The organism is Nocardioides sp. NBC_00163 (assembly GCF_045206295.1).
In the GTDB taxonomy this organism is placed as follows: domain Bacteria; phylum Actinomycetota; class Actinomycetes; order Propionibacteriales; family Nocardioidaceae; genus Nocardioides.
Genome location: NZ_CP108155.1, coordinates 510101 through 566151, shown reverse-complemented (window position 1 = coordinate 566151; position 56051 = coordinate 510101). Strand labels below are relative to the sequence as shown.

General features: G+C 70.0%; 55 protein-coding genes and 1 riboswitch (1 of these 56 cut by a window edge). Of the genes, 28 read left to right on the top strand and 27 right to left on the bottom strand.

What is annotated here, in order from left to right; genetic code table 11:
* Window positions 1-77: 77 nt before the first annotated feature.
* Genes OG801_RS02750 through OG801_RS02740 form a run of 3 tightly spaced genes read left to right on the top strand, consistent with a single transcriptional unit; the run spans window position 78 to window position 3803 of the window.
* A complete protein-coding gene (locus OG801_RS02750) occupies window positions 78-1478 on the top strand; it encodes an ethanolamine ammonia-lyase subunit EutB (RefSeq protein ID WP_406033487.1) in 1401 nt (466 codons plus the stop codon).
* Window positions 1475-2233, top strand: coding sequence for an ethanolamine ammonia-lyase subunit EutC (gene eutC, locus OG801_RS02745; RefSeq protein ID WP_406033486.1), 759 nt, complete (start codon window positions 1475-1477; stop codon window positions 2231-2233). The genes OG801_RS02750 and eutC overlap by 4 nt, the downstream gene beginning before the upstream one ends.
* A 40-nt stretch (window positions 2234-2273) precedes the next feature.
* Window positions 2274-3803: an amino acid permease gene (locus tag OG801_RS02740; protein ID WP_355021372.1), complete on the top strand. Its 1530-nt coding sequence runs from the start codon at window positions 2274-2276 to the stop codon at window positions 3801-3803.
* Window positions 3804-3830: 27 nt separating this feature from the next.
* On the opposite strand, the gene OG801_RS02735 is transcribed toward OG801_RS02740, so the two are convergent.
* The 3 genes from OG801_RS02735 to OG801_RS02725 are packed head-to-tail and all read right to left on the bottom strand — an operon-like array spanning window position 3831 to window position 7551.
* Window positions 3831-4772 (bottom strand): alpha/beta hydrolase, encoded by a 942-nt coding sequence (locus OG801_RS02735; protein ID WP_355021373.1) that lies wholly within the window; start codon window positions 4770-4772, stop codon window positions 3831-3833.
* Window positions 4773-4784: 12 nt separating this feature from the next.
* Complete coding sequence (locus OG801_RS02730; protein ID WP_406033483.1) at window positions 4785-6200, bottom strand: hypothetical protein; 1416 nt, start codon at window positions 6198-6200, stop codon at window positions 4785-4787.
* A gap of 1 nt (window position 6201) precedes the next feature.
* Window positions 6202-7551, bottom strand: coding sequence for a hypothetical protein (locus OG801_RS02725; protein ID WP_406033481.1), 1350 nt, complete (start codon window positions 7549-7551; stop codon window positions 6202-6204).
* A 326-nt stretch (window positions 7552-7877) separates the two neighbouring features.
* Between OG801_RS02725 and OG801_RS02720 the strand changes: the two genes are divergently transcribed.
* The 3 genes from OG801_RS02720 to OG801_RS02710 are packed head-to-tail and all read left to right on the top strand — an operon-like array spanning window position 7878 to window position 12056.
* Complete coding sequence (locus OG801_RS02720) at window positions 7878-9263, top strand: condensation domain-containing protein (protein WP_406033479.1); 1386 nt, start codon at window positions 7878-7880, stop codon at window positions 9261-9263.
* Window positions 9260-10702: a condensation domain-containing protein gene (locus OG801_RS02715; RefSeq protein WP_406033478.1), complete on the top strand. Its 1443-nt coding sequence runs from the start codon at window positions 9260-9262 to the stop codon at window positions 10700-10702. Before OG801_RS02720 ends, OG801_RS02715 begins: the two co-directional genes overlap by 4 nt.
* Window positions 10683-12056, top strand: coding sequence for a condensation domain-containing protein (locus tag OG801_RS02710; RefSeq protein ID WP_406033476.1), 1374 nt, complete (start codon window positions 10683-10685; stop codon window positions 12054-12056). Before OG801_RS02715 ends, OG801_RS02710 begins: the two co-directional genes overlap by 20 nt.
* Before the next feature lie 456 nt (window positions 12057-12512).
* On the opposite strand, the gene OG801_RS02705 is transcribed toward OG801_RS02710, so the two are convergent.
* From OG801_RS02705 to OG801_RS02695, 3 genes are read right to left on the bottom strand one after another with little or no spacing between them, the layout of a single operon-like run.
* Window positions 12513-13460, bottom strand: a complete 948-nt coding sequence (locus tag OG801_RS02705) for an ATP-binding cassette domain-containing protein (RefSeq protein WP_406033474.1) — start codon at window positions 13458-13460, stop codon at window positions 12513-12515.
* A gap of 1 nt (window position 13461) precedes the next feature.
* Window positions 13462-14271 carry an ABC transporter permease gene (locus OG801_RS02700; protein ID WP_355021384.1) on the bottom strand — a complete coding sequence of 270 codons (810 nt, stop codon included), beginning with the start codon at window positions 14269-14271 and terminating at the stop codon, window positions 13462-13464.
* On the bottom strand, window positions 14264-15061 hold the full coding sequence (locus OG801_RS02695; RefSeq protein WP_406033472.1) for an ABC transporter permease: 798 nt from the start codon (window positions 15059-15061) through the stop codon (window positions 14264-14266). Before OG801_RS02695 ends, OG801_RS02700 begins: the two co-directional genes overlap by 8 nt.
* 162 nt (window positions 15062-15223) lie before the next feature.
* On the opposite strand from OG801_RS02695, the gene OG801_RS02690 reads away from it, so the two are divergent.
* The 3 genes from OG801_RS02690 (at window position 15224) to OG801_RS02680 (ending at window position 17820) form a co-directional block, all read left to right on the top strand.
* Complete coding sequence (locus OG801_RS02690) at window positions 15224-16399, top strand: LLM class flavin-dependent oxidoreductase (RefSeq protein ID WP_355021392.1); 1176 nt, start codon at window positions 15224-15226, stop codon at window positions 16397-16399.
* Window positions 16396-17040, top strand: coding sequence for an FMN reductase (locus OG801_RS02685; RefSeq protein WP_355021386.1), 645 nt, complete (start codon window positions 16396-16398; stop codon window positions 17038-17040). Before OG801_RS02690 ends, OG801_RS02685 begins: the two co-directional genes overlap by 4 nt.
* 117 nt (window positions 17041-17157) lie before the next feature.
* Complete coding sequence (locus tag OG801_RS02680; protein ID WP_355021387.1) at window positions 17158-17820, top strand: response regulator transcription factor; 663 nt, start codon at window positions 17158-17160, stop codon at window positions 17818-17820.
* A 50-nt stretch (window positions 17821-17870) separates the two neighbouring features.
* On the opposite strand, the gene OG801_RS02675 is transcribed toward OG801_RS02680, so the two are convergent.
* Window positions 17871-18398, bottom strand: coding sequence for a YbhB/YbcL family Raf kinase inhibitor-like protein (locus tag OG801_RS02675; RefSeq protein ID WP_406033470.1), 528 nt, complete (start codon window positions 18396-18398; stop codon window positions 17871-17873).
* A gap of 232 nt (window positions 18399-18630) precedes the next feature.
* Between OG801_RS02675 and cobA the strand changes: the two genes are divergently transcribed.
* The 4 genes from cobA (at window position 18631) to OG801_RS02655 (ending at window position 21458) form a co-directional block, all read left to right on the top strand.
* Window positions 18631-19857 carry a uroporphyrinogen-III C-methyltransferase gene (gene cobA, locus OG801_RS02670; protein WP_406033468.1) on the top strand — a complete coding sequence of 409 codons (1227 nt, stop codon included), beginning with the start codon at window positions 18631-18633 and terminating at the stop codon, window positions 19855-19857.
* Between the two features lie 137 nt (window positions 19858-19994).
* Window positions 19995-20321 carry a type II toxin-antitoxin system RelE/ParE family toxin gene (locus tag OG801_RS02665; protein ID WP_406033466.1) on the top strand — a complete coding sequence of 109 codons (327 nt, stop codon included), beginning with the start codon at window positions 19995-19997 and terminating at the stop codon, window positions 20319-20321.
* A gap of 10 nt (window positions 20322-20331) precedes the next feature.
* On the top strand, window positions 20332-20652 hold the full coding sequence (locus OG801_RS02660; protein ID WP_406033464.1) for a helix-turn-helix domain-containing protein: 321 nt from the start codon (window positions 20332-20334) through the stop codon (window positions 20650-20652).
* A 2-nt stretch (window positions 20653-20654) separates the two neighbouring features.
* Entirely contained in the window at window positions 20655-21458 is an 804-nt protein-coding gene (locus tag OG801_RS02655; protein ID WP_406033462.1) for a TrmH family RNA methyltransferase, read from the top strand.
* A gap of 171 nt (window positions 21459-21629) precedes the next feature.
* Here the strand turns inward: OG801_RS02655 and OG801_RS02650 are convergent, their stop codons facing one another.
* Genes OG801_RS02650 through OG801_RS02635 form a run of 4 tightly spaced genes read right to left on the bottom strand, consistent with a single transcriptional unit; the run spans window position 21630 to window position 26412 of the window.
* The gene (locus OG801_RS02650) at window positions 21630-23240 is read right to left on the bottom strand and encodes an alpha-amylase family glycosyl hydrolase (RefSeq protein WP_406033460.1); all 1611 of its coding nucleotides are present in this window, start codon (window positions 23238-23240) and stop codon (window positions 21630-21632) included.
* A gap of 14 nt (window positions 23241-23254) precedes the next feature.
* On the bottom strand, window positions 23255-24133 hold the full coding sequence (locus OG801_RS02645) for a carbohydrate ABC transporter permease (protein WP_355022153.1): 879 nt from the start codon (window positions 24131-24133) through the stop codon (window positions 23255-23257).
* Entirely contained in the window at window positions 24117-25115 is a 999-nt protein-coding gene (locus OG801_RS02640; RefSeq protein WP_406033458.1) for a carbohydrate ABC transporter permease, read from the bottom strand. The genes OG801_RS02645 and OG801_RS02640 overlap by 17 nt, the downstream gene beginning before the upstream one ends.
* Window positions 25116-25143: 28 nt before the next feature.
* On the bottom strand, window positions 25144-26412 hold the full coding sequence (locus OG801_RS02635) for an extracellular solute-binding protein (protein WP_406033456.1): 1269 nt from the start codon (window positions 26410-26412) through the stop codon (window positions 25144-25146).
* Between the two features lie 208 nt (window positions 26413-26620).
* On the opposite strand from OG801_RS02635, the gene OG801_RS02630 reads away from it, so the two are divergent.
* Window positions 26621-27610, top strand: a complete 990-nt coding sequence (locus OG801_RS02630; RefSeq protein WP_406033454.1) for a LacI family DNA-binding transcriptional regulator — start codon at window positions 26621-26623, stop codon at window positions 27608-27610.
* A gap of 41 nt (window positions 27611-27651) precedes the next feature.
* A complete protein-coding gene (locus OG801_RS02625; RefSeq protein WP_406033452.1) occupies window positions 27652-28623 on the top strand; it encodes a GNAT family N-acetyltransferase in 972 nt (323 codons plus the stop codon).
* Here OG801_RS02625 and OG801_RS02620 read toward each other — a convergent pair.
* Complete coding sequence (locus tag OG801_RS02620; RefSeq protein WP_406033450.1) at window positions 28610-29329, bottom strand: Pr6Pr family membrane protein; 720 nt, start codon at window positions 29327-29329, stop codon at window positions 28610-28612. The two genes, OG801_RS02625 and OG801_RS02620, sit on opposite strands and share 14 nt — an antisense overlap.
* 198 nt (window positions 29330-29527) lie before the next feature.
* On the opposite strand from OG801_RS02620, the gene OG801_RS02615 reads away from it, so the two are divergent.
* The 3 genes from OG801_RS02615 to lhgO all read left to right on the top strand — a co-directional run bounded on the left by OG801_RS02615 (window position 29528) and on the right by lhgO (window position 32053).
* A complete protein-coding gene (locus OG801_RS02615) occupies window positions 29528-30415 on the top strand; it encodes a patatin-like phospholipase family protein (protein ID WP_406033448.1) in 888 nt (295 codons plus the stop codon).
* Window positions 30416-30524: 109 nt separating this feature from the next.
* On the top strand, window positions 30525-30872 hold the full coding sequence (locus OG801_RS02610) for a YciI family protein (protein ID WP_406033446.1): 348 nt from the start codon (window positions 30525-30527) through the stop codon (window positions 30870-30872).
* On the top strand, window positions 30869-32053 hold the full coding sequence (lhgO, locus tag OG801_RS02605; RefSeq protein WP_406033444.1) for an L-2-hydroxyglutarate oxidase: 1185 nt from the start codon (window positions 30869-30871) through the stop codon (window positions 32051-32053). The genes OG801_RS02610 and lhgO overlap by 4 nt, the downstream gene beginning before the upstream one ends.
* Window positions 32054-32070: 17 nt before the next feature.
* Here lhgO and OG801_RS02600 read toward each other — a convergent pair whose 3' ends face one another.
* Window positions 32071-32424 carry an ArsR/SmtB family transcription factor gene (locus OG801_RS02600; RefSeq protein WP_406033443.1) on the bottom strand — a complete coding sequence of 118 codons (354 nt, stop codon included), beginning with the start codon at window positions 32422-32424 and terminating at the stop codon, window positions 32071-32073.
* Between the two features lie 193 nt (window positions 32425-32617).
* Between OG801_RS02600 and OG801_RS02595 the strand changes: the two genes are divergently transcribed.
* Complete coding sequence (locus OG801_RS02595) at window positions 32618-33610, top strand: NmrA/HSCARG family protein (RefSeq protein ID WP_406033441.1); 993 nt, start codon at window positions 32618-32620, stop codon at window positions 33608-33610.
* Here OG801_RS02595 and def read toward each other — a convergent pair.
* Window positions 33568-34185, bottom strand: a complete 618-nt coding sequence (gene def, locus OG801_RS02590) for a peptide deformylase (RefSeq protein WP_406033439.1) — start codon at window positions 34183-34185, stop codon at window positions 33568-33570. The genes OG801_RS02595 and def overlap by 43 nt on opposite strands.
* A 94-nt stretch (window positions 34186-34279) precedes the next feature.
* On the opposite strand from def, the gene OG801_RS02585 reads away from it, so the two are divergent.
* The 4 genes from OG801_RS02585 to OG801_RS02570 all read left to right on the top strand — a co-directional run bounded on the left by OG801_RS02585 (window position 34280) and on the right by OG801_RS02570 (window position 38418).
* Window positions 34280-35644, top strand: a complete 1365-nt coding sequence (locus OG801_RS02585; protein WP_406033437.1) for an acyl-CoA dehydrogenase family protein — start codon at window positions 34280-34282, stop codon at window positions 35642-35644.
* Window positions 35644-36858 carry an acyl-CoA dehydrogenase family protein gene (locus OG801_RS02580; protein WP_355020206.1) on the top strand — a complete coding sequence of 405 codons (1215 nt, stop codon included), beginning with the start codon at window positions 35644-35646 and terminating at the stop codon, window positions 36856-36858. Before OG801_RS02585 ends, OG801_RS02580 begins: the two co-directional genes overlap by 1 nt.
* 19 nt (window positions 36859-36877) lie before the next feature.
* A complete protein-coding gene (locus OG801_RS02575) occupies window positions 36878-37414 on the top strand; it encodes a nucleosidase (protein WP_355020205.1) in 537 nt (178 codons plus the stop codon).
* Between the two features lie 74 nt (window positions 37415-37488).
* Entirely contained in the window at window positions 37489-38418 is a 930-nt protein-coding gene (locus OG801_RS02570) for a patatin-like phospholipase family protein (protein WP_406033434.1), read from the top strand.
* A 13-nt stretch (window positions 38419-38431) separates the two neighbouring features.
* Here OG801_RS02570 and galK read toward each other — a convergent pair whose 3' ends face one another.
* The 4 genes from galK to OG801_RS02550 all read right to left on the bottom strand — a co-directional run bounded on the left by galK (window position 38432) and on the right by OG801_RS02550 (window position 42845).
* Window positions 38432-39592 carry a galactokinase gene (gene galK, locus OG801_RS02565; protein WP_406033432.1) on the bottom strand — a complete coding sequence of 387 codons (1161 nt, stop codon included), beginning with the start codon at window positions 39590-39592 and terminating at the stop codon, window positions 38432-38434.
* 47 nt (window positions 39593-39639) lie between these two features.
* A complete protein-coding gene (locus OG801_RS02560) occupies window positions 39640-40470 on the bottom strand; it encodes a hypothetical protein (protein WP_406033430.1) in 831 nt (276 codons plus the stop codon).
* Window positions 40457-42139 (bottom strand): VWA domain-containing protein, encoded by a 1683-nt coding sequence (locus tag OG801_RS02555; RefSeq protein ID WP_406033428.1) that lies wholly within the window; start codon window positions 42137-42139, stop codon window positions 40457-40459. The genes OG801_RS02560 and OG801_RS02555 overlap by 14 nt, the downstream gene beginning before the upstream one ends.
* 130 nt (window positions 42140-42269) lie before the next feature.
* Window positions 42270-42845, bottom strand: a complete 576-nt coding sequence (locus tag OG801_RS02550; RefSeq protein ID WP_406033426.1) for a LysR family substrate-binding domain-containing protein — start codon at window positions 42843-42845, stop codon at window positions 42270-42272.
* A gap of 104 nt (window positions 42846-42949) precedes the next feature.
* A riboswitch (guanidine-III (ykkC-III) riboswitch) is annotated at window positions 42950-43013 on the top strand.
* Between the two features lie 10 nt (window positions 43014-43023).
* Between OG801_RS02550 and OG801_RS02545 the strand changes: the two genes are divergently transcribed.
* Complete coding sequence (locus OG801_RS02545) at window positions 43024-43338, top strand: DMT family transporter (RefSeq protein ID WP_406033424.1); 315 nt, start codon at window positions 43024-43026, stop codon at window positions 43336-43338.
* Window positions 43339-43461: 123 nt separating this feature from the next.
* Window positions 43462-44145, top strand: coding sequence for a helix-turn-helix domain-containing protein (locus tag OG801_RS02540; RefSeq protein ID WP_355232520.1), 684 nt, complete (start codon window positions 43462-43464; stop codon window positions 44143-44145).
* A gap of 12 nt (window positions 44146-44157) precedes the next feature.
* Here the strand turns inward: OG801_RS02540 and OG801_RS02535 are convergent, their stop codons facing one another.
* Window positions 44158-44982 (bottom strand): cation diffusion facilitator family transporter, encoded by an 825-nt coding sequence (locus OG801_RS02535; RefSeq protein ID WP_406036328.1) that lies wholly within the window; start codon window positions 44980-44982, stop codon window positions 44158-44160.
* Between the two features lie 145 nt (window positions 44983-45127).
* Between OG801_RS02535 and OG801_RS02530 the strand changes: the two genes are divergently transcribed.
* The 3 genes from OG801_RS02530 (at window position 45128) to OG801_RS02520 (ending at window position 47734) form a co-directional block, all read left to right on the top strand.
* Window positions 45128-45919 (top strand): isocitrate lyase/phosphoenolpyruvate mutase family protein, encoded by a 792-nt coding sequence (locus OG801_RS02530; RefSeq protein WP_406033423.1) that lies wholly within the window; start codon window positions 45128-45130, stop codon window positions 45917-45919.
* 8 nt (window positions 45920-45927) lie between these two features.
* Window positions 45928-46689, top strand: a complete 762-nt coding sequence (locus OG801_RS02525) for an MOSC domain-containing protein (RefSeq protein ID WP_406033421.1) — start codon at window positions 45928-45930, stop codon at window positions 46687-46689.
* An 85-nt stretch (window positions 46690-46774) separates the two neighbouring features.
* Complete coding sequence (locus tag OG801_RS02520; protein WP_406036327.1) at window positions 46775-47734, top strand: lipid kinase; 960 nt, start codon at window positions 46775-46777, stop codon at window positions 47732-47734.
* Here the strand turns inward: OG801_RS02520 and OG801_RS02515 are convergent.
* The 8 genes from OG801_RS02515 to OG801_RS02480 form a co-directional block, all read right to left on the bottom strand.
* A complete protein-coding gene (locus tag OG801_RS02515) occupies window positions 47731-48624 on the bottom strand; it encodes an SMP-30/gluconolactonase/LRE family protein (protein ID WP_406033420.1) in 894 nt (297 codons plus the stop codon). The two genes, OG801_RS02520 and OG801_RS02515, sit on opposite strands and share 4 nt — an antisense overlap.
* Window positions 48625-48776: 152 nt before the next feature.
* A complete protein-coding gene (locus OG801_RS02510; protein WP_406033419.1) occupies window positions 48777-49961 on the bottom strand; it encodes an ABC transporter permease in 1185 nt (394 codons plus the stop codon).
* Entirely contained in the window at window positions 49958-50839 is an 882-nt protein-coding gene (locus OG801_RS02505; protein ID WP_355020195.1) for an ATP-binding cassette domain-containing protein, read from the bottom strand. The genes OG801_RS02510 and OG801_RS02505 overlap by 4 nt, the downstream gene beginning before the upstream one ends.
* A gap of 86 nt (window positions 50840-50925) precedes the next feature.
* The gene (locus OG801_RS02500; RefSeq protein ID WP_406033416.1) at window positions 50926-51597 is read right to left on the bottom strand and encodes a response regulator; all 672 of its coding nucleotides are present in this window, start codon (window positions 51595-51597) and stop codon (window positions 50926-50928) included.
* Window positions 51594-52958, bottom strand: coding sequence for a sensor histidine kinase (locus OG801_RS02495; RefSeq protein WP_406033414.1), 1365 nt, complete (start codon window positions 52956-52958; stop codon window positions 51594-51596). Before OG801_RS02495 ends, OG801_RS02500 begins: the two co-directional genes overlap by 4 nt.
* 58 nt (window positions 52959-53016) lie before the next feature.
* Window positions 53017-54315 carry a DEAD/DEAH box helicase gene (locus OG801_RS02490; protein ID WP_406033412.1) on the bottom strand — a complete coding sequence of 433 codons (1299 nt, stop codon included), beginning with the start codon at window positions 54313-54315 and terminating at the stop codon, window positions 53017-53019.
* A gap of 157 nt (window positions 54316-54472) precedes the next feature.
* Window positions 54473-55627 carry a zinc-binding dehydrogenase gene (locus OG801_RS02485; RefSeq protein ID WP_406033411.1) on the bottom strand — a complete coding sequence of 385 codons (1155 nt, stop codon included), beginning with the start codon at window positions 55625-55627 and terminating at the stop codon, window positions 54473-54475.
* A gap of 38 nt (window positions 55628-55665) precedes the next feature.
* On the bottom strand, window positions 55666-56051 hold the 3' end of the coding sequence (locus tag OG801_RS02480; RefSeq protein WP_406033409.1) for a hypothetical protein. 613 nt of this gene lie beyond the right edge of the window; only the last 386 of its 999 coding nucleotides appear in the window; its start codon lies beyond the right edge, outside the window; its stop codon occupies window positions 55666-55668.

Below are 56051 nucleotides of genomic sequence, written 5' to 3'. Positions count from 1 at the left end.
CGTGCCTGTGGCCCGTCATGCCCCCGCGACGCCCGAGCCTCACGCCGTGGAAATATTGCGGCTCTACCGTTGGTCTCATGCGATACCGGCAGAGTCTCCACGGGCACGGCTTCGAGTTCGACGGTCTGGCGGAGGTGCTGGCGCGGGCGACGCCGCTGCGCTCCGGCGACGTCCTGGCCGAATGCGCTGCAGGGTCCGATACCGAGCGGGTCGCGGCGCGGATGGTGCTCGCCGACCTGCCGCTGAGCGTCTTCCTCGAGGAGCAGGTGGTTCCGGCGGAGTCCGACGACGTCACCCGGCTGATCCTGGAGACGCACGACAAGGACGCGTTCGCGCAGGTCAGCGGGCTGACCGTCGGGGCTCTCCGGGAGTGGCTGCTCGACGCCGCCGCGCGGCGGGACACCGCCGCGCTGACCGCCGTCGCGCCGGGGCTGACCCCTGAGATGGTGGCGGCGGTCTCCAAGATCATGCGCAACCAGGACCTCATCGCGGTGGCGGCGGCGACCGAGGTGGTGACCGGCTTCCGCACGACGATGGGCCTGCGGGGGCGCCTGGCGACCCGGCTGCAGCCCAACCATCCCACCGACGATCCGGGCGCCATCGCGGCCTCGATCCTGGACGGCCTGCTCCTGGGGTCCGGGGACGCGCTGATCGGCATCAACCCGGCCTCCGACAACCCGCGTACGGTCGCCGACCTGCTCCGGCTCGTCGATGACGTACGCCTCCGCTATGAGATCCCGACGCAGAGCTGCGTCCTGACCCACGTCACCACCACGATCGACCTGATCGAGGCGGGGCTGCCGGTCGACCTGCCGTTCCAGTCGATCGGCGGCACCCAGGGTGCCAACGAGGGCTTCGGGGTGACCCTGGCGATGCTGGCCGAGGCCGACGAGGCGGCCCGGTCGCTGGAGCGCGGCACCGTGGGGAAGGAGGTCATGTACTTCGAGACCGGCCAGGGTTCGGCGCTCTCCACCGGCGCCCATCTCGGCAGTGGCGGCAGGCCGGTCGACCAGCAGACCCTGGAGGCCAGGGCGTACGGGGTGGCGCGGGCGTTCCGGCCGTTCCTGGTCAACACGGTGGTCGGCTTCATCGGACCCGAGTACCTCTACGACGGCAAGCAGATCATCCGCGCCGGGCTCGAGGACCACTTCTGCGGCAAGGTGCTGGGCGTGCCGATGGGCGTCGACGTCTGCTACACCAACCATGCCGAGGCCGACTCCGATGACATGGACACCCTGCTCACCCTGCTCGGCGTCGCCGGGTGCACGTACGTCATGGCCGTCCCCGGCGCCGACGACGTCATGCTCGGCTACCAGTCGACCTCCTTCCACGACGCCCTCTACGCCCGCCAGGTCCTCGGCAAACGCCCTGCTCCCGAGCTCGAGGAGTGGCTGGCCTCGGCCGGTCTGCTCGACCCGGACGGTTCCGTACGCGACATCGACCCGGCCGCCACGGTTCTGAAGGAGCTGGCCCGATGAGCGACTTTTGGGAGCCGCTGCGACGTGCGACGCCGGCGCGGATCGGTCTCGGCCGCGCGGGCAACGCACTGCCCACCGCCGAGGTCCTCTCCTTCGGAGCAGCCCACGCAGCCGCCCGCGACGCGGTCCATCTCCCGCTCGACGTAGACACGCTGGTCGAGGCGCTCGCCGGCCTGGGACTGGGTACGCCGATGGTGGTCGCCTCCGCGGCGCCGGACCGGGCCACCTACCTGACCCGGCCGGACCTCGGCCGGGTGCCCGGCAACGACCTGGAGCTCGGACCGATCGGGGCCGAGATCGCGGTCGTCGTCGCCGACGGCCTCTCCGCCGAAGCGGTGGCGAAGCACGCGGTTCCGCTCCTGGAGCACCTGGTCCCGCTCCTCGACGGCGCCACGACCCTCGCCGCGCCGGTGGTCGCGACCCAGGCCCGGGTGGCGCTGGGCGACCACATCGGCCGGGCGCTGGGCGCGCGGCTGGTCCTGGTGCTGATCGGGGAGCGGCCGGGGCTCTCGTCCAGCGACTCGCTGGGCGTCTACCTCACCTGGGACCCACGGCCGGGCGTGCTCGACTCCGCCCGCAACTGCGTCTCCAACGTCCGCCCACCGCACGGTCTGGACCATGCGACCGCCGCGCGCACCATCGCCAGCCTGGTCGCCGGCGCCCGGGCGCTCGGCGCGACCGGGGTGGCGCTCAAGGATGGATCTTTCACAGCGCCGTTACCTGGCGCGACCACGACCGCCACGGACCGTTTCTAGCCTCAGGCACATCCACCCCCACGAATTCCGGAGGCGTGCCATGCCTGAGGCACCTGAAACCGTCGAGCCGGCCCAGCTCGACGACGAAGCACATCTCGCCCGGCTCGGCTACAAGCAGGAGCTGGCCCGCACCTGGTCGGGGTTCTCGAACTTCGCCATCTCGTTCTCGATCATCTCGATCCTGGCCGGTTGCTTCACCACGTTCGGCCAGGCCTGGAACAACGGCGGACCGGTGGCCATCTCGTGGGGCTGGCCGATCATCTCCGCGTTCATCCTGATCATCGGCTTCACCATGTCCGAGCTGGTCTCGGCGTACCCGACCTCGGGTGGCATCTATTGGTGGGCGGCCAAGCTCGGCGGCCCAGCCGCCGGCTTCTTCACCGGGTGGCTCAACCTGATCGGGCTGCTCGCGGTGACCGCGAGCGTCGCGTACGGCGCCGCCACCTTCCTCGACCTCACCCTCTCGACCCTGAGCGCGAGCTGGGCCGAGGGCTACACCCTGGGCCGGGTCTACCTGATCTTCCTGGCGATCCTGGTGCTGGCGGCGCTCGCCAACATCTACTCCAGCCATCTGCTGGCCATCATCAACAACATCTCGGTGTGGTGGCACGTCGCCGGGGCCGCGATCGTGGTCCTGGTGTTGGTCATCGTCCCGGACGACCACCAGAGCTTCGCCTATGTCTTCACCGAGCGGATCAACAACTCCGGCTACGCCGACGCGAAGTACTGGTTTCTCGTGCTCCCGCTCGGGTTCCTGCTGACGCAGTACACGATCACCGGGTTCGACGCCTCCGCGCACCTGTCCGAGGAGACCCAGGGTGCCGCCGACGGCGCCGCGAAGGGCATCTGGCGCTCGATCTTCTACTCCGCGGTCGGTGGGTACGTCCTGCTGCTGGCCTTCCTCTTCGCGGTTCAGGACCCCGAGGGCGTCAGCGCGGGCGGTGGCGCGGTCGACGTGATCTTCGGTCAGGCGCTGCCCGACTCCTGGCACTTCGTGGTGCTGCTGATCTCCACCGCCGGGCAGCTCTTCTGCGCCACCGCCTGTCTCACCAGCGCGTCCCGGATGACGTACGCCTTCGCGCGCGACGGCGCGGTGCCCGGCTCCTCGCTGTGGGCGAAGGTCAGCCCGACCAGGAAGGTCCCGGTGAACGCGGTGCTCCTGGTGGCGGTCGTCGGCGCGGTCATCACGCTCCCCGCGCTGTGGGGCGTCGGCGGCATCCCGCTGGCCTTCTATGCGATCACCTCGGTCGCGGTGATCGGCCTCTACCTCGCCTTCGCGATCCCGATCTTCCTGCGCTGGCGGGCCGGGGACTCCTTCGAGACCGGGCAGTGGACCCTCGGCCGCCACTACAAGTGGCTCAACCTGGTCGCCGTCGCCGAGATCGCGATCATCTCGGTCTACTTCATCCTGCCGTTCGTGCCGTCCGGATGGATCACCAGCGACGACTTCTCCTGGGCGTCGGTCAACTACGCGCCGATCCTCACGGTCGGCTCCCTGGTCGTCCTCGGCCTGTGGTGGCGGCTGTCCGCGCGGAGGTGGTTCAAGGGCCCGAAGACGACCCTCGACTGACCCGGCTCAGCCGGGGTTCAGTCGGGCTCAGACGCCGTACGCCGCCAGCCACCGCTCGATCTCGGCGTAGGCCTGCTTGCGGACGTCGGGGCGCGACAGGATCACGTCGTGCTTCGCCCCGGGGACCGCGATGTAGGTGACGTGGCTGCCGATGGCGGTCGACCAGCGGCGGATCTGGCGTACGTCGAGGACGATGTCGGTCGAGTGGACGAGCTCGCCCATCGCCCTCGGCCTGCTGGAGCGGTCGGAGGAGAGCACCAGCACGGGCGCCTTCACATCCAGGCCGCGATGGAGCCGGGCGTGGCCGTCGCGGATCGCCTTGAGCCAGCCGAGCCGGATCGGGTTGGAGCCGACCGGCTTGAGACCGAGGTCGAACTCCCACTCGCCGTCGTGGTCGACGTGGAGCGACATGGTGTAGAAGCCGTTCACGTCGCGGCCGATCTCGCGCATCGGCGCCCGGTGTCCGATCCGGCGCACCACCGGGCTGGCGACCCCGCGCAGCAGGAACGAGCCCTGCAGGTCGAGCCACGGGGAGTTGAGCACCATCCCGGCCAGGGCGTCGGGCTGGCGGTCGTCGGCCCACAGCGAGACCGTGAGGCCGCCGGTGGAGTGGGCGCTGAGCATGATGTGCGAGTGGCCGTCGCGCTCGGTGATCCGCTCCCAGGCGGCGTCGATCTCATCGAAGTACTCGACCAGATCACCGACGTACGTCCCCGACTGGTGCTCCCGCAACGAGCGACCGTACTTGCGCAGGTCGAGGCCGTAGAAGTCGTAGCCGCGCGCGGTCCACCACTCGGCGTACTCCTTCTGGAAGAAGTAGTCGGAGAAGCCGTGGACGTAGAGGACGGCGCCCTTGGCGTCGCCGTCGGCCGGCCGCTTGACCAGCGTGGCCACGACCGTGCCCTCGAAGTCGTCCGCGAGCTCGATGGTCTCCACGGTGTAGGGCTCACCGAGTACGTCGATCGTCATGACCGCATCCTCTCACCAGAAGGTCGGCACCAGGCCCCAGCGTCCGTACACGGTGGTCACGATCTCCTTCAGCCGCTCGGAGTCGGGGACCGCGTCGGGGTCGAGCGCGCGGATGCCGAAGGTGCAGGTATCGCCCACCTCGCACCACCACGACGTCACCCCGCCCCGCATCCGGCGCAGCTCGCCGCGGGTCGCGCCGAGTGCGAGGGCGCGGAAGACGATCGAGTCGGCGGCCACGCCGAACGGCGCCACGAAGTCGGGGTCGGGCCGGCCCAGGTTGGAGGCGAGACCCAGCGGCGTGACGACCCCCTTGAGCAGCGGCTTGGCGAGCTTGTCCGGGATCATCTGGGCCAGCGGCGCGATGTGGGCGATCGGGTCGGGGCGGGTGCCCTTGAAGAGCGCTGAGAACTCCCTCTTCGACCGCTCCCGGATGTGAGCCAGGTCGGTGACCCGGCCGACGCCGTCGCGCACCTCTGTCTCGACCGCGATCGAGATGCCCGAGGTGGCGTTGGAGCGCAGGTCACCCTGGCCGCGCATCGAGACGGGCAGCGACATCTTGACCGGCTCGCCGGGGCGTACGATCCCGGCCTCGAGGAGCACCTCGACCGAGATCGCGACCTGCAGCGCGTTGGAGGTGCCACCGGCCCGCTCCGCGGCCGCGTTCCACTCCTCGACGGGGCAGTCGGCAGAGGCGTTGGCGACCTCGTGGACGACGTCGTCGTCGGCCTGCGGGCCGGGCAGCGGCCGCTTCTCGGAGGACTGGGCCTCCAGCTCGGGGACCTTCCCGGCCTTCCGGGCTTCCCGGAGGCCGCGAACGGCGGCGCGTGCCATCGTGCGCGCGTCGCGCCGGTCGTCCTTGCGGGTCACCTCGCGCTCCGCTTCGGAGGCGGGGAGGCGCGGCAGGTGCTGGCGGCGTACGGCCGCGATCACGGCGCCGAGCTTCATCCCGCCGTCGCAGACGATGTGGGAGGCGTTGTAGGCCACGACCGTGCCGCCGTCGGTGGTGTAGGCCATGAAGTACGCCCACAGCGGGCCCTTCACCGGGTCGAACGGTACCCCGTCGGCGGTGCTGTCGAGCCAGCCCACCACCTGGTCGGGCTTGATCCGGTCGGGATGCAGGCGGACCGGCTCGGCGGTCGTCGCCGGCACCCAGCGGGAGCGCGCGCCGATGACCTTCGGGCGTACGACGAGGCGGTTGAGCGGGCCCTTGGCCAGCTCGTCGACCAGGTCCTGGACCGCCTCGACCGGGATCTCGGTGGGGAACCTCCAGGCGGTCTGGGCCACGACCGGGACGCCGATCACGGTCGCGGAGCGGAGGAAGACCTCGTCGTCGTACGTGAGTCGGTTGGTGGGATCGGGAGCGAACGGTGCCGGGCGGGCGCCGAGGCTCGCGGGCGGCAGCGAGGGCAGCATCTCGGGCTGGGGCACGTCACCACACCTCGGCGGTCAGACCCCACGAGCCGAGCTCCTCGACGACCAATCTCTTCAGGAAGTCCAGGTCGGGCACGCGGTCGGGCTCGGCGGCGACGAGGTTGAGCGTCGTACGTGGCCCCGACTGGATCAACCAGGAGATGATCCCGCCGCCGACGTCGTAGGCATCCTGCGCGGTCGCGTTCTGGTAGCCGGCGAGCCCGGCCACGAGGCGTACGTCCGTACCCATCGCGTAGCGGTAGTCGTCGGGGAGCTGCGGCAGGTTGGAGGCCATGCATGCCGCAGCCGGCGGCTGGGGGAGCTTGTCGAGCACGGCGTCGGGCAGCATCTGCATCATCGCCAGCGGCACCGGGACCAGCCCCGGGCCGGCCTGTCCGAGGCGGATGTAGGCCGCCTTGGAGAGCTTCTTGATCGCGGCGAGGTCGCGCTTGTCGAGCACGTCGCGCGGCACCTCGACCATGGCCACGCGCGTCGAGTTGGAGCGTACGTCCCCGGGCTGGAAGTCGCTCATCGGCAGCGAGACCGGGACGTCGCCCCGGTCGACCGGCACGTGGTCGATGCGGACGAGCAGGTCGGCGACCACGTTGATGAACCAGGCGTTGGTCGAGCCGCCGTGCTCGGCGGCGATCTTCGTCATCGTCTCGGTGTCGAACTCGGCGATCATCCGCGGCATCCGCCAGGCCTCGGGCGTCGGGTTCGGGGTGGCCTCCGGGTAGACGCGGGGCGCCTTGGTGGCCAGGGCGGCGGTGCCGTCCCTCTTCGCCTGACGACGGGCCTTGGTCCAGTCGCGCACGGCACGCCACTGGGCGCGACTGTCGGCGGCCTCGGCGCGGAGGCGATCCCAGCCCTTGGCGGGAGCGGGTGGCAGCCGCAGTGGCTCGCCGCGGGAGGCCCGGGACACGGCGTCGAGGACAGAGCCACCGTCGCCGACCGCGTGGGCGAGCAGCATCGAGACGACCGAGGTGCCGTCGTCGAGGTTGATGGCCGTGAGCCGGTAGGTCAGGCCCTGGTGCGGGTCGAGGTGGTCGCTGTGACGCTCCTGGAGCCAGTCGGTGATCTCGCCGACGGGGAGGATCTCCTCGTAGAGCTCGATCGACTCCCGGTCGGCGTTGGTCCACAGGTCGCGAGCCCCCGGGAACTTCGCCCGGTGCAGCCTCCGCGACAGCCCGCCCTCGGCCAGTCCGGCCGCGATGTAGCGCAGCCGGTCGGCGTCGTAGGGGCTGTTGAGCCGCCAGATCCACTGGTTGGCGATCGGACTTCCGAGGCCGCGATGGCGGCGGGCGAAGAGGTCGTCGGCGAACTGCAGGCGGCCGGAGTTGTCGATCGGTGCACGGGTGGCAACGGGCATGGGGGAGTCCTCGAGATTGGCGGGCGGCCGGGCAGAGGCCCGGCGAGATCACACAGCGATAGCGCGCGCGGAGGGAGGAGTCAATCGGAGTTGATACGTCATGTAAACCCCCGGGGGCAATAAAGAAGTGTGGCGATTCCCACGTCCGGGGGCGGTCGAATTCGGGTGCGGACCTGTGTGCACAATAGGCCGCGACGTGGGACGACATCGCTGTCGTCCCAGGCTGGTCGCCTTCTCGGGCTACGGCGTTCTTGAGGTTCGTTCGGGTCCCCGAGATGGCGTTTTGCCGCAATGAGCCCCCACCTCAGAGAGGAACTCCACCTCCGATGGAGTACACCGAGCTGTCCGCGTACGACGTACCCCCGGGTGAGGTGACCGCGTGGATCCCCACCGCGGAGCCGAGCGCCTGGGTCGACGACGACCGCAGACTGTCCCACAACCACGAGCTGCACCTCGACACCGCCGAGGCTGGCTCCTGGATCGGCTCGATCATGCGGTTGCACGGGCAGCTCGACACCGAGGCGCTCGGCCTCGCGCTCCGCGCCTGGATCGGACGTCACGAGGCGCTGCGCGGGACCGTCGAGGAGAGGCCTGCCGGCCGGCGGCGCCGTGCGGTCGCCGCCGCTGACGTATCGATGACGACCACCGTTCTCGGCCGGTTCGACGGCGAGGACGCCCGGGGCTGCGTCTCGGACTTCCTCGCCGATCACATCGACCCGTCGGCCTGGCCCTACGTCGTCTTCGCGACAGTGGCCGACGCCGACGGCTTCACCTTGGTCTTCGGCGCCGACCACGGCGTCATGGACGCCTACTCCCAGCTGCTCTGGTTCGAGGAGATCGCCTCGCTCTACGAGCGGGCACTGGCCGGCGAGCCGTTCGCGGAGCTGTCCGCGGCCACCACCGGAAGCCACGTCGACCATGCCGCCGAGGAGCGGGTCACCGGCGAGGCGATGTCGCTGGAGAGCGAGTCGGTGCGGGTCTGGCGCGACTGGCTGACCGGTCCCGACGGGAGACTTCGGTTCGCCGACTTCCCGGTGACGGGCATCACCGACGTACCCGCATCGGCGTCGCCGCTGACGCAGGCCAGCCTCTCGCAGTGGCTCGGCGACCCCCGTCAGGCCCGGGCCCTGGGCGAGCTGTGCAAGGGTGCCGGCGTCTCCTTCCAGGCCGGGATGATGGGGGCGATGGCGTATGTCCTGCGGGCCCAGCACGGCGTGCAGCGGATGCGTTTCGTGGCGCCGATGCACACCCGCTACACCGCCGAGCACGCCGCCGCGGTCGGCTGGTACGTCGGCCTCGTCCCGATCACCCTCGACATCACCGGCGCGACCACGCTGCCCGAGGTCGCCGGCCGCGTCCAGGCCGCGCTCGCCGCGGCGAAGCCGCTGGTCCCGCAGCCGTTCGCGCGGGTCGCCGACCTGCTCGGCGTCGACGACGCCCCGCACTTCGTCGTCACCTTCGTCGACACCCGCTTCATCTCCGGCGCCGAGCGCTGGAACGAGTGGGACGCCCGTACGCTGCGGGCCCCCGTGCGTGCCGACGACGAGGTCTACCTGTGGCTCGTGCGCGACCGAGGCGGTCTCAACGTCTCGACGCGCTACCCCGAGACCGTCGCCGCCGAACGGGTCGTGCGCGACCTGATCGGCGGGATGAGCGGGCTCCTGGAGGAGATCGCGCAGCCCGAGACCGCCGAGCTGGAGGGTACGGCATGAGGATCGGGGCGCTCGCGGAGCTTTCCCCGGCTCCGGGCCGGGTGGTCGTGCTGCGCCCGAGCCGTGAGTGCCAGTCGGCGGCAGATGCCGCGCCCGTCTCTCCCGGAGCGCCCTCGTTCCTGCAGGCCGACCACCTGAACGCCTATGCCTCCAAGGCCGGTGCGGGCGGGGTGCACCGCGCTTGGACCGGGACGTGCGGCGAGTTCGACGTGGCCTTCGACGAGGCGGCCTACATCGAGGCGCTGACCACGTTCGTCTGTCGTCACGAGGGGCTGCGCACGTGGTTCGACCTCTCCGGCGCCAGGCCGGAGCGACACCTCGTGCCCGTTGAGGCGATCGCCTTCGAGGCCGTCGAGGTCGAGGCGCCGGCCGACTGGTCCGGTGGCTGGCAGGACCTGCTCGTCAGCCTGTGGGACGAGCAGTGCCGCCCCGACTCCTGGACTCCGTTCCTGCTCGGCGCGATCGTGCGCGAGGAGGGTTTCACATACTTCTGGGGCTGCGACCACGCCTTCACCGACGGCGCCTCGCAGCTGATGGTCCCGGCCGAGCTCGGCGCCGCCTATGCCGCGGCCCTGGGAGCCCCGTCGCCGGAGCTGCCGGGGGCCGACAGCTTCGTGACGTACGCAGCCGCCGAGCAGCAGCTCGCCGCCGAGTGCGACGCGGAGACACCGGCGGTGCGCGAGTGGGTCGACATCGTCTCGCGCCACGGCGGGCGGTTGCCGCGGTTCCCGGTCGACCTCGGGCTGGCCCCGGGGGAGACCGCACCGGTCCGGATCCGGACCTGGACCGCGCTCGAGGGCGAGGCGGTGGATTCGCTCGAGGAGCTCTGCCGTGCCGCCTGCGGCCGGTTCACCAGTGGCGTCTTCGCGCTCCTGGCCCACGTCGAGCAGCGCCTGACCGGCAGCTCGGACTACCTCGGGATCACCGTGCTGGGCACCCGGTCGCAGCAGACCGCGACGTCGCACGGCTGGTTCTGCAACTTCGCCCCCGTCTCGATGCCGCTGGGGGAGACCTTCCCCGAGACCGTGCTCGCGGCGGAGAAGGCCTTCGGTACCGCCCGCGAGCTGGCCCGCACCCCGGTCCACGTGCCGCTGGGCGCGATGGTCGCCGGTGGCGTGCTCGCGCCGACCGAGCTGGCCAGCCCGCAGATGGTCTCCTACCTGGACGTACGCAAGTTCCCCGGCGCCGGGACCACCCCCTTCGACACCGGGCTGCACTTCACCGGTGAGGGCCGCACCGCCAACGCGAGCCTGTGGGTCAACCGCTTCGCCGACCGCTTCGAGATGGCCACCCAGAGCCCCGACACCGAGCAGGGCGGACGAGCGGTGGCGACCTTCTTCGAGGCGCTCCACGACGTGCTCGCCGACCTCGGCCTGCCGGTGCGCCCTGTCGATGCCAACCAGATCATCGGGACCGGACATGCTGGTCACGACCGCTGACCTGTGGGAGCCCCGGCCGGGCACGCTGCTCCGCTGGGACCTCTCTGCTCCCGCCCACGGTGCGCCCGCCGAGCTCTCGCTCAACCAGCGCAACCACCTCGCCGGGGCGATGGCCGGGGCGCCGACCGTCTGGCTGGCCGCCGCCTTCGACGTCGACGGGCCCATCGAGCCGGTCGCGCTGTCCCGCACCTGGCGCGCCTTCCTCGCCCGCCACGGCAGCCTGCAGCTCGAGGTCGTCGCCGGGTCCGAGGGGCTCCAGGCCCGCCGGCACCACCCCGGCACTCTCACTTGGTCGGTGACCTCCGTCGGTCACACCAGCACCGTCGAGGAGACCCGCGTCGCGCTGCACGCCGCCCTCGACGAGCGGTGCGGGCCGTTCGCCTACCCGGCCTTCCTGCCGGCCGCGATCTCCCGCCCCGACCGCTCCACGATCGTCCTCGGCATGGACCACCTGCACTGCGACGCCCACTCGGTCGCCGTCGCGGTCGAGGAGCTCGCCCACCTCTACGCCACCTTCACCGAGGGCGGCGACGAGCCGTCCCTGCCGCCGGTGAGGTCGTTCCTCGAAGCCGTCGAGCACGGAGCCGACGGCCCCGCCTGGGTCGGCGCCGACGACCCGCTCCTGCGCGGCTGGGGTGAGTTCCTCGGCAGCCGCGGCCATCGGCTGCCGACCTTCCCGCTGCCGCTCGGCCTCGAGCCGGGGGAGAGGGCCGCCCAGGCCACCGCCGTGGCCCCGCTGGCCGACGCCGACCTGATGGACCGCATCGGCGCCCGCGCCCGCAACAGCGGCGCCTCGACGTACGCCGCTGTCCTGGCTGCCCTCGCCACCGCAGTCTCCGACCTCGGCGGCGGTGACCGGCTGGAGACGATGGCGCCGGTCTCCACCCGCGCTGCAGAACCGCTGACCCGATCGATCGGCTGGTACACCACCACAGTCCCGCTCACCGTCCCGGCCTCGCTCACCGATCTGGGTCTGGCCGAGGCCGGCGACTCGGTCCGTCATGGCGTACGCCTCGGGTCGGTGCCGCTCGACCAGGTCCTCGGCTCTCTCACCGAGCCGCTGGTGCAGACCCGCAACGACGTCTTCGTCGTCTCCTGGGTCGACTACCGGCACGTCCCCGGCGGCTCGGCCCACCTCGACCGCGACGCGCAGCACATCTCCGCCTCGACCTTGGCCGACGACGTACAGATCTGGTTCTCCCGCACCCACGCCGGCCTCGCAATCCGCGTCCGCTACCCCGACACCGTGGTCGCCGCGTCGTCCATCGAGTCCCTCCTCGACCGCCTCCGCCACACCCTCGCCGAGCTCTCACGCCAGCCCGACGACCTCGCCGTCCTCCGCCTCGAGTCCTGAACCAGGTTCATGAGCATGCCCGTGTTCCAGCATGACGGTGCGAACCTGGCGCACCACCACGCGCCTGCTCCAGCTGCTCGAGGAGTAGCCGAGACTGTCGGTGCTCTGGCCTAGGGTCAGCCGCACGGGCCCGAGCAAGGCGAAACCCCGGCGATGTGGCTGTTGCCAGGGATCGTTCCGGGGTCTTCGTCATCAGACGCTACGCGAGATCACCCGGTTGTAAAAGAGAAACCGCGAGCTCACCGACGTCGGAACAGACGACGTCGCCGGATCGCCCGCACCCTCCGGTCGGTGACCATCAAGGTCGTCCCCGCCCGTGCTTCGCTGGATCGGAGTATCCGCCGTCTGTACATGCCGATGACACTTCGTGAATCCGTGCACGAAGTGTCATCGGCATGTACAGGCGCGGCGATACCCTCTCCCAGCCTCACCAGTTGGTCGCCTAGTCACTGAGCTTCAGCGGGAGTAGAGCCGCCGGATGACGTCCTCGATGTCGGGCTCGTGGATGGAGAGGTCGGCGACGTCGTACGCGGCGGCGACCTGCGCGACCAATGGGGCGGCGGAGGCGCCGGCGGGGAAGGAGAGCCACTGGCGGGGGCCCTCGACCTTCACGACCCGAGCGCCCTCGATGGCGATGGGGGAGGCCTCGTCGACGAGGTCGACGACGAGGGTGCGGGAGGCGTCGCCGTTGGCTCGCAGGGAGGGCAGGGGGCCGTCGAAGACGGCGGTGCCGTGGTCGATGACGATGACCCGGTCGCACAGCGCCTCGATGTCCTGCAGGTCGTGCGTGGTGAGCATCAGGGTCGTCCCACGCTCGTGGTTGAGGGCGCGCAGGAACTCCCGCAGCCGGCCCTTGGAGATGACGTCAAGACCGATCGTCGGCTCGTCGAGATAGAGGATCTCGGGGTCGTGGAGCAGCGCCGCGGCGATGTCGCCGCGCATCCGCTGTCCCAGGCTCAGCTGCCGCACCGGGGTGTCCATCAGCTCACCGAGGTCGAGCAGCGCGACATGGTCCTCGAGGTTGCGGCGGAAGGTCTGGTCGGGGATCCGGTAGATCCGCCGCAGCAGTTCGAAGGAGTCGCGCAGCGGCAGGTCCCACCACAGCGACGTACGCTGCCCGAAGACCACCCCGATCCGCCGGGCCAGCTCCCGGCGCTGGCGGGAGGGCTCGAGGCCTGCCACCCGCGCCGACCCGCCGGAGGGCACCAGGATCCCGGTGAGCATCTTGATCGTGGTCGACTTCCCGGCGCCGTTGGGTCCGATGTAGCCGACCATCTCGCCGGCGTCGATCTCGAAGGAGAGATCGTGGACGGCGTGCTTCACCACCGACGTACGTCTCAGCCGGCCCGCTCTCTTGCGGATCGTGAAGTCTCGGGACAGGTCCCGCACCTCGATCAGTGCCACATCAGCTCCCGGTGGATCGATAACGACGAAGCCCCTGGCGCCACACGAGCGCGGTCAGGCCGACCAGCACCAGCGCGGCCAGGGGCGAGGCGAACCGGAACCAGTCCGGGGCGCCGTACGGATCGGTGCGGCCGAGCAGGAACAGGCACGGATACCAGTTCACGAACGCCAGCGGCAGCAGGTAGGTCAGCGACCGGACGACCTCGCGCGGGAAGATCGTCATCGGATACTGCATGATCGTGTTGCCACCATAGGTGAAGGCGTTGGCGAACTCGGAGGCGTCCGTGGTCCAGAACTGGATCGTCGAGAAGATCACGAACACGCAGAAGTAGATGACCACACCCGAGACGAGCGCCACCACGAGCACCAGCAGGCGCTGTGGGTTCCAGTCCACGATCGGTGCCGCCCACGCGAAGACCGCGATGCCCTGGGCGATCTGACCGAGCCGGCGCAGCTCGAACCGGTCGGCGCACAGCTGCACCAGCACCGGGACCGGCTTGGTCATCATCGCGTCGAGATCGCCGCTCCGCACCTTCTGACCGATCTTCTCCACGCTCCCGACCAGCATGTCGGCGATCCGGAACGCGATCGAGGTGACCCCGTAGAGCAGGGCGATCTCGCGCAGCGTGAAGCCGCCGTAGGTGTCGACGTGGCTGAACATCAGCCAGATCGCCACGAAGTCGAGGAAGGTGATCAGGATGCCGCCGACCGTCATCGTCCAGAACGAGAGCGGATAGGCCATCGCCGCCCGGATCCACAGCAGCGCGATGAGCCAGTAGGCGCGCACCGCGTGAGCAACGTGCTCAACCACCCTGGACCACCACCTTGCGGGTCGCGGCACGCAGCACGAGCGCGCAGATGCCCAGGAGGACGACCGCCCACAGGACCTGCAGCCCGATCGCGGCGAGCATGTCGAGCCCGGTGTGACGGCCCAGCCAGATGTCGGCCGGGGTCTGGATGTAGGAGGCGAACGGCAGTGCCAGCGCGACCTGGCGCAGGCCGTCGGGGAAGAGGTTGAGCGGCAGCGTCAGCCCGCTGAAGAAGGTGGCCAGCACGCTCAGCAGCACCCGTGGACCGGTCGCGTCCAGGAGCCAGAACGCGCTGGCGGCGAAGAGGAAGCGGACGGCGAAGCTGACCACCACCGCGAGCGTGACGCTGACGAGGAACCCGGCCGCGCCGGCGGGGGAGGGCGTGACCAGCCCGAAGAGCAGCGCGCCCACGATCGTCGGCGCCACGCCCCGGGTCGCGAAGTGGTAGAGCCCGCGGCCGAGGTCGGCGGCGAGATACCAGCCGAGGACGCTGACGGGACGGTAGAGGTCGACGGCGATGTCGCCGTTGCGGATCCGCTCGGCGAGGTCGTCGGTCGAGCCGCCGCTCCACAGCGCGATCGTCATCAGCAGCGCCTGCCCGATCCAGACGAAGGTGACCGCCTGGTCGGCCTCGTAGCCGCCGGCCGACGGGTTCTGCTCCCACAGCGCCAGGTAGGCGAAGCTGAGGATGATGCCGAAGACCGAGTTGGTGAAGATCCCGGCGAGCGTCGCCGCGGTGTAGGTGGAGTAGCGACGAAAGGAGCTGGTCGCGATCGCGGCGTACAGACTCATCTGTGAATGCAGCGCCCCGGACACCTGACGTACGTTGGCACAACGGGGCCTGCGTACGCCAAGGGGTTTCCTGGAATAACGTTGATCCAGCAACTGTTTGCCGAGTAGTTCGGATTTCAACTATCGTGGAAGAGTCCACGAAAGGGGCAGGGAACCATGGGTATGCAGTTCGGCATCTTCACCGTCGGTGACGTCACGATGGACCCGACGACCGGCAGGACCCCGACGGAGCACGAGCGCATCAAGGCGACCGTCGAGATCGCCAAGCACGCCGAGGAGGTGGGCCTGGACGTCTTCGCGACCGGTGAGCACCACAACCCGCCGTTCATCGCATCCAACCCGACCGCCACGCTGGCCTACATCGGTGCCAAGACCGAGAACATCATCCTGAGCACCGCGACCACGCTGATCACCACCACCGACCCGGTGCTGATCGCGGAGGACTACGCCAAGATCCAGCACCTCACCGACGGCCGCGTCGACCTGATGATGGGCCGCGGCAACACCGGCCCGGTCTACCCCTGGTTCGGCAAGGACATCCGCCAGGGCATCAACCTGGCGGTCGAGAACTACGCCCTGCTGCGCCGGCTGTGGAGCGAGGACGTCGTCGACTGGTCCGGCCGGTTCCGTACGCCGCTACAGGGCTACACCTCGACCCCGCGGCCGCTGGACGGCGTCGCGCCGTTCGTCTGGCACGGTTCGATCCGCTCGCCCGAGATCGCCGAGCAGGCTGCGTACTATGGCGACGGCTTCTTCCACAACCACATCTTCTGGCCGGCCTCGCACACCAAGCAGATGGTGCAGCTCTACCGGCAGCGCTTCGAGCACTACGGCCACGGCACCGCCGACCAGGCGATCGTCGGGCTGGGCGGGCAGTTCTTCATGCGGCACAACTCCCAGGACGCGATCAACGAGTTCCGGCCCTACTTCGACAACGCCCCGGTCTACGGCCACGGCCCCTCGCTGGAGGACTTCAGCGAGGCCACCCCGCTGACCGTCGGCTCGCCGCAGCAGGTCATCGAGCGGACGCTCTCGTTCCACGAGTACGTCGGTGACTACCAGCGTCAGCTCTTCCTGCTCGACCACGCCGGTCTGCCGCTGAAGACGGTGCTGGAGCAGCTCGACCTCTACGGCGAGATCCTGCCGACCCTGCGCGCTGAGTTCGCGAAGCTGCGCAAGCCCGGCGTCCCGGACGCCCCGACCCACGCCTCCCTGGTGGAGAAGGCCGGCGGCGCGAAGGACTCGACCGTCTACGCCGAGGGCGACGCCGCCACCGGCTCGTCCGACCGCGACCTGAGCGACCCGGAGGTCGCCAAGGTGCTCGAGGGGGAGCTGTGACCCGGATCGTCGTCGTCTCCGCGGGGCTGTCGGTCCCGTCCTCGACCAAGCTGCTCGCCGACATGCTCGGCGACGCCACGACCCGGGCCGTGCAGGCTCGGGGCGCGGAGGTCGAGGTCGAGCACGTCGAGCTGCGCGGCCTGGCCCACGAGCTGACCGACAACCTGCTCACCGGGTTCGCCAAGCCGGCGCTCCAGTCGGCGATCGACCAGGTGCGCCGGGCCGACGCCGTCATCGCGGTGACGCCGGTCTTCTCCGCGTCCTACTCGGGTCTGTTCAAGACGTTCTTCGACGTACTCGAGCAGGGCGTCCTGGACGCGAAGCCGGTCCTGATCGCCGCCACCGCCGGCACCGCCCGGCACTCGCTGGTGCTCGAGCACGCGCTGCGGCCGCTCTTCACCTACCTGCACGCCGTGGTCGTCCCGACCGGGGTCTTCGCCGCCACCGAGGACTTCGCCGGTGGCCCGGAGCTTCCCAAGCGGGTCGACCGTGCCGCCGCCGAGCTGGCTGCCCTGCTGGCCGTCGGTGGCGGCACGCCCTCCCCGGCGCCGCACCGGACGCTGGTGGAGGACGAGTTCGCCAACCCGACGTCCTTCGAGACGCTGCTCAAGCGGGCCTCGGAGGGGCCGCCGGAGTTCTGACCGGGCGGGGTTTCCTTCGGCTGCCGAAGTGAACACGGGCGCGAGATACCGGGGGTTTGCGAGGATGTGCGACAGAATGCGTCTCGACCGCTACCCCCAGGACCGAGCGGAGCCGTTGTGCCCAGCTATGAGCCGAGCGTCGTCGTTGCCGACGAGTCGCCTCTTCTTCGTGCTGGACTCACGGCCCTGCTCGCGCGTGGTGGCTACCAGGTGGTCGCCGACGCCGGTGACGCCGAGGCGCTCGTCCAGGCCGCGACCGACACGCTGCCCACGTTGGTCGTGACCGACGCCCGGCTGGGCCCGGACGACGAGGGCATCAGCGCCACCCTCCGGCTGCACGAGAAGGTGCCGGAGATGGGCATCGTCGTGCTCGCCGACTCGGTCGACACGACCTACGCGGCCGCCGTCTTCGCCAGCACCGGCACCGGCGGTCTCGGCTACCTGCGCAAGTCCCGCGTACGCACCATCCCGCACTTCCTCGACGTCGTCGGCAGGGTGGCGTCGGGTGAGGTCGTCGTCGACCCGGAGGTCATCTCTCGGATGGTCGAGGTGTCGCCCGACGCCGATCCCGATGCGATCGCGAGACTGACGATGCGCCAGAGCGAGGTGCTGGGCCTGATCCACGCCGGGTTCCCCGACCGCGCCATCATCAGCAGGTTCTTCAGCGGCAGGCGGCAGTTCGAGCGGTGTCTGAGCGAGATGTTCCTCGCGTTCGGCCTCTCCGCCGACGTCGAGCACCGTCGTACGCCGACGCTGCTGACCCACCTGGCATCTGGATGACGTGGGAGTCCTGAGGTCACCCGGTGACCTCAGGACTCCCGCGTCGGAACTCAGTGCTGGTAGGTGCCCACCACGACGGCGCGGGCCAGTGCCTTGAAGGCCAGGTTGAAGGAGACGACGGCCGGGGTCACCCCGTCGTCCACACCCAGCGTCTCCTCGCCGACGGCATGGACCACGAAGTAGTAGCGGTGGACCTGGTCACCGGCCGGGGGAGCGGCGCCGCCGAAGTCCTTGGTGCCGAAGTCGGTCGCGACGTGGAACGCCTTGCCCGGGAGCTCGGCGGTTCCGGCCCCGGCACCTGCCGGCAGCTCGGTCACGTCGGCGGGGACGTCGACCAGGGCCCAGTGCCAGAAGCCGCTGGGGGTAGGCGCGTCGGGGTCGAAACAGGTGATGACGTACGACTTCGTCCCCTCCGGTGCGCCGCTCCAGCTGAGCTGCGGGGAGGTGTTGCCACCGTCGTAGACCTGGTCCTGCTTCAGCGGCTGGCCGTCGGTCACGTCCTGGCTGGTCAGCGTGAAGGAGGGGAGGGCGGGCATGAGCGAGTAGGGATCCGGCTTGACCGGACGATCGAGTGCCATGCCCACCAACCTAGTGGCGCGTCTCGGAAGTTCCTAGGCGCTTCGCGCCGCCATGGCACGCACCTCGCCGCGTTGGCACCGCTCGAAAGACGCCCGGTATGACTTCGCGACGCCGCCTTGCGATGCACGCACCCTGACGACGCCAAGCATCCAGGAACTTCCAAGACGCGCCACCAGTCCGCGAATCGACCCGTTGTCAGGCCGCGCCCCGGTGTTGGGCGAGGATGTACCCATGAGTTCTGAGCATGCCGTTCCTTACCCCGCCGGTCTCATCCTGGAGGGGCGGAGGGTGGTCGTCGTGGGTGGTGGCCGGGTGGCGCAAAGGCGCGTGCCGGCGCTGATCGCCGCGGGGGCGCGGGTCGAGGTCGTCTCGCCGTCGCTGACCCCTGCCCTGGAGGGGCTGCTCGGCTCGGGCGAGATCACCTGGCACCAGGCCCGCTTCTCGGCCGATGTGCTCGACGGCGCCTGGTACGTCATCGCCGCGACCCAGAACGCCGACGTCAACGAGGCGATCTCGGCCGCCGCCGAGGAGCGACGGATCTTCTGCGTACGCTCCGACGACGGCACGCAGGCCACCGCCTGGACCCCGGCGACCGGACAGGACGGCGACCTGACCATCGCCGTGCTGGCCAACCGTGACCCGCGGCGCTCGGCGGGCGTACGCGACCGGATCCTCGACGGGCTGCGCTCCGGTGACCTGATCGCTCCGCACGAGCGTCAGCGCGTGCCCGGAGTGACCCTGATCGGTGGCGGCCCGGGTGACCCCGGGCTGATCTCGGTCGCCGGCCGCAAGGCTCTGATGGAGGCTGACATCGTCGTCGCCGACCGGCTGGCGCCGCGAGAGCTGCTCTCCGAGCTGCCCGCCGACGTCGAGCTCGTCGACGTCGCCAAGCTCCCCCGAGGCCGCTCGGCCCAGCAGGAGGAGATCAACCGGATAATCGTCGAGGCTGCTCTGGCGGGGAAGGCGGTCGCACGCTTCAAGGGCGGCGACAACTTCATCTTCGGTCGTGGCTTCGAGGAGGTGCTCGCCTGCCGTGAAGCCGGCGTCCCGGTCCACGTCATCCCCGGTCTGACCTCGCCGGTGACGGTGCCCGGCGTCGCCGGGATCCCCGTGACCCACCGCGGCGTCGCGCACGAGTTCACCGTCATCTCCGGCCACGTCCCGCCGGGCGACCCCACCTCGCTGACCAACTGGTCCGCCGTCGCTCAGCTCGGTGGCACGCTGGTCCTCCTGATGGCCGTCCAGAACGCCCCCGCGATCGCGACCGCTCTTCTCGATGGCGGCCGCGAGCCCGGCACCCCCGTCGCGGTCATCTGCGACGGCACGATGCCCACGGAGCGTACGGTCCTGGCGACCCTCGAGACCCTCGAGAAGACCCTGGCCGACCAGAACGTCCAGCCCCCGGCGATCATTGTCGTCGGCGAGGTCGTCCGCGTCGCCCACCCGGACTTCTTCTAGGCCTGGTCGGGTCGGCGCGCCGTCGACTCGTTGCCATGAGTGATCTCCTACGGTCGTCTCATGAGCCTTGTGCTGTGCCAGCGCGGTGAACCGTCGTGTGATGATCGCAGTTGTGCGATGATCGCGTGGATGCGATCATGAGCATGGAGGTCGAGCTTCATGACGAGGTCGTGAAGTGGCTGGATGCTCTGAGCGATGAGGAGTGGGGTCGAGCCGTGGTGATCGTGGATCGGTTGGCCGATCTCGGATTTCGCGCTCGGATGCCGCTCTCGCGGAGCCTGGGGGACGGCCTGTTCGAGTTGCGTTTCACCCTGGGGTCGACTGCTCGGAGGATCACCTACAGGTTCACGAACGATGCACGGATCATCCTTCTGACGACGTTCCACGAACAACGAGACAACGAGCGCGGCGAGGTGGCCAGGGCCCGCAAGGCAGCGGCCGAGTGTGCCCGGCGCTATCCCTAGGAGGACAACCATGGCGAACTACTCCCGCTGGTCCGAGGTTCGGGCCGAGCGTCCCGCCCCGTCCGAGGAGACGAGGGCCAGCGTCGAGCAGGATCTCGCCCTCGGGCAGTTGATCTACGACTTGCGTACGGAGGCAGGACTGAGTCAGCGCGAGCTGGCCTCGCGGATGGGTACGACGCAGTCGGTCATCTCCCGCCTCGAGGAGGGCGGAGGGGCGCGCAACCGGATCGACACCCTGGCGCGGGTCGCGACAGCGTTGGGCCGACACCTGGTCCTTTCCTTCCCCGAGGAAGTGCCGGGGGACATGAAGGACTCGGTGCAGGTCGCCTGACCATGGCTGAACTCATCGAGATCTCCGACCCCGCCGATCCTCGGCTCGCGGACTACCGCGACCTGCGCGACGTCGAGCTGCGCAAGTCCCTCGAGACGTCGGAAGGGCTGTTCCTGGCCGAGGGGGAGAAGGTCGTACGTCGGGCCGTCGCCGGTGGCTTCGAGCCGCGCTCGTTCCTGATGGCGCCGAAGTGGCTCGACGGGCTCGCCGACACGCTCGCCACGACGGATGCGCCGTGCTACGTGATGAGCGAGAAGGCGGCCGAGGAGGTGACCGGGTTCCATGTGCACCGCGGTGCGTTGGCGTCGCTGAAGCGTAGGCCGCTGCCGTCGGTCGAGTCGGTGCTCGAGGGCGCCCGTTCGGTCCTGGTGCTCGAGGACATCGTCGACCACACCAACGTCGGCGCGATCTTCCGGTCGGGCGCCGCGCTGGGGTTCGATGCCGTACTGCTTGCGCCGCGTTGCGCCGACCCGCTCTACCGCCGCTCGATCAAGGTCGCGATGGGCGCGGTCTTCGCGCTGCCGTGGACCCGCCTGCCGGACTGGTACGAAGCGCTACCCTCCCTCTCCGCTGCCGGCTTCACCACCGTCGCCCTGACCCTCGCCGACGACGCCGTCGACATCGAGAAGGCCGTCGAGGGAGTCGACAAGGTCGCTCTTGTCCTCGGCTCGGAGGGCCACGGCATCTCCCCACGCTGGCAGCAGGCGGCCGACCGCCGCGCCATCATCCCGATGTCCGCCGGCATCGACTCCCTCAACGTAGCCGCCGCCACCGCCGTCGCTTGCTACGTCACCGCCCGCCGCTAGCGCCGAGGCGTCAGCCGCGTCGGCCGAGCCGTCACGCACGTCGGCCGAGTTGGCACTGATGTGCCAACTCGGCCGACGGGGGTGACTTCTCCGCGCTTCGCGCGGTTACTCCCTCGCTCGGCGCGAGCGGACGAGTAAGCTCGCCGCTCGACCTCGCTCCGGACGTCTCGGCTAGATCTGCCACCAGACGGTGGTGTCGGCGGGGAGTTCCGCGGAGCCGTCGGTGACGGGCACGGGGCTCGAGGAGGAGAGGAGTACGCGGCCGGGGGCGGCGATGCGTACGGGCTCCTTGGTGGTGTTGACCGTGCAGGCGAAGCCGTCACGCTCGAACCAGAGGACACCGGCGGGGGCCTCGTCGTGCCAGGTCACCGCGTCGCCGGCGCCGAGGCCGGAGACCTCGCGACGGGTGCGGATGGCGGAGCGGTAGAGCTCGAGGGTCGAACCCTCGACACCCGCCTGGGCCTCGACGCTCAGGTCGCCCCACTCCGCCGGCTGCGGCAGCCAGGAGCCACCGTCGCCGAAGCCGTAGGACGAGCCCGACCGGGTCCACGGCAGCGGCACCCGGCAGCCGTCGCGGAAGCCGTCCTGGCCGTTGGCGCGGTGGAACGACGGGTCCTGGCGGACCTCGTCGGGCAGGTCGGTGACGTCGGGCAGGCCGAGCTCCTCGCCCTGGTAGACGTACGCCGATCCCGGAAGCGCGAGCATCAGCAAGGTGGCCGCGCGAGCCCGCCGCAGCCCGAGCTCACGATCGCCCGGCGTTCGGATCTGGGTCCCCGACCCCGGCGGGTTCGCGAACCGGGTGGCGTGCCGGGTGACGTCGTGGTTGGACAGCACCCAGGTCGCCGGAGCGCCGACCGGGCGCATCGCGTCCAGCGAGCTGTCGATGACCTTGCGCAGAGCAGCGGCGTCCCAGGCGGTGTCGAGGTACTCGAAGTTGAAAGCCTGGTGCAGCTCGTCAGGACGTACGTAGTTGGCCGACCGCGCCACCGTGGGCGTCCATGCCTCGGCGACGAAGATCCGGTCCGGGTAGTCCGCCAGGACCTGTCGCCAGGTGCGGTAGATCTCGTGGACGCCGTCCTGGTCGAAGAAGGGCATCACGTCGTTGCCGAGCAGGTGGAGCTGGTCGGCGTGGCCGATGGACGGCAGGCCCTCGGCCTTGACCAGGCCGTGGGCGACGTCGATGCGGAAGCCGTCGATGCCGAGGTCGAGCCAGAAGCGCAGGATGTCCAGGAACTCGGCGTGGACCTCTGGGGAGTTCCAGTTGAAGTCGGGCTGCTCGGGGGCGAAGAGGTGGAGGTACCACTCGCCGTCGGGCACCCGGGTCCAGGCGGGACCGCCGAAGATCGAGTCCCAGTCGTTGGGCGGCTCCTCGCCGTTCTCACCGCGTCCGGGCAGGAAGTGGTAGCGCGACCGCATCGGCGACCCCGGCCCCTCGGCGAGGGCCTGCTGGAACCACACGTGCTCCGAGGAGGAGTGGTTGGGGACGATGTCGGCGATGACCTTCAGCCCGAGCTCGTGCGCCGAGGAGATCAGCGCGCGAGCGTCGTCCAACGTCCCATACCGAGGATCGACAGAACGGTAGTCGGACACGTCGTAGCCCCCGTCGGCCTGCGGTGAGGCGTAGAACGGGCTCAGCCAGACCGCATCCACCCCCAGGTCGCGGAGGTAGGGGAGTCGGGACCGAATCCCGGGGAGGTCACCCGTGCCGTCGCCGTCGCTGTCGGCGAAGCTGCGTGGGTAGACCTGGTAGATGACGGCATCACGCCACCACTCGGAGGACATCAACAGAAAACCTTTCAGCCCTTGACGCCGCCGGCGGTCAGACCGGTGACGACGTGTCGTTGGACGAGATAGAAGAAGACGGTCACGGGGATGGCGATGAGGACAGCGGTGGCGGCCATCAGGTTCCACTGCGCGTCGTGCTCGCTGACGAAGCTCTGCAGCCCGACCGCGAAGGTGTACTTCGAGTCGTCGAGCAGGAACGTCGAGGCGAACGCGACCTCCGCGAAAGCGGTGATGAAGGCGTAGAACGCGGCCACCGCGAGACCCGGACGAGCCAGCGGCAGGATCAGCCGCCAGAACGTACCGAACGGGGTGAGTCCGTCGATCATGCCGGCCTCGTCGAGCTCGACCGGGATGGTGTCGAAGTAGCCCTTCAGCAGCCAGGAGCAGTAGGGGACGATCGTGGTGCAGTTGACCAGGATCAGGCCGAAGTGCGAGTCGACCAGGCGGAGCTGGGAGAAGATCTCGTACATCGGCACGATCAGCACCGCGATCGGGAACGCCTGCGTCAGCAGCAGGACCCACATCAGCGGCCGGTGGCCGGGGAACTTCATCCGGGAGACCGCGTAGCCGGTCGTCGCCGCCGACATCACGCCGAACAGGGTCGTGCCCCCGGCGACCACCAGCGTCGACCACAGCCAGTTGAAGAAGGCGGTGTTGGTCAGCACGAACGAGTAGTTGTCCAGCGTCGCCTTCGCGAAGATCCCGCCGGGGTGGAGGTAGTCGTCCTTGTCAGGTCCCAGGGACAGATAGACGAGCCAGACGATCGGGAACAGCGCGATCAGCGACGCCACCGTGAGCGTCACGTGCGTGCCCACCCGTGCGACCGGGCCGAGTTCTCCGCGGCGGCGCTGGTTCGTCCTGGGCGCGTTGAGGCTAGGCGAACTGGTCATTGCGTTTCAACCACCGGTAGTAGAAGGACGTGAAGACGATCAGGATCGCGAGCAGGAGCACGCCGTACGCCGCCGACATGGCGAAGTCGCGAGGCTGCTGCCCGAATCCGAGTCGATAGGCCCAGGTGACCAGGATCTGCGCGTCCGGCGCGGTGTTGCCGAAGAGCAGGAAGATGATCGCGAACTGGTTGAAGGTCCAGATCACACCGAGCAGGATGACGGTCGAGCTCACCGACGACAGCCCCGGCAGGGTGACGTGGCGGAACCGCTGCCAGGCGTTGGCGCCGTCGATCTCGGCCGCCTCGTAGAGGTTCTCGTCGATCGACTGCAGCCCGCCGAGCAGGGAGAGCATCATGAACGGCACGCCGCACCAGGTGTTGACCATGATCGCGGCCGTACGCTGCCAGGTCGGGTCCTCGAGCCAGCTCGGTGTGGCGAGACCGATCGTGTTGAGCATCGAGTTGATGACGCCCGCGTCCGCGAGCATGATCCGCCAGGCGAAGACGGTGACGAACGTCGGCACCGCCCAGGGCAGGATCAGCAGCAGCCGGTACGCCACGCGCCCGCGCAGCCGCTGGTTGAGCATCATCGCCAGCCCGAGGCCGATCACGTAGTGCAGGACGACGCAGGTGACGGTCCAGACGATGGTCCACACGAAGTGGGACCAGAAGCGGTCGTAGGCCGACGGGCCCCACAGGATCTCGGCGTAGTTGTCCAGACCGATGAACTTGTACGTCGCGTCGATCGTGTTGACGCCGATGGTGCGTGCCGAGTTGAGGCTGTTGGCGTCGGTCAGGGTCAGGTAGAAGCCGCGCAGGAGCGGGTAGCCGACGAGCACGCCGAGCACGATCACGACGGGCGCGACCATCGCGTAGGCGTACCAGTAGCGGCTGTAGGAGTCTCGCGCGCGCTGGAGGGGGCGGGGCGCCCGCCGCCGAGACCGCGGGGTCTCGGCGGCGGGCGCTGGTGCTGTCAGAGTCATCGGATGACGTGGTCTTCCTGGCTCAGGTTCACTTCGAGAAGTCGGGCAGCAGGTCGGCGAAGGCCGTCTCCAGCGTGGCCAGACCCTTGTCGAGGGTCTCGGCGCCGGAGGCGATCTTCGGCAGCTCCTGGTCCATCGGACCCCACAGCGAGGAGTACTCGGGCAGCTCGGGTCGCGGCTGGGCGGCCGGGAGTACCGTCTGGAAGCCGGCGATGCCCGGGTCGGCCTTGACCTCGTCGGTGTAGGCGTCGTCGCGGGTCGGCAGCGTGGAGTTCTTCAGGGCGATCTGGGCCTGGGTGTCGGCCGAGGTCATGAACTTCACGAACGCCGCCGAGGCCTCCTGGTGCGCCTCGTCCGAACCGGCGTAGATCGACAGGTTGTGACCGCCGGTCGGGGCGCCGGCCTCGCCGGTCGAGCCGGCCGGGACGGTGGCGATGCCGAGGTTGTTCTTGTCCTGGAACGCCGAGCCCTTGTAGAAGTTCGTGATCTCCCAGGGACCCTGGATGATCGCGGCGACCTTGCCGTTGACGAAGGCGTCCTGGATGTGGGCGTACGCGTCGGCGGTGGTGTCCGCCTTGTGCAGGCCCTCGCCGTCGAAGAGACCCTGCCAGGTGGTCAGGCCCTTCTTGGCCTCCGGGGAGGAGATGGTGATCTTCTTGGCCTCGGCGTCGACGGTGTCGGTGCCCTCGCCGTAGAGGAACGGCTGCGCGTAGTAGGCCGAGGTCGAGCCCCAGTAGCCGTCGACACCGGTCTTGGACTTGATCGTCGCGGCGTCGGCCTTGAGCTCGTCCCAGGTCTTCGGGGCCTCGGTGATGCCGGCCTTCTCGAAGAGCGCCTTGTTGTAGACCAGCGCGAGGGTGTCGGTGACGAACGGGACGCCGTAAGTCTTGCCGTCGAACTCGGCCTGCTTGATCAGGTTGGGCTGGAAGGCGTCCTTCTCCTCGAGCGCCTCGGTGTCGTCGAGGGGAGCGAGGAAGCCCTTCTGCGCGAACGCAGGCGTCCAGCCGACCTCGGCGCGCAGTACGTCGGGAGCGCCGCTGGCGCCGGCCGCGGTGTCGAACTTGTTCTGTGCCTGGTCGAAGGGCACGTTGACGTACTTGACCTTGATGTCCGGGTTGGCCTTCTCGAAGTCCTTGACGAGGGCCTGGTACGTCGGCGCCTCGTTGGTTGCGTTCGAGGTGTCCCACCACGTGATGGTGACCGGGCCGTCGCTGCTGTCGCCGCTGCCACCGCCACATGCCGTTGCCGCCAGGGCGAGCGATGCCGCCACTGCGGTGGCCACGATGCCACGTCGCATGAGTTCTCCTTCGATATGGGGCCGGGCGAGGAGTCCGCCCGGTGGTGTGACGAAGGTAACCCCGCGTCGAGGAGAATGTAAGAGCCTTTCAGCAAAAATTGCAAACTTGCTGAAAGTTCTTGCAGGCCGTGTAGGGAGGAGGCATGATGTGACCGTGCCCATAACACCAGCCTCTGCCCGTCTTGCTGACATCGCGGCCCATGCGGGCGTGAGTGAGGCGACGGTCAGTCGCGTCCTCAACGGCAAGCCCGGGGTCGCCGCGGCCACGCGGGAGGCGGTGCTGGCGGCGATCGACGTCCACGGCTACGAGCGCCCGGTGAAGCTGCGCCAGCGCAGCGAGGGGTTGGTCGGCCTGATCACGCCCGAGCTCGACAACCCGATCTTCCCCGCGCTCGCGCAGGTCATCGCGCAGGGGCTGACCCGGCAGGGCTACACCCCGGTGCTCGCCACGCAGACCCCCGGCGGCTCGACCGAGGACGAGCTCACCGAGATGCTCGTCGACCGCGGCGTCACCGGGATCATCTTCGTCTCCGGTCTGCACGCGGACACCACCGCCGACATGACGCGCTACGAGAAGCTGCGCGCCCAGGGCGTCCCGTACGTCCTCCTCGACGGGTTCACCCCCGACATCAAGGCGCCGTTCATCTCGCCCGACGACCGCGAGGCGATGCAGCTGGCGGTCACCCACCTCGCCACGCTCGGCCACTCCAAGATCGGCCTGGCCGTCGGCCCCCGCCGCTTCGTCCCGGTCCAGCGCAAGATCGAGGGCTTCGTGGCCACGATGGCCGACCGCTTCGGGCTGAGCGCCGAGGAGATCGAGAAGGGCCACATCCGCGACTCCCTCTTCACCCTCGAGGGCGGCCAGGCTGCTGCCTCCGCGCTCCTCGACGAAGGCTTCACCGCGATCGTCTGCGCGAGCGACATGATGGCGCTGGGCGCCATCCGTGCCGCCCGCTCGCGCGGCCTGCGGGTCCCCGAGGACGTCTCCGTGGTCGGCTACGACGACTCCCAGCTCATCGCCTTCACCGACCCGCCGCTGACCACCGTCCGCAAGCCGGTCCACGCGATGGGCCAGGCCGCCGTCCGCGCCATCCTCGACGAGATCGCCGGCACCGGAACGCCGCATTCGGAGTTCGTCTTCCACCCCGAGCTGGTCGTCCGCGGCTCCACCGCGTCCGGTCCGCGCGTCAACCCCTGACCGCCCGGAGCGGGCCGGCACGCGGCTGGCAGGATGGGCGCGTGACGATTGTGGCTGCTGCTGATGGTTCGGCGCTCGGGAACCCGGGGCCCGCGGGGTGGGGTTGGTATGTGGACGAGTCCACCTGGGCCTGTGGCGGGTGGCCGCACGGGACGAACAACCAGGGCGAGCTGACCGCGGTCCTCGACCTGTTGCGGCAGACGGCCCACACCGGCGAGCCGCTACTGGTCTACTGCGACTCCAAGTACGTCATCAACTCGGTCACCAAGTGGATGGCCGGCTGGAAGCGCAAGGGCTGGAAGAAGGCCGACGGCAAGCCCGTCCTCAACGTCGAGATCATGAAGGATCTCGACGCGGCGATGCAGGGCCGCAACGTCCGGTTCGAGTGGATCAAGGGTCACTCCGGGCACCCGCTCAACGAGGCTGCCGACAGGCTCGCCAACGGTGCCGCCCTAGCCTACCAGCAGGGCCGTACGCCGGACCCCGGTCCGGGTTTCGCGGGGGCCGTCGAGGCGCCCGCCGTCGCGCCCCAGGTCGCGCGGCCCGAGCCCGAGCCGGACGACCTGCTCGGCCTGCTGAGCGCGGAGCCGGCGACGAGCGAGAAGCCATTGGCGTACGCCTTCTCCGCCGACCAGAGCCGGATCGACCCCGACTGGGTGCACCGGATGCTCGCGCAGTCCTACTGGGCCAGCGACCGGACGCGGGAGGTGCAGGACGCGGCCAACAAGGGGTCCCGCTGCTACGGCGTCTACGACGCGGCCGGGAACCAGGTCGCCTTCGCCCGCGTGGTCAGCGACTTCGCCGCCTTCGCCTGGCTGTGCGACGTGATCGTCGACCCGGGCGCCCGCGGCCAGGGGATCGGCAAGCTGCTGATCGAGGGCATCCTCGCCGACCTCGAGCCCTACCGGATCCGCCGGACCCTGCTCGCCACCGAGGACGCCCACGAGCTCTACGTGAAGTACGGCTGGGAGCCGCTTGACGCGCCCGAGCGCTGGATGATCAGGCAGGGCTGAGCCCGGCATCCTTCTCGTCGGCGACGGCCTCGGGGGAGCGCCGACGTCCGACCGCGACGACGCCCCAGGCGACCAGGGTGAACGCAGCGGCGATCCCGACGACGTACGCGAAGACGACCCCGTAGCCGTGCAGGTGGTTGTTGAGGAACGGGTAGGGGTACCACCACGGGTCGCCGGTCAGAGGGCTGACGACGTGCTCGCCGCGGACCAGGGTGTAGATCGCCCACACGATCGGGAACGCGACGACGGCCCCGACAGCCCGCCACGGCAAGCGTCGGCGCGGGGGAGCGACCAAGAGGTCGATGATCAGGAACAACGGGCCGATGAGATGCAGGATCTCGTTGGCCCACGGGTGTGCGGCCGGAACGAGGCCGCGCAGCAGCAGGTTGTAGACCAGCCCGGTGATGGCCATGAACGTTGTCGCCGCCGCCATCAGCAGCGCCATCCAGGTCGGTTCCTGAGCGTCGCGGGTCAGCGCCCAGACCCCTGCGGCGATGAGCGCCGCAGCCGCGATGAGGTTCGACTCGATCGTGAAGTAGCTGAAGTAGTTCACCACCACCGTCGCCATGCTGGAGCCTTCCGCGGGCGTGGTGCTCATCGCTCCCCGGAACTCGGCCACCATCGCGGCGAGGATCAGTACGGCCATGGTGAGGCGCAGGATCGACCAGGTCTTCATCACTCGCTCACCGTAAAGCCACAGACCCATGATCGTGACGGTATTCGGAGTGAGCCGCGCCGTGTCCCGTGCTAGCGTCGTCGCGATCGTGATCCGACGGCAGGAGGTGAGACCCGTGTACGCAACGTCCACAGCGGGTGCTCCCCGCCAGCCACGATCGTGCGGCTGAGCCCGACTCAGGGCTGAGCCACCGGGAGCGCCTGCGGAACCTTCCGAAAGGCGACTCCCATGAACACGAGAACCCAGCCCCTCAGCGAGCGCGCACTCGTCCTCGGCGGTGGCGGATCGGCCGGCAATGCCTGGCTGATCGGTGTCATCGCCGGCCTCCACGACGGCGGCCTCGATGTGACCGAGGCAGATCTCATCATCGGCACCTCCGCCGGCGCGACGGCCGCGGCGCAGTTCGGCGGCGCGAGTCCGGCCGACCTGCTGGACGCCATCCTCTCGGCGCCGACTCCCCAGGCCACGTCAGGGCCGCGCGGCCCCATCTCCTCGGCTCACCTCGAGCGGACCGACGCCATCATCGCGGCATCAGCAGACCTGCCCGACATGCGGCGCCGGATCGGCGCGGACGCGATCGAGCTCGCCGAGGCCGCGGGCGCGGCCGGGCGGGAGCGCTGGCGCGAGACCGTCGCCGCCCGGCTGCCGAGCCCGCACTGGCCGGAGAGCAGGATCCTCCTCACCGTTGTGGACGCCGACACCGGTGAACCCGTCGAGCTCGACCGCAACAGTGGCGTCGACCTGGTCGACGCCGTCGCCGCGAGCTGCGCGGGAGGCCCGGCGTACGCGATCGGCGGGCGTCGCTACATCGACGGTGGCTACCGGCGCTCGAGCGAGAACGCCGACCTGGCGGTGGGGTGTGGGAGGGTGCTCGTGCTGTCGCCGCTGGGTGGCCGGACTCGGCATCCGGCCGGTTGGCGCAGCGATCTCTCCGCACAGGTCGACGAGCTGCGCATGGGCGGCAGCAGGGTGGAGACGATCCTCCCTGACGCCGACTCGAGAGAGGCCTTCGGTGACAACATGATGAACCCGGCCACGCGACCGCCCGCGGCTCGGGCGGGCCATCGCCAGGGGCTTCGCCTTGCCGAGAAGTTCGCCGGGTTCTGGGGGCGATGAGGCCAGCCGCGGCGTACGTTCTTTCCGAGGATCTGTCGAAAGTGGCTGGACCCGTTCGTGGAGCGAGTAAGGGGTGGCGACGAGCGCTGCCCGAAACAGGAGGTTGTAGATGACCAAGTATCTGATCTCGTTCCGCGACGAAGCGGTGGACTACCGCGACGAGGACGTGGCAGACATCGCCGAAGCATCCTCGGCGATGACCCGCGAGGCCATCGCGGCGGGCGTGTTCGTCTTCGGCGGTGGGATCAAGGGCGGTCTCGAGGACGCCTGGACCGTCGACGAGGCCGGCGTGGTCACCGACGGTCCCTACCCGGAGAGCAAGGAGCACCTCGGCGGCTTCATCATCGTCGACGTCGACACCCTCGAGGATGCGCTGAAGTGGGCGGGGAAGTGTGCCGCGGCATGCCGAGCCACCATGCAGGTCCGCGAGCTTCTCTCCGGGGCCGAGGCGCGTTGACCACGACCGGAGTCGTCGGCGGCGGGATCGTCGGGCTGGCGGTGGCGCGGGAGATCCTGCGCCGCCGCCCGGCCGGGACGGTGATCGTCTTCGAGATGGAGGACAGGCTCGGCGCCCACCAGACCGGCCACAACTCGGGCGTCGTCCACGCCGGGATCTACTACCGCCCCGGCAGCCTCAAGGCGCAGCTCTGCACGCGCGGCCGTGACCTGCTCAAGGACTTCGCCGCCGAGCACCAGGTCCCGTTCGAGGAGTGCGGAAAGCTCGTCGTCGCGGTCGACGAGTCAGAGATGGGGCGCTTCGACGCGCTGGAGAAGACGGCGACGGAGAACGGCGTGCCGGGCCTGCGACGAGTCGGCCCCGAGGAGATCACGGAGATCGAGCCGTACGCGGCGGGGTTGGCCGCCCTCCACTCCCCGAGAACGGCGATCATCGACTACGTCGCCGTCGCCGAGGGGCTGGGCCGGAGCGTGACGGAAGCCGGGGGAGAGGTACGCCTCGGCGAGGAGGTGACCGGCATCCACCGCGTCACGGGCGGGATCGAGGTCGAGACGCCCGCCGGCCGGACCCGGGTCGACCACCTGGTCGTCTGCGGTGGCCTGGAGTCCGACCGGCTCGGTGAGCTGACCGGCGGCCCGAAGGCGCCCCGGATCGTCCCGTTCCGCGGTGAGTACATGCAGGTCAGTGCCGCGAAGCAGGATCTCGTCCGTGGCATGGTCTATCCGGTCCCCGACCCGCGCTACCCGTTCCTCGGGGTGCACTTCACCCGCCGGGTGAGCGGTGGTCTCGAGGTCGGTCCCAACGCCTTCCTGGCGCTCAGTCGCCGGCGCTACGGTCGGACGTCGCTGACCCCGCGCGACCTCGTCGACACGCTGGCGTGGCCGGGGTTCTGGCGGTTCGCCGCAGAGCACTGGCGCACCGGAATCACCGAGCTTCGCGGCGTACTGTCGAAGCAGGCCTACATGCGCGAGGCCCAGCGCTACGTGCCGGAGATCGGCGCGGGGGACGTCACCCGCGCGGGGCTGGGGCTGCGGGCCCAGGCCGTCGAGCGCGACGGGTCATTGGTCGACGACTTCGTCATCCACCATGCCGACGGCATCACCTCGGTGCGCAACGCGCCGAGCCCGGCCGCGACCTCCAGCCTCGCCATCGCCGAGTACGTCGTGGACCGGATGTCCTAGCTCGCGAACAAGAGCCTTCACGGGCGCTGTGTGCCGCGGAGCACCTCCGCGAGCTGGGACATCACGTCCTCGTCGCGTCTGTAGTGGATCCACTTGCCGATGCGCGTGGACCGGACGAGACCGGCGCGCTCCAGCGTTGCCATGTACGACGAGACCGTTGATTGGGCCAGCCCTGACTTGGCCTGCAGATGGCTGACGCAGACCCCGACCTCGTCCCGATCAGCGATCGGCTCCCACTGCGAGAACTCGCCATGCGGGTCCCGCAGCCAGTCCATGATCTGCAACCGCGCGGGGTGCGCCAGAGCCTTCAGCCCCTCGACCGCCTCCAGAGGGCTGATGTTCCCTGGGTCTGTTGCGTGTGAATTAGCCACGGTCTCCTCCTCCTCGCATCTACGCACCATCATATCTCGATGTGACGCTTTGAGTCCCGCGCTCTCGACAGCATGCATTTACATATCGCGATGTAACGATATGATCGGAACCTGCTCACGCTCGGTGCAGGGCGCGGCCGGCGCTGCTGTTGGCTGCCCGCACGGCATCGGGCCCACAAGAGAAGGAAGCACGATGTCTGATGCCAGAAAGCCGTTGATCGTCGTCGCGGGTGCGACCAGCAAGCAGGGAAGGAGCGTTGTCGCCTCCCTGCTCGACAGCGGGCGGTTTCGGGTGCGAGCCCTGACCAGAGCAGCCGACTCTGCCCAGGCCCGGAACCTCGCGAGAATGGGCGCACAGATCGTCACGGTTCCCCTGGAACCGGGACATCAGCGCGAGCTCGTGCGGGCATTCGGATCGGCTGACGGGGCCTTCCTCATGACGCCACCGGTTGCGCCGCCATCCAACGATGAGTTCCCCCTCGGATGCCAGCTCGCCGATGCTGCGGTCGAGGCAGGTGTGGGGCACCTCGTCTTCAGTGCACTCGAGAACGTCGACGAGAGGTCATCGGGCACCAAGTACGCCCCGCACTTCACTGACAAGGCGCTCGTCACCGAGCACATTCGGACCCTGCCGATCGGGCACACCTTCGTCATGCTCTCGTTCTTCTACACCAACGCGCTGGAGTACTACGCTCCTCGCATCGAAGGCGACAGCGTGCACATGCCCTTCTATCTCCCTGAAGACTTCCGCGCCCCGTTCGTGGACCCGCTCACCGCGACCGGACCTGCCGTCCTGGAGGTGTTGTCGAATCCGGACGCCTACCTCGGGGCCGCGCTGCCCGTGGTCGGTGATGTCATCTCCCCCAGGGAGATGGTCGACGCGTTCTCCCGTGTCACCGGCCTCAAGGCCGAGTACCGCAGCGCCTACTCTCGGGAGGGCCTGCTGACCTGTTTCCCCGAGCTCGGAGAGAACCCTCTGCTGGTTGACGAGATCCTCGGGATGGCCGAGTACGCAGTGGAGTTCGGATACTTCGGCAATGACCGCGACATGGAGTGGAGTCGACGTATCGATCCCGGCGCGCTGAGCTGGGAGCAGTTTCTCCGTAGGTCAGGTTGGCGCGGCGAGCGGATCTCCTTCGGGGGTCAGGCTGTGGAGTCTCCCGCGACAGGCCACTCGGCGGGGTAGTCCTTGGCCAGGCGGTCGTGCTCCTTGGTGAGCTTCTTGCGCGCCTTGGCGGAGATGCGGTCGCCGAAGACGGTGCCGTTGGTGTGGTCGGTCTCGTGCTGGAGACACCGGGCCAGCAGGCCGTTGCCCTCGAAGTGGACCGGCTCCCCGTCGAGGCCGAGACCGTCGACGGCGGCCCAGTCGGGCCGGGCGCAGTCCACGAAGGCGCCGGGGAAGGAGAGGCAGCCCTCCAGATCGACGTCGAGCTGGCGGTCATCTCCCTCGGGCAGGGTCAGGACCGGGTTGCAGACGATGCCGACGGTGCGCTGCCCGGTGGCATCGGGGCAGTCGAAGACGAAGATCGCGACGTCCTCGCCGATCTGGTCGGCGGCCAGGCCCACACCCTCGGCGGCGTACATCGTCGCGACCATGTCGGCGGCCAGCTCGGCCAGCGCCGCGTCGAAGACCTCGACCTTCTTCTTGGGCCGGTGCATGACCGGGGTGCCCCAGCGCGTCATCGGACGCACCTTCCCGCCCTCGGGCAGGGCGCCGTGGGGCGCGATCGGAGGAGCGGATTCGAGCGAGGAGTCGGCCATGTGCCAAGCCTATAAATAAGTCGTGCGTGGTTTGTTACCGCCATCACCCCCCGAAGTGTAGACCGCGTTGTAACTCCCAGTTACAGTTCTACCCATGAGTATCCTCCAAGGCCTACGTGGCGGGATCGCGAACGGCGTCCCGTCCGGCGAGTCGCGTGATCCGATCGGGTTCGCCGTGGCCGGTCTGCGCAAGCTCTCGCAGAGCCCTGCGCTCGACCGGCTCGGTGTCCGCAAGCAGACCGAGCAGGTCGTCTTCACGGTGACCCGCAGCGGGTTCAAGACGATCGCGGCGACCAGCCGGGCGTTCAAGAAGAAGGGCAAGCGGGGCGTCCCGGGCGTACGCGTGCCCAACGCCATCCCCCAGGGCGTTTTCGACCTGACCCCGAGCGAGGACGAGCAGATGCTCGTCGACGTGGTCACCGAGTTCGCCGCCGAGGTCGTACGTCCGGCCGCGGCCGAGGCCGATGAAGCCTGCGCCGCGCCGGAAGAGCTGCTCAAGTCGAGCCTTGAGATCGGGCTGCCGATCCTGGGTGTCCCCGAGGAGCTCGGCGGCATCTCCGAGACCCGTTCTGCGGTCGCCGGCACCCTGGTCGCCGAGGCGCTCGCCAAGGGCGACCTCGGTCTGGCCGTCGCCGCCCTCGCGCCTGGTTCGGTCGCGACCGCCCTGGGCCTGTGGGGCACCGACGAGCAGCAGCAGACCTACCTGCCGGCGTTCACCGAGGGGTCGGTTCCGGCCGCGGCCTTCGCCCTCAACGAGGACAAGGTCCTCTTCGACGTGCTCTCCCCGTCGACCACGGCCACCCGGACCGCCGACGGATTCGTCATCAACGGCGCCAAGTCGCTGGTCGCCCGCGGTGCCGAGGCCGAGCTCTTCGTGGTCGGTGCCGCCCTCGATGGCAAGCCGGTGCTGTTCCTCATCGAGTCCTCGACCGACGGTCTGAGCATCGAGTCCGAGCCGGCGATGGGCGTACGCGCCGCCTCGCTGACGAAGCTGACCCTGACCGACGTGAAGGTCCCGGCAGCGGCGGTCCTCGGCGAGACCGACGGCTCGACCTACACCGAGGCCGTACGCCTCTCCCGCCTCGCCTGGTGCGCGCTGTCGATCGGGGTCGGCCAGGCCGTCCTCGACTACGTGACGCCCTACGTCAAGGAGCGCGAGGCCTTCGGCGAGCCGATCGCCCACCGCCAGTCGGTGGCGTTCATGGTCGCCAACATCGCGATCGAGCTGCAGGCGATGCGCCTGGTGACCTACAAGGCCGCCAGCCGGGTGGCCCAGGGCATCGACGCGACCCGCGAGATCGCGCTGGCTCGCAAGCTGTGTGCCGACAAGGGCATGCAGATCGGCCTCGACGGCGTCCAGCTGCTCGGTGGCCACGGCTTCGTCAAGGAGCACCCGGTGGAGCGGTGGTACCGCGACCTGCGTGCGATCGGGATCATGGAAGGCACGGTGCTGGTCTGATGGCCATCAATCTGGAAGACCCCAAGAAGCTCAAGCCGTTGCGCGAGCAGGTGCACCAGGTCGCGATGAACATGCTGCGACCGATCTCGCGCAAGTACGACAAGGCCGAGCACGAGTACCCCACCGAGCTCGACATGCTCGCCGCCATGGCCGACGGTCTGGCCGAGTCCGGGCAGGGTGAGGGCGCGGGCGCCACCGGCGTACGCCGCGACTCCAAGCCCGACGACGGCAAGGTCAAGAACGGCGCCAACATGTCCTCGGTCCTCTCCGTCAACGAGATGTGCTGGGGCGACGTCGGCCTCACGCTCGCGATGCCGCGTCAGGGCCTGGGCAACTCGGCCATCGCCTCGGTCGCCAACGACGAGCAGCACGAGCGCTTCGACGGCGTCTGGGCTGCGATGGCGATCACCGAGCCCGGCACCGGCTCGGACTCGGCCAACATCAAGACGACCGCCACGCTCGACGGCGACCACTACGTGCTCAACGGCGAGAAGATCTTCGTCACCTCCGGTGACCGTGCCGATGCGGTCGTGGTGTGGGCGACGCTCGACAAGGAGCTCGGCAAGGCGGCGATCAAGTCGTTCGTGGTCGAGAAGGGCACGCCGGGGATGAAGGTCGAGCGTCTCGAGCACAAGCTCGGGATCAAGGCCTCGGACACGGCCACGATCATCTTCACCGACTGCCGGGTGCCTGCGGAGAACCTTCTCGGCAGCCCGGAGATCAACGTCAAGGAGGGCTTCGCCGGTGCGATGGCCACCTTCGACAACACCCGTCCTCTGGTCGCCTCGATGGCGGTCGGCTGCGCCCGCGCGGCCCTCGACTACACCCGGGACCTGCTCGAGAAGGCCGGCGTCGAGATCGACTACGACCGGCCGGCTCACCTGCAGTCGGCGGCCGCGGCGAAGTTCATTCAGCTCGAGTCGGACTACGAGGGCGCCTATCTCCTCATGCTCCAGGCGGCCTGGATGGCCGACAACCGCCAGCCCAACTCCAAGGAAGCCTCGATGGCCAAGGCCAAGGCCGGCCGGATGGGGTCCGACGTGACGCTGTCCTGCGTCGAGCTGGCCGGCACCATCGGCTACTCCGAGGGTGAGCTGCTGGAGAAGTGGGCCCGCGACTCGAAGATCCTCGACATCTTCGAGGGCACCCAGCAGATCCAGCAGCTGATCGTGGCGCGACGGGTCCTCGGGCTCTCGTCGGCGGAGCTCAAGTAGGTCAGTAGGGTTCGGCGGCATGAGTGTTCTCGTGGTGTCGGCGACCAAGGCCGAGGCGGCCCATGTTCCTTCCGGGCTCAAGGTGGTGATCACCGGGATGGGGAAGGTGGCGTCCGCCTCGGCCGTCTCGCGTGTGCTCGCTGCCGACAAGACGATCCGTCAGGTCGTCAACATCGGCTCCTGCGGCGCGCTGCGCGACGGCCACACCGGGATCTACGAGGTCGGCACCGTGCTCAACCACGACTTCTCGTCCGCCGCCATCCGGGCGCTGGGTCACCCGGTCGAGGACGCGCTGGAGGTCGGGGAGTCGGACATCGTCTGCGCCACCGGCGACCTCTTCGTCACCGACACGGTCGTACGCGCCGAGCTCGCCCAGCGCGCTCACCTGGTCGACATGGAGGCCTTCGCCGTCGCCTGGGCCTCCCGGGAGGCCGGCGTCCCGGCACGCGTCGTCAAGCACGTCTCCGACAACGCCGACGAGTCCGCCCTCGACTGGGCCAGCGTCGTCGACCGCTCCGCCCGCGATCTGGGGGCGTGGCTCACCGCCAACGTGTGACGTGCGCCCCTGCCCGGGCGTGTCGGAGCGACCCGATGCCACGCCCTACTCGTCAGTAGCGTCACAATCCAGATGTGGACGCATTGCAATCGGGAGTGGTCGAGCTGCTCCGGTCCCGTCGTGGCGGGGACAGTGGGAACAAGGATGACGGGGCGACTCTGGCCCTCGTGATCGAAGGTGGCGGGATGCGCGGGATGCTGTCGGCGACGATGGCCGCGGTGCTCGCCGACCAGGGTCTGGTGGATGCGGTCGACCTGGTGGTCGGCACCTCCGCCGGTGCTGCCAACGCGACCGCGGTGGCAGCCGGGACCATCGGCGCCTTCAGCGAGTCGTACGCCTCGGTGTTCGCTTCGCCCGAGTACATCGGCGCCGGGCGGATGCTGCGGCGCAAGTCGATGGTGGACACCCGCGGGATCACCGCACGTTCGGCGGAGCTGTTCGAGTGGTCGCTCGCGCTGCGTGACGGGGCGCCGCGGCTGGCGGCGGTGGCCACCGACGTGGTGACCGCGAAGGCGGTCCCGCTCACCGACTTCACCGATCCCACCGACCTCGCCGACTCGGTGATCGCCTCGAGCCAGCTGCCCCTGGCCGGAGGGCTCCCGGTGACCGTACGCGGCCGCCGCTGGCTCGACGGCGGGCTGGTCGAGGCCGTGCCGGTGGCCTCGGCGGCGGCACTCGGGGCGACACACGCGATCGTGCTGGTGACCCGACCGTTCGGCACGGCGCCGGCGTATGGGTCGGCCGACCGTGTCATCGAGCGCTACCTGCGCCGGGTCAACCCCGAGCTCGGCGATCTCTACCACAGCCGGCCGGACCGCTACCGGGCCTCGGTCGCCGAGATGAGGGCCGGAAGCCACGCGGGCGTGCACACGCTGACGTTCGCGCCCGATGCGGCCGACCCGATCCCGGGTCGCACCGAGACCGACGTCGATCTGCTCCGCGCGGCCCGTCAGGCTGCGACCGGCACGGCGACCCGGATGCTGGCCGAGGCGGGCCTGCTCTGATTCAGTGCGATGTTCACCGAGTTACGTCGGTGAACATCGCGCCCGCTGACGGGCTGGCGATCAGGTGCCCCGGAGCGCCGTAGCCGGCTTCGGCGAAGGCCTTGTCGATGGCCGCGCTGACCGAGTCCACGGCGTCAAGAGGGAGGATCGAGACGATCGAGCCGCCGAAGCCGCCACCGGTCATCCGAGCGCCGTCGGCGCCGGCGCCGACCGCGGTCGCGACGGCCAGGTCGAGCTCGGGGACGGAGATCTCGAAGTCGTCGCGCATAGAGGCGTGCGAGGCGGCGAAGAGGTCACCGATCGCGGCCCAGTCGCCGTTACCGAGCGCGGTCACGGTCGGCTCGACGCGGGCGATCTCGGTGACGATGTGGCGCGCCCGGCGGCGTACGACCTCGTCGCCGAGTGACTCGACCTGGTCCAGGGTGGCCTCGCGCAGCGAGCGCAGCCCGAGGTCGGCGGCGGCCTTCTCGCACTGGGCGCGCCGGGAGGCGTAGCCGCCGTCGGTGAGCTGGTGCTTGACCCGGGTGTCGGTGACCAGGATCGTGCGCTCGCCGAGGGCGAGCGGGACGTTGCGGTGGGCACCGGAGTCGAAGTCGATCAGCAGGGCACCGCCCGCCTCGGCGAAGACCGCGACCGACTGGTCCATCCCGCCGGTCGGCGCCTTGGCGACCTCGGTCTCGGCCCGGATCCCGGCCGCGACGACCGCCCGCTGCAGATCCTCGTCGAGAGTCCGCCCGGCGACGCCGAGCGCCGCCACCGCGGTGGCGCACTCGACCGAGGCGGACGAGGACAGGCCCGCGCCGAGCGGGACCGACGACTCCAGGTGCATGTCCAGGCCACCGGTCACCAGGCCGGCCTCGCGCAGCGTCCAGAGCACCCCCGCGACGTACGCGGCCCAGCCCTCGATCTCCGGACCGAGCTCGTCGATGTGGCCGGTGAACGGCTCCGGCTCCTGGCCCGAGGTGATCCGGATGAGGCCGTCGGTGCGCGGCGCGGCCGCGGCGTAGGTGGCGTGGGGGAGTGCGACCGGCAGCACCAGCCCGGCGTTGTAGTCGGTGTGCTCGCCGATCAGGTTGACCCGTCCCGGCGCCTTCCCGACCACCGTGGCCTCGGCGCCGAAGGTGGTACGTAGCGCCTCGATCGCGCGCGCGGTGAGGTCGGTCGGTTCGAGCATGGTGCAAAGTCTGCCGCGTGCGTGCGGTCCCCGCGGACCCGGGTCGCTCAGTAGACCGCGATCACCCGGACGGTCGCGGTCCGGTCGGCGGTGCTGAGGTTGCGGAGCACGCCCACCACGACCACGTTGTCGCGGTGCTCGAGCTCGTCGAAGTCCTCCTGCTTCCCGCGACTGCCGACGTGCATGGTGATGGTGAGCCCATGGCTCTTCTGCTCCAGCGTCCCGGTGTTGTCGCGCCCGTCAGTGGCCGGCGCGGGGACCGCGAGGATCGCCTGGCGTACGTCCGGCCCGGCGACGGTGAACTGGAGGAACTGGTCGTCGGAAGCGGTCTGCGCGACCAGGCCGGCGACCCGGTCGAGCTCGCCGTCGGGCTCGTGCAGCAGCCCGCGTTGCTGCAGTTCGGCCAGCACGTCGCCGACCAGGGTCTCCCGGGTGGGTCGAGCCTCCTGGGCGTACTTCCTGGCGACGTCGCGGGCGTACTTTGTCACCGCTTTGACCGGCGGCACGTCGAGCCCGGCCTCCGCGCTGCCGGAGGAGCTCCTGACGACCTCGCGGAGGACGGTGCCGACCTCGCCGCGGAAGAGCTGGGCGTGCAGCATCGCGATGCGGGTCTCGGAGAGGAAGTAGTAGGTGTGGATCGGTCGCCCCTCGATCCCACGCGGTGGCGGCGGCTGGTGCCAAGGCCGAGGGCGTCGGTTCGCGCGGGCGGCCGCTGTGCCGGCGCCGATCGCGAGCGCGCCGACCGCGCCGACGGCCCAGCCCCATGCGCTCGTCGCGACGGCGGCACCGGCCAGCGGCACGGCGAGGACCGCTCCGGCGGTGGTGAACCCGGAGTTGATGATGGTGGCGAGCGTCGACTCGGGCCTACTGGTAGTCACGGATCTCCTGGAAGATCTTGCGGAGGTCGGCGGCGTCCTCGGCGACGACCTCGCGGCCGCCGGTGTGCTCGGCGAAGTCGACCAGCTGCTCGATGCTCGCGTCGGCCGAGGTGGCGGCATCGCCGACGAGCACCACGTAGAGCGGCACCCCGAGGTCGCGGTAGGCCGCCTCGTACTTCTTGCTGAGCTGGGCATAGGACTGCCCGCCGTTCTGCTCGCCGTCGGTCATCAGCACGATCGAGGTGGTGGCGCCCTCCTCGGGTGAGGCCTTGATGTCGGCGTACGCGGTGTCGATGGCGTCGTAGTAGGCGGTGCCGCCGTGACCTGCCAGCTCGCCGACGCGGTCGATGAGGCGGTTGAGCGCCTCGTCCCGCTCCGGCTGGTCCTCGACGACGAGGGACCCGAGGGACTCCGTCTCGTCGGCGTAGGTGTAGACCGAGAGCCGCTCGCCCTTGCGGAAGCGCTTGAACTGGCCGCTGATCGAGGTGTCGTCGCCGGCCAGCCCCTCGAAGGCCCGCCGCAGCTGGTTCATCTTGATCTCGTCCATCGAGGCGGAGGTGTCGAGCAGGTAGGTCGTCCGCGTCTTGGGTGCGAACTCGTCGAAGTAGGTGAAGATCAGCTCGTCGATGGTGCCGAGATCGTCTGGCAGCGGGAGCGTCTTGACGTCGTTGTCGGGTACGCCGGGGGAGGGCGTCACGCCCGTGCGACCCGGGCGGCGACCACTCTTCTCGCTCAGCTCCTCCTGGACCTCGGCCGTACGCAGCCATGCGACCGCCGTCTCGTACGCCTTCTGCTTCTCGGCGTCGACGAGCGTGAGCGGGTAGGTGGCCTCGGTGGTGCCGTCGCTGGGGTAGACGATGTCGAGATCGTCGACCTGCTCTGCGAGCGTCAGCAGCTCGGACTCGTAGTTGAAGATCGCGTCGTAGGCCGTCGGGTTCTCGCGGAACGTGTCCGAGAGCCATCCGGAGCTGGCCGCGCGGCCGAGCTGCCCGCTGAAGAGCTGGCGTACGTCCTCCTGGACGAGGCCGACGTCCTCGCTCTGCAACGGTGGCTCGGCATCGAAGGCGGTGGCCACACCGGCGAGCGTGGACAGGCCGGAGTTGGAGGAGGCGGGGCTGGTCATCAGGAAGCCGAGCTCGCCGTCGCCGGCTCGGCCGGCGATCTCCTCCCAGGAGACCTCGGCATCGCCGGTCCAGCCCAGCCGGGTGGCGACATCATGGTGCACGCCGAGCACCACCGGTGAGCGCATGATCGGGTCGGAGGAGGCCAGGTCGTCGGTGCCCTTGGCCGCCAGGGCGAGGCGCAGATAGTCGTCGGAGGCGAACCAGGCGGCGTCGTAGCGGTCCGGATCGGCGACGATCGCGTCGGCGGCCTCGAGGGTGCCGATGAACTCAGGCTCGAGCGCGACGTTGGTCTCCTCCCGGAGCCGCTTCACGAGCGCGCTCGGCTCACAGCGCACCGGTGTACCGGTCGACTCCTCGGCCTTGCTGGTGCCGCCGGCGCACAGGACGTCGTCGAGCTCAGAGCCGGCCGCGACCTTCAGGGTCACAGGGTCGGCCAGCTTGTCCGGCTCCGAACGGCCCGGGAGTGCGTTCGCGACCAGGAACCAGGCGAGCAGGACCAGCCCCAGGCTTCCTGCGACGACGGTCGTCCACCCCGTGCGGTTCACCCGTAAACGCCTGCCTTCTGTCTGGATCGGGCAGAGTCTAGGGACGGGCCGCGGCACCGCTGGCTGGAATGGGACCCGGGCGAGGCAGATGTCGCCAGGCGTTCACCCGGCATTTGCCGGACGGCGAAGCTCAGTGGCGAGAGGAGTTCCGCGAGCGGCCGCGCACGATGCCGATGAAGGTCTGCACCCGCTCGTCGTCGTTGTCGATCAGCCAGGCCAGACCGACGGTCGTGGGCTCGATGCCGGTCACGGGCCGGGAGACGGCGTCCTTGCGGTGGTAGAGCCGCGCGATCGACATGGGCAGGATCGCGATCCCGGTGCCGGCCGCGACCGTCTCGACCGCGTCCTTCTCGCTCATCGCGGGCCACTTCATCTGCTCCACGGACGGCTTCCAGCCCCCGCGCTCGGGGAGGACCAGCTGCTCCTCGGCGAGGTCGTCGAGCGTGACCTCCTCGAGCAGCGAGAGCAGGTGCTCGTGGCCCATCACCGCGACCGGCTGCTCCTCGTAGAGCGGGATGCAGTGGAGGCCGTCGCGGTCCACGGGGAGGCGTACGAGACACATGTCGAGCTCGCCCTCGCGCAGCAGTCGCTCCTGGTCCTCCTCGGTGACCGGGACCAGCTCGAGCCGCTCACGGCTGCGCTCTCGCCAGGTCCGGGCCCACTTGTCAGGGGTGGCTCCGGTGACGAAGCCGACGGTGAAGGTCACCTGCGCATCCTCTCATCGATCGGCGCTGAATCCCGTGCTGAAGAACGCAGCGTTCCGTGTGGCCGGGAAGTTTCTATCGTGTGACAGGTTTGCTAAGGTCGAAGACGTCAGCCGAGACCGGCTGCCGGACGAGGGAGCCGTACCCGGAAGCGCGACAAGACGGCCGTCTGGAGTGGTCATGTCCTGGCTTTTTCTTGTGGTATCCGGCGTCCTCGAGGCCGTGTGGGCGCTCGCCCTCGGTCGCACCGAGGGGTTCTCGCGGCTGGTCCCCTCGATCGTCTTCGGCGTCGCCCTGATCGGCAGCCTGGTGGGCCTCGCGATGGCCATGCGCACCCTGCCGATCGGCACCGCCTACGCGGTCTGGGTCGGGATCGGCGCCGCGCTCACCGTCGGCTATTCGATGGTGGCGGGAGACGAGGCGATCAGCCCCGTACGCGTCATGCTGATCGTCGCGCTCGTCGGCTGTGTCGTCGGGCTCAAGCTCACGCACTGACCCCAAGCGCTGGTCAACCCGCGAGGGCGGACACGTCCTCTGGCGCTTGACTCTTTCGATATGAGTGCGAAACTTACCCTCTCCAATGTTATCTATCGCACGACAGAAAAAGGCGATGCCACGGTGTCACAGATCTCGCCGCGTCCGGGTCGCGGCCGTCCACGGCTGCTCCCCGGAAAGATTGCGGCGAACCCCCGAGATCAGATCCTCGCTGCCGCTGCCGAGCTCTTCGTGAGCCGCGGCTATGCCGGCACCACCACCCGCGAGATCGCGGACGGTGCCGGGCTGCGACAGGCCTCCATCTACTACCACTTCGGGAGCAAGGAGGAGATCCTCGCGGTGCTGCTCGAGCGCTCGGTCCAAGACCGGGTCGAGCAGGCCGGGAAGATCGAGGCCGGGATGGGGTCGGTCACACCCGACGTCGGCCTCTACGCCCTCGCCGTCAGCGACATGAGCGCGCTGGTCGCCATGCCCTACAACATCGGCATGCTCTACCGTCTGCCCGACGTGATCGCCTCACCCGTCTACGACCGCTACGGCCATCTGCGCGGTGACCTCGTCGCTGGCTACAGCCGGGTCGCGGAGCGCGCCGCGGGGGATCGGGTCTCGGCGAGCAGCGGCGAGCCCGGGCTCGGCGAGCTCCTCGTGCAGATGGTCGAGAGCGTGGTCAGCCTCCGCCGCGAGGACCGGGTCGGCAGCACGACCGTCGCCACGATCGCCTCGGCCTGCCTGCGACTGTGTGGGGTCGCCGAGGACGCGATCGAGCAGGCACGGGAGGCGGCTCTCACCGCGCTCGCGCGGGCCTGACCTCAGCCGAGCTCAGTGCATCCCGGGCTCGTGGGCCAGGTGCGTCTCGGGCTCGAGCTGGAAAGTGGAGTGCTCGACGTCGAAGTGACCGGCCAGGCAGGCCTGGACCCGGTCGAGGACCTTCGGTGCGCTGCCGTCGAGGAAGCACTCCGGGAGCAGGGTCAGGTGGGCGGAGACCGCGGGCAGCCCCGAGGTGACCGTCCAGGCGTGCAGGTCGTGCACCTCGACGACATGGTCGACCTCGAGCAGGTGCCGGCGCAGGTCCTCGACGTCGACCTCGGCCGGCGCACCCTCGAGCAGGATCCGGCCGCTGTCGCGGAGCAGACAGACACCGGCGTACGTCATCAGGGCGACGACCACGAGCGAGGCGACCGGGTCCGCGCGGGTCCAGCCGGTGAGCAGGATGACGATCGCGGCGACGAAGGTGCCGATGAAGCCGTAGAGGTCGGAGAGGACGTGCTGGTAGGCGCCCTCGACGTTGAGCGAGGTGCGATTGGCGCGCGCCATCAGCGCCGCCGCGACGATGTTGACGCCGCAACCGACCAGCGCGACCACGAACATCGGCCATCCCTCGGCGTCGGGCGGGTCGATCAGGCGCCGGATCGCCTCCACAGCCACGACCGCGGCGAAGACGATCAGGGTGATGCCGTTGAGCGCCGCGGAGAGGATCTCGGCGCGCTTCCAGCCGTAGGTCCACTGGCCGTGCGCCGGCCGCGCCGCCAGCCGCATCGCCCACAGCGCCGCCGCGATCGCCCCGACATCGGTCAGCATGTGGCCGGCGTCGGCCAGCAGCGCGAGCGAGTCGGCGAGGATCGCGACCGTCACCTCGCCGATCAGGAACACACCCAGGAGCGACATCGCGGCGATCAGGTATCGCCGGTCCGCCGCCGGAGAGATGTGCTCGTGATCGTGGCCCATGTTCATCGATCCTAAGCCGGAAATCCGGTTCTCGGCCGCGCCGTCCCGTGGCAGGGTGACCGGCATGTCGCTCGCCGAGAACTTCCTGTCGCTGCACCTGCCCGGACGCCCGCTGCTGATGCCCAACGCCTGGGACGCGGGCTCTGCCAAGGTCCTGGCCTCGCTGGGTTTCCCGGCGCTGGCCACGACCAGCAGCGGGTACGCCGCGACCCTGGGCCGCCTCGACGGCCAGGTCACCCGTGACGAGGTGATCGCGCACGCCACCGCGCTCGTCGAGGCGGTCGATGTGCCGGTATCGGCCGACCTGGAGGCGGGCTTCGCAGGCACCACGGCCGAGGTCGAGGAGACGTTCCGGCTCGCCGTGGCCGCCGGCCTGGCGGGCGGGTCCATCGAGGACTACGCCGGGATCGAGAAGGACACGATCTACTCCGTCGGAGAGGCCGCCGAGCGGGTCGCCGCCGCGGCCGGGGCCGCTGGTGACCAGTTCGTCCTCACCGCCAGGGCCGAGAACCACATCCGCGGCCGCGACGATCTGGACGACACGATCGCCCGCCTCCAGGCCTATCAGGAGGCCGGCGCCGATGTGCTCTTCGCGCCCGGCGTCATCGCCGTCGAGGACGTACGCCGCCTGGTCGACGCCGTCGACCGCCCGGTCAACGTCCTGCTGCTGCCCGGCGGCCCGTCGGTGCCGGAGCTGGCCGAGGCGGGCGCGGCGCGCATCTCGGTCGGCGGGGCGTTCGCGTTCGCTGCCCTCGGTGCGGTCAAGCGGGCCGCGGAGGAGCTGCTCGGCGCCGGCACGACCGGCTACTCGGAGCTGGCGGCCGAGGGCGCCAAGGCGTTTCGCAGTGCTGGTTGACTGGCCCCGTGATCGATGAGCTGAAGGTCGTGCGGGCGGGGTTCGCGCCGATCAAGGGGACCAGACACCTGGCCCACGACCGAGTCGTGCTCGACGCCCAGGGGGTCGTGGGAGACCGCGGCTTCGCGCTGGTGTCGGTCGACGAGACCGACCCCGCCCGCGGGCGGGTGCTGCGGACCGTGCAGCACCCCTCGCTGGTCGCGGTGCGGGCGGAACTGGCCGGCGACCGGCTCGAGGTCGAGCTGCCCGACGGCGAGACCGCTGCGGCGGAGCCGGCCGCCACGGGTGAGCGAATCACCTGCGACTACTGGGGCCGCGAGGTCGAGCTGGAGCTGCTCGGCGGCCCGCACACGGGGCTGTTCTCGAGGTGGCTCGACCGGCCCGTGCGGCTGGCCCGTGCCCGTCGCGGTGACGTCGTCTTCGCCGGTTCGGTGTCGGTGGTGACCACGGCGTCGCTGCGCGACCTCGCCCGGCAGGCGGGCGCGAACGCCTTGGATGCGGCGCGCTTCCGGCCGAACCTGGTGGTCGAGACCGACGAGCCCTACGTCGAGGAGACCTGGCTCGGCCGGGAGATCCGGGTCGGCGAGGCGACGCTCCGGATCGGCGTACCCATCCCGCGCTGCGCCGTGATCGACGTCCGGCCGGAGACGGGGGAGCGGGACGTACGCCTGCTGAAGACGCTCGCCTCACACCGCCCGCACAACCGGGCCGGGGAGCCTGCGTTCGGGGTCTTCGCCGAGGTGGTCACGCCCGGCGCTGTCGGCCGGTAGCCGGCCGCACAGGCCACTCACAGGCCACGCACAGGAACACCCCAGCGCGGACTCAGGTGGAGTGCGTACGCTCCTGAGGGTGGATATGCAATCGCTGTTGTCGCGCGACTCCGTGAAGGTCGCCCTCGTCGTCAACGCCGGCTCACGCCGGGGACAGGACGCGCTGGCCTCGTCGGAGGAGATGTTGCGGTCCGCGGGGATCGAGGACGTGCGCTCCTACGCAGTCCACTCGGGGGAGGAGCTGGAGACCACTCTCGACGAGGTCGCTGCCGACAAGCCCGACCTGCTCGTCATCGGCGGGGGCGACGGCTCGGTGGGTGCCGCGGCGGCCCGGATCGCCGGCAGCGACGTCGTGCTGGCGGTGCTGCCGCTCGGCACCGCCAACGACTTCGCCCGCACGCTCGAGCTCGACCAGGACCCGCAGACCGCGGTCCAGCAGATGCTCGAGGGAAAGATCATCAACGTCGACATCGGGCGGGCCAACGGCCACGCCTACCTCAACGTCGCCTCCTTCGGTCTCTCCGTCGCGGTGACCGAGGCCCTGAACCCGCGCCTGAAGAAGCTCATCGGGCCGGCGGCCTACCCCGTGGCGACGCTGCAGGCCTACCGTCACCACAGGCCCTTCACCGCGCGGCTCGAGTTCCCCGAGGGCGACCACGACACGGTCGAGCTCGACGACCTGCTCCAGGTCGCGGTCGGCAACGGCCGTCACTACGGCGGCGGCAACACCGTCTCGCCCACCGCCTCGGTGGACGACGACCTCCTCGACGTCTACGCCATCGTCCGGGGCCGTATGCGCGACCACGTCTCCATCGCGCGGCTGCTCAGGAGCGGCCACTTCATCGAGCATGACCACGTGCACCACGTGACCACCTCGGCGGTGCGGATCACAACCGACGAGGCGATGCCGGTCAACCTCGACGGGGAGATCGTCACCGAGACACCGACCGACTTCACCCTCGAGAGCAACGCGCTCCACGTCGCGGTGCCGATCCGCAGCCGCGCCGGTCGCCTCGACGGTCCGCCGCCGGACGTCCAGAGCTAAGGGCGTCCCGCCCGGGGCACGTCGACCCGGATGGCCAGCAGCCGCGCCTCCGTGTTGGCCTTGCGTGCCTCCTCGAAGAAGTCGGGCGCGGCGCAGACGTACAGCGTCTTCCCGTCGCTGCCGCCCAGCATGCAGGCGAAGACGCCGCCGCCCGGCTCGATCTGCTCGAGGATCTCGCCGCCCTCGGCGACCCTGACCAGCCGGCCGAAGACCGCGTCGGCGGTCCACACGGCGCCCTCGGCGTCCAGGCAGCAGCCGTCAGGCGCGAGCACGGCATCGCCCATCGCCTCCGCGAACGCGGTGTGCGTGGTCAGCTCACCGAACTTCGCCCACGTACGCCGGTTGCTCAGCGACCCGTCCTCCGCGATGTCGAAGGCGCTGATCCGGTTGCCGCAGGTCTCGTCGACGATGAGCGTGCCGTCGTCGGTGATCACGCTGCCGTTGGGGAACCACATGTCGTCGGCGACCTCGGTCACCGTCCCGTCCGGGTCGACCCGCAGCAGCACCGTCGGCGCCACGTCGGCGCCGGCCATGATGTCGAAGCCGAAGTTCCCGACGTACGCCCTGCCCTGCTCGTCCACCACCATGTCGTTGAGGTGGTGGCTGACATGGTCGCTGAGGTCGGCATGGGTCACCAGCGAGCCGTCCGACTCACGACGCAGGATCCGGCGATCGCGCATCGAGACGACCAGGAGGTGGCCGTCGGGGAGCCAGCCCAGCCCCGACGGCTGCCCCGGCACCTCCGCCTCAACCTTCAGGTCCGACCCGTCCTCTTGCGCCGAGTAGACCTTGTGAGAGTAGAAGTCCACGAACCAGATCCGGTCCTGGTGCCACCGCGGGCACTCCAGATAGTGCAGGTCCTCCACAACGGTGGTGATCTCTCGGGCCATGTCTGTGCTCCTCGGGTCGACGTCGACTGCCCCCATCATGCCGAGAAGTCAGGTACGTCGGGCGAGAAGTCACTGACGCGAATCGAGATGGCACAGAGGTGGCTTCTCGGCCGACGCGCGTGACGTCTCGGCCGACGGGGGTGACGCCTCGGCTACTCCTCGAGCCGCCAGGCCGCCTTGAGGGAGAGCTGGCCGCCGGTCTGGAGCAGGGCGCGGCTGTAGAGGCGCTCGGCGAGGCGTACGAGGGCGACGCCGCAGGCGAGGAGCAGGACCACGGCGATGATCGGCTCCCACCAGGCCGCGGTGCCGTCGACGAGGCGCATCGGCATCAGGACCGCCGAGAGGGGCGGGATGTAGGAGCCGATCACCTCGCCGACCCCGTCGAGGTAGAGGGCGCCGAAGAACATCACCATGAGCAGCATCGTGATCGGGGTGGAGGAGGACTGCAGGTCCTCGGTGCGCGAGGCGAGCGCGCCCGCTACCGCCCACAGGGTCGAGAGCACCACGAAGCCGATCAGGAAGAAGACCACGAACCAGCCGATCGCTCCGGATAGCGCTGGCAGGGCGAAGCTGAAGTCGGTGAGACTCAGCCCGACCAGTCCGACGGCTACATAGATGAGCATCTGCCCGACGGCGATGACGGCGTTGCCGATGATCTTGCCGGCGAGGAGCTGCCGCAGTGGTACGGCGGCGGCGATCATCTCCACGATCCGCGACTGCTTCTCCTCCACGACGCTGTTGGCCAGCGTCATCCCGAACATGATCGAGGCGAAGTAGAAGACGATCGCGAGCGCGTACCCGACCACCCAGCGGATCGCGGACAGCTCGCTGTCGCCCTCGAGCTGTTCGACTCCGACCGCCGAGCCCTCGGTCAGCTCGGCCGCCGTGGTGCCGGCTGCGTCGGCGTTGCCGGCCAGGACGATCGCCTCGACCGACTGGCTGACCACGTCGCGCAGCTCGGAGTCGGCGTCCTCGAGGGTGACCAGGGTCCAGCTGTCGGTGTCCGGGCGCAGATAGGCGTCGGCCTGCTCCTCCTCGAGCGCGCGCCGGGCGGCGTCCGCGTCGTCGACGGCGACCGGCACGATGCGTACCTTCTCGTCGATGTCGGAGGCGCGCTCGGCGATGCCCTCGACCATCGCCTGCGAGGCCGTGGAGGAGTAGGCGAGGTCGTACGTCTTCTCCTTGCTCGCGTTCCACGCGGAGAAGCCGAGTGCGCCCACGATCACCGCGAGCATGACCGCGGTGCCGATCAGGGTCGACTTGTCGGTGGCGCGGACCGCGATCTCGCGACGCGCGACGATCTGCCAGACGGGCTGGCCCGATGTCTTCACGCTCATGCGGTGACCTCCCGGTAGATCTCGGACAGACGGGGTACGACGCGGTGGAAGTCGAGCACGTTCCCGCGGCTGGTGGCCTCGGTGAGCAGCTTCTGCTCGGCACCGGCGGAGACGACCTCGATCTCGGCCTCGGGACCGGAGACGTCGCGGACGTGGAGCCCCGGCAGGTCGCGTACCCAGCCGGCGTCGCCGTCGAGGACGACCCGGTAGCGGAGCGCGGCGTCGGCGCGCAGCTCCTCGCCCGTTCCTTGGGTGACCACCCGGCCGCGGGCCATCACCACCAGCCGGTCGCACAGCCGGTCGACGAGGTCGAGCTGGTGGGAGGAGAAGACCACGGGTACGCCGTCGCGAGCGTGCTCGCGCAGCAGATCCGCCATCGCGTCGATGGCGTCGGGATCGAGCCCGGAGAAGGGCTCGTCGAGGATCAGCGCCATCGGCGCGGGGACGAGCGCGGCGATGATCTGGACCCGCTGCTGGTTGCCCAGGGACAGCTTCTCCAGCGGGTCCTTCATGCGACCGCCGAGGCCGAACCGCTCCAGCAGCACGGTGATCTCCCGGCGCGCGTCGGCGGTGGACATGCCGCGCAGCCGAGCCAGGTAGACCAGCTGGTCCAGGATCGGCTGCTTCGGGTAGAGACCGCGCTCCTCGGGCATGTAGCCGAACCGGCGCCGGTCCTCGCGGGTGACCTCGTGCCCCTGCCAGGACACAGTTCCGGCGTGCGCGGCCAGCACCCCCATGATCATCCGCATGGTGGTGGTCTTCCCGGCACCGTTGCCGCCCACGAACCCGGTGAGCCCACCGGACGGGACCGGGAAGGACACGTCGTCGACGGCGACCATCTCACCGAAGCGGCGGGTCAGCCCGCTGACCTCGAGCATCGAATCTCCTCTGCGTTGGAAACGAACGGGACCCACGCTATTTCAGTGCCGCGCCGGGCGGATCCGTCGCGAGGATGAGCTCGGCCTCACCCGTTGGGCGGGCCGGCCGGGAGCAGGCCGTGACGGTGGATGAAGACCACGGTCTGCACCCGGTCGCGCAGCTGCAGCTTGGCCAGGCAGGCCGACACGTGGGTCTTCACGGTCGCCTCGGTGAGGAACAGCCGGCGGGCGATCTCGTTGTTGCTCAGTCCCTCGCCGATGAGCAGCAGCACCTCCCGTTCCCGAGCGGTGAGCAGGTCGAGCTCCCTGGGTGGCTTCGGTCTCGGCGCCGACGGGGCGTTGTCGCCGGTCACCCGGCCGATCACGCGCATCGTGACCTCCGGGGCGAGCAGTGCGTGCCCGTCGGCGGCGGCGCGCACCGCTTCGGCCAGGGAGTCGGGGTCGGCGTTCTTGAGCAGGAAGCCGCTCGCGCCGGCGGCCAGTGCGTCGAAGAGGTAGTCGTCGCGGTCGAAGGTGGTCAGGATGATCACCTTGGCGTGCCCCTCGGCGACCACCGTGCGTGTCGCCTCGATGCCGTCGGTGCCGGGCATCTGTACGTCCATCAGCACCACGTCGGGCCGCAGCTCGCGCGCCTTCGCGATCGCGTCGGCGCCGTCGGAGGCCTCGCCGACCACCGAGATGTCGTCCTCCATCGAGAGGATGAGACGGAACCCCGAGCGCACCAGCTGCTGGTCGTCGGCGAGCAGCACCCGGATCATCGCGCCGCTCCCGCCGACGCGACGGGGGAGTCGAGCGGGAACCGCACCCGCACCCGGAACCCCTGCACGGCCCTGGGCCCGATGTCGACCTCCGCCTTCCGGACGGCTGCTCGTTCGCGTACGCCCAGCAGCCCCAGGCCGCTGCCGGAGGTGCCGTGCCGGGGCCGGCCGTTGTCGGTGATCTCGACCTCGGCGTACGGCGCGGCCGCCGCCCGGTCGACGCGGAGGACGACCTGGGCGCGGTCGGCGGTGGAGTGGCGGCGTACGTTGGCCAGCGCCTCCTGGACGATCCGGTAGACCGAGTGCGCCAGCGGCAGCGAGAGGCTCTCGACCGGACCGACGGCCTGGTAGTCGACCCGCAGCCCGCTCTCGCGTATCTCGTCCAGGAGCGCGGGCAAGTCCTCGAGTCGCGGCTCCGGGCGGCGCTCCGGTCCCTTCGTCTCCGCGTCGCCGGCCGGGTCGCGCAGGGTGCCGAGCAGCGAGCGCATCTGGGTGACTCCCTCGCGCGCGGAGGCCTCGACGTTGCCGAGCGCCTCGGCGGCGCCCTCGATGTCACCGGGACGGCCGCGTTCGAGCAGTTTGCGCCCGGCGGCCGCCTGGACGCCGACGACCGCGACGTGGTGGGCGACGACGTCGTGCAGCTCGCGGGCGATCCGCAGGCGTTCGTCGATCACGGCGCGGCGCTGGAGCTGCCCGGACTGGGCGGCGATGGTCGCGGCCTGCTCGGCCAGCTCGGCCTTCTGCCGTGCGCCCCGCCAGGCGACCTGGCCGCCGACGATCGCACCGGCGAAGTACAGCAGATTCATCATCGTGGTGAGCAGCACGTAGGCGGTCACCGGGCCGATGAGCGAGGAGCCTTCCGCGTCGGCGGTCGCCTCGCGAATCTCGTCGATACCGCTGCCGACCGCGAACTGCCAGGAGAGCCACGCGAACATGAACAGGGTGATCAGCCCCATCACGACCACCATGTCCCGCCGGCGCCGTGCCCAGGCGGCTCCGGCGAAGAAGGCCACGAAGTAGATGATCTGCATCGGCAGCAGCCCCATCACGGTCGGGAGCCACACCCCGGTGACGAACATGTGCAGCCCGGCCAGAAGCGCGATCGTGAGCGGGAAGCGCCGCCTGAAGACGAGCAGCGCCGCGCCGATCACCACCGCCGTCCACTCGACCCAGGTCGGTGCGTCGCTGGAGTCGAGCGTCCCGACTCCCCGGATCAGCTCCAAGGTGGCCAGGCTCGCGACCAGCACGATCGCACCGACCAGCCAGTCGCCGAGCGTGATCGAGCCTTCCCGCTCCCAGTCGTCGTCGGTCGCGAAGAAGGTCGCCAGCCGGCCGGAGGAGCCGTCGTCGTGCACAGTCACCCGGCCAACCCTAGTTCCAGGGTCGGGCGCCGTCCTCAGTCTCGAGTCGGAGTTGGGGTCAGCGGCTGCCGGTGGCGCGCTGACGCTTGCGGGCGCGCGAGCCGGGGCGGCTCTTCCGGTTGCCGGTGCCCTCGCCGGCGGGGCGGCGCGGGGGCTGGGCGACGACGGGCACGAACGGGCCGGGGCGGCTGCGCTCGCCGGGTGCCAGCTCGCCCAGGATCGGGTGCGAGGGCCCGTCGAGACGAGTGGTGGTCGGCTTGATCCCGGCGGCCCGGGTGAGCGTGCGGACGTCCTTGACCTGGTCAGGCAGCATCAGGGTGACGACGGTGCCGGAGGCACCGGCGCGGGCCGTACGACCGGAGCGGTGCAGGTAGGCCTTGTGCTCGGCGGGCGGGTCGGCGTGGACGACGAGGGTGACGTCGTCGACGTGGATGCCGCGGGCGGCGATGTCGGTGGCCACCAGGGTGGTCGCCCGGCCGGAGTGGAAGGCCTCCAGGTTGCGCACGCGGGCGTTCTGGGAGAGGTCGCCGTGGAGCTCGACAGCCGGGATGCCGGCGCGGCCGAGCTGGCGGGCGACGCCCTTGGCGCCGTGCTTGGTGCGGGTGAAGACGACGGTGCGGCCCGGAGCGGCGGCCAGGTCGGCGAGCACGGGGATGCGGTGCTCGCGGGCGGAGAGGTGGAGCACGTGGTGCTCCATCTCGGCCACCGGCGACTGAGCGGAGTCGGCCTCGTGGACGACCGGCTGCTGGAGGAACTGCTTGACCAGCACGTTGACGCCCTTGTCGAGCGTGGCGCTGAAGAGGAGACGCTGGCTGCCCTTCGGCGTCATCGCCAGCAGGCGGCGCACGGCGGGCAGGAAGCCGAGGTCGGCCATGTGGTCGGCCTCGTCCAGGACGGTGACCTCGATCGAGGACAGGTCGGCGTGGCGCTGCGCGATCAGGTCCTCGAGCCGGCCGGGGCAGGCGAGGACGACGTCGGCACCCTTGCGCAGGCCGATGACCTGCGGGTTCTGCCCGACGCCACCGAAGACGGTCTGCATGGTGAGGCCGGCCTCCGCGGCGAGCGGACGCAGCGCTTCCTCGATCTGGCGGACCAGCTCACGGGTCGGGGCGAGCACGAGCGCCCGCGGCTTGCCCGCCTTCGCCCTGGCGCCACCCGCGAGGCGGGCAACGAGCGGAAGAAGGAAGGCGTACGTCTTGCCCGACCCGGTCCGCCCGCGACCGAGCACGTCGCGCCCGGCGAGGGAGTCCGGCAGGGTCGCGGCCTGGATCGGGGTGGGGGAGGTGATGCCGTGGTGATCGAGGACGGCGGTGAGGTCTGCGGGCACGCCGAGCGCGCTGAAGCTCTGCTGAGACAAGGAGTCAACTTTTCAAGCGAGGTGTCTCGCCATAATGAGTTACCGAGTCCAAAGTTCGGCGAGAGCGGCCGGGGGCAAGACCGGAACGGGCCGCTGGTGGATCAGATACTACTGGTAGGTGATCCGTCCACCAGAATCGACGGTGCCGTGTCTCGCGTCACGCCCACGGATCGACGAGGATCTTCGCGTGCGTCTCCGGGTCGGCCAGATCCGAGAAGGCCTGGGCGACCCCGTCGAGCCCGACGGTGCCGGTGTGCAGTGGCGAGGGGTCGACCTTCCCGCCGGAGATCAGCTCCAGCGTGCGCGCGAACTCGGCAGGGTCGTAGCCGAACACGAACCGCAGGTCGATCTCCTTGTGGATCGCGATCGCCGGCCGGATCGTGTCCGGCTCCATGCACACCCCGACCACCACGACGCGCGTGTGCAGCGGCGCCGCGGTCATGATCTGCTCGAGCATCCCCGGCACCCCGACGCACTCGAAGACGACCGGACCCGCCGGCGACTGCCCGAGGCGGTCGGCGTTGAGCAGCACGGTCTCCCAGGGGAGCAGCGGGATGCGGCGTACGACCTGCATCGCGTCGATCCCGAAGCCCAGATAGTCGGTCAGCGACGTCACCGGACCGCGCTGCTTGTAGGCGTCCCACGGCGAGGACTCGCGGGGGTCGACGACCACGTCGGCACCGCACTTCACCGCGAGCGCGCGCCGGGCGGGGGAGAGGTCGGAGGCGACCACCGTCTTCACCCCCTGTGCCTTGAGCATGAGGATGACGGCCAGCCCGATCGGGCCGCAGCCGATGACCACGGCCGGGCGCCGTGCGGAGACCGCCCCGCGGCGTACGGCGTGGAAGGCGACGGCCAGCGGCTCGGTGAACACGGCCCGGTCGGGCGGGACGCCGTCGGGCACCGGGAAGGTGAAGGCCTCCTGGACGACGCAGTACTCCGCGAAACCGCCGGGGGAGTCGACGTCGAAGCCGACCATGTGGACCGCCCCGTCCGTACGCAGCACCGGCAGCGCCGTCACCGAGGTGCCCGGCTCCCAGCGGCCGCGGGTCTCCGGGCCGTAGGCGACGACCGAGCCCAGGATCTCGTGTCCGAGCACGATCTCCTGCTCGGGCTTCATCGCGGTGGTGTAGCCGATCTCGGCGACCACCTCGTTGAGCTCGTCGGCGTGCTCTCGGACATGCAGGTCCGAGCCGCAGATGCCGGCGCGCAGCACCTTGATCAGCAGCTGTCCCGGTCCGGGCTCGGGACGCGGGACCGACCGCACGGAGAGCTCGCCCTTGTGGACCACGGTTGCGCGCATCTGGTTCATCGGCGCCGACGCTACCTCACCCCGACCTCACCCCGTGCTCACCCAGTCGGCAGCGATCCGTCTGAGGTGATCCGGTGCAGGTGGGCGGTGAACGAGTGCTGGTGGTCGACGCGCGGCAGCCGCAGCGCGGCGCCGGTGACCAGGTGCAGCGTGACGTCGATGCGCGGGTTGGCCTTGCGCTCGTCGACGACACCGGTGTCGATGCTGGTCACGTCCTCCCAGAGGATGACGTCGGTGTGCCGGGCATACTCCAGGACCAGGCCGCCTTCGTAGAGCCCGAGGTCCACCGCGAACGGGCGCTGCAGCCCGAGCCACGCCAGCCGGAACCCCAGAATGAGCCCGGTGAGCGCAAGCAGACAACCGCCCAGCACGAGCACCATCGGCAGCTGTGGCCGAGTGGCGACCCAGGCACCGAGCGCGATGA

Coding starts and splice junctions, on each gene's coding strand:
- OG801_RS02750 (WP_406033487.1), top strand. CDS start 78: ATGCGATACCGGCAGAGTCTCCACGGGCACGGCTTCGAGTTCGACGGT.
- eutC (WP_406033486.1), top strand. CDS start 1,475: ATGAGCGACTTTTGGGAGCCGCTGCGACGTGCGACGCCGGCGCGGATC.
- OG801_RS02740 (WP_355021372.1), top strand. CDS start 2,274: ATGCCTGAGGCACCTGAAACCGTCGAGCCGGCCCAGCTCGACGACGAA.
- OG801_RS02735 (WP_355021373.1), bottom strand. CDS start 4,772: ATGACGATCGACGTACTCGGTGAGCCCTACACCGTGGAGACCATCGAG.
- OG801_RS02725 (WP_406033481.1), bottom strand. CDS start 7,551: ATGCCCGTTGCCACCCGTGCACCGATCGACAACTCCGGCCGCCTGCAG.
- OG801_RS02720 (WP_406033479.1), top strand. CDS start 7,878: ATGGAGTACACCGAGCTGTCCGCGTACGACGTACCCCCGGGTGAGGTG.
- OG801_RS02715 (WP_406033478.1), top strand. CDS start 9,260: ATGAGGATCGGGGCGCTCGCGGAGCTTTCCCCGGCTCCGGGCCGGGTG.
- OG801_RS02710 (WP_406033476.1), top strand. CDS start 10,683: ATGCTGGTCACGACCGCTGACCTGTGGGAGCCCCGGCCGGGCACGCTG.
- OG801_RS02695 (WP_406033472.1), bottom strand. CDS start 15,061: ATGAGTCTGTACGCCGCGATCGCGACCAGCTCCTTTCGTCGCTACTCC.
- OG801_RS02690 (WP_355021392.1), top strand. CDS start 15,224: ATGCAGTTCGGCATCTTCACCGTCGGTGACGTCACGATGGACCCGACG.
- OG801_RS02675 (WP_406033470.1), bottom strand. CDS start 18,398: ATGGCACTCGATCGTCCGGTCAAGCCGGATCCCTACTCGCTCATGCCC.
- cobA (WP_406033468.1), top strand. CDS start 18,631: ATGAGTTCTGAGCATGCCGTTCCTTACCCCGCCGGTCTCATCCTGGAG.
- OG801_RS02665 (WP_406033466.1), top strand. CDS start 19,995: ATGAGCATGGAGGTCGAGCTTCATGACGAGGTCGTGAAGTGGCTGGAT.
- OG801_RS02660 (WP_406033464.1), top strand. CDS start 20,332: ATGGCGAACTACTCCCGCTGGTCCGAGGTTCGGGCCGAGCGTCCCGCC.
- OG801_RS02655 (WP_406033462.1), top strand. CDS start 20,655: ATGGCTGAACTCATCGAGATCTCCGACCCCGCCGATCCTCGGCTCGCG.
- OG801_RS02650 (WP_406033460.1), bottom strand. CDS start 23,240: ATGTCCTCCGAGTGGTGGCGTGATGCCGTCATCTACCAGGTCTACCCA.
- OG801_RS02645 (WP_355022153.1), bottom strand. CDS start 24,133: ATGACCAGTTCGCCTAGCCTCAACGCGCCCAGGACGAACCAGCGCCGC.
- OG801_RS02640 (WP_406033458.1), bottom strand. CDS start 25,115: ATGACTCTGACAGCACCAGCGCCCGCCGCCGAGACCCCGCGGTCTCGG.
- OG801_RS02635 (WP_406033456.1), bottom strand. CDS start 26,412: ATGCGACGTGGCATCGTGGCCACCGCAGTGGCGGCATCGCTCGCCCTG.
- OG801_RS02620 (WP_406033450.1), bottom strand. CDS start 29,329: ATGGGTCTGTGGCTTTACGGTGAGCGAGTGATGAAGACCTGGTCGATC.
- OG801_RS02615 (WP_406033448.1), top strand. CDS start 29,528: ATGAACACGAGAACCCAGCCCCTCAGCGAGCGCGCACTCGTCCTCGGC.
- OG801_RS02610 (WP_406033446.1), top strand. CDS start 30,525: ATGACCAAGTATCTGATCTCGTTCCGCGACGAAGCGGTGGACTACCGC.
- OG801_RS02595 (WP_406033441.1), top strand. CDS start 32,618: ATGTCTGATGCCAGAAAGCCGTTGATCGTCGTCGCGGGTGCGACCAGC.
- def (WP_406033439.1), bottom strand. CDS start 34,185: ATGGCCGACTCCTCGCTCGAATCCGCTCCTCCGATCGCGCCCCACGGC.
- OG801_RS02585 (WP_406033437.1), top strand. CDS start 34,280: ATGAGTATCCTCCAAGGCCTACGTGGCGGGATCGCGAACGGCGTCCCG.
- OG801_RS02580 (WP_355020206.1), top strand. CDS start 35,644: ATGGCCATCAATCTGGAAGACCCCAAGAAGCTCAAGCCGTTGCGCGAG.
- OG801_RS02575 (WP_355020205.1), top strand. CDS start 36,878: ATGAGTGTTCTCGTGGTGTCGGCGACCAAGGCCGAGGCGGCCCATGTT.
- galK (WP_406033432.1), bottom strand. CDS start 39,592: ATGCTCGAACCGACCGACCTCACCGCGCGCGCGATCGAGGCGCTACGT.
- OG801_RS02545 (WP_406033424.1), top strand. CDS start 43,024: ATGTCCTGGCTTTTTCTTGTGGTATCCGGCGTCCTCGAGGCCGTGTGG.
- OG801_RS02530 (WP_406033423.1), top strand. CDS start 45,128: ATGTCGCTCGCCGAGAACTTCCTGTCGCTGCACCTGCCCGGACGCCCG.
- OG801_RS02520 (WP_406036327.1), top strand. CDS start 46,775: ATGCAATCGCTGTTGTCGCGCGACTCCGTGAAGGTCGCCCTCGTCGTC.
- OG801_RS02515 (WP_406033420.1), bottom strand. CDS start 48,624: ATGGCCCGAGAGATCACCACCGTTGTGGAGGACCTGCACTATCTGGAG.
- OG801_RS02510 (WP_406033419.1), bottom strand. CDS start 49,961: ATGAGCGTGAAGACATCGGGCCAGCCCGTCTGGCAGATCGTCGCGCGT.
- OG801_RS02505 (WP_355020195.1), bottom strand. CDS start 50,839: ATGCTCGAGGTCAGCGGGCTGACCCGCCGCTTCGGTGAGATGGTCGCC.
- OG801_RS02500 (WP_406033416.1), bottom strand. CDS start 51,597: ATGATCCGGGTGCTGCTCGCCGACGACCAGCAGCTGGTGCGCTCGGGG.
- OG801_RS02485 (WP_406033411.1), bottom strand. CDS start 55,627: ATGAACCAGATGCGCGCAACCGTGGTCCACAAGGGCGAGCTCTCCGTG.